At 61.6% G+C, this 56231-nt stretch carries 53 protein-coding genes, 1 tRNA gene and 7 pseudogenes (1 of these 61 running past the window's edge); 38 read left to right on the forward strand and 23 right to left on the reverse strand.

Annotated elements, in window-relative coordinates; translation table 11 throughout:
- Window positions 1–161: 161 nt before the first annotated feature.
- The 3 genes from ACWTU7_RS12075 to phnN all read left to right on the forward strand — a co-directional run bounded on the left by ACWTU7_RS12075 (window position 162) and on the right by phnN (window position 2716).
- Complete coding sequence (locus ACWTU7_RS12075) at window positions 162–869, forward strand: DUF1045 domain-containing protein (protein ID WP_127208900.1); 708 nt, start codon at window positions 162–164, stop codon at window positions 867–869.
- 81 nt (window positions 870–950) lie between these two features.
- Complete coding sequence (locus tag ACWTU7_RS12080; protein WP_029347370.1) at window positions 951–2090, forward strand: alpha-D-ribose 1-methylphosphonate 5-triphosphate diphosphatase; 1140 nt, start codon at window positions 951–953, stop codon at window positions 2088–2090.
- Window positions 2087–2716, forward strand: coding sequence for a phosphonate metabolism protein/1,5-bisphosphokinase (PRPP-forming) PhnN (gene phnN, locus ACWTU7_RS12085; protein WP_455838715.1), 630 nt, complete (start codon window positions 2087–2089; stop codon window positions 2714–2716). The genes ACWTU7_RS12080 and phnN overlap by 4 nt, the downstream gene beginning before the upstream one ends.
- Window positions 2717–2766: 50 nt before the next feature.
- Here phnN and ACWTU7_RS12090 read toward each other — a convergent pair whose 3' ends face one another.
- The 3 genes from ACWTU7_RS12090 to ACWTU7_RS12100 all read right to left on the reverse strand — a co-directional run bounded on the left by ACWTU7_RS12090 (window position 2767) and on the right by ACWTU7_RS12100 (window position 6476).
- Window positions 2767–3762 carry an ABC transporter permease gene (locus ACWTU7_RS12090; RefSeq protein WP_455838716.1) on the reverse strand — a complete coding sequence of 332 codons (996 nt, stop codon included), beginning with the start codon at window positions 3760–3762 and terminating at the stop codon, window positions 2767–2769.
- An 84-nt stretch (window positions 3763–3846) separates the two neighbouring features.
- A complete protein-coding gene (locus ACWTU7_RS12095) occupies window positions 3847–5391 on the reverse strand; it encodes a sugar ABC transporter ATP-binding protein (RefSeq protein WP_455838717.1) in 1545 nt (514 codons plus the stop codon).
- Window positions 5392–5513: 122 nt separating this feature from the next.
- Window positions 5514–6476, reverse strand: coding sequence for a sugar-binding protein (locus ACWTU7_RS12100; protein WP_029347363.1), 963 nt, complete (start codon window positions 6474–6476; stop codon window positions 5514–5516).
- Window positions 6477–7080: 604 nt separating this feature from the next.
- Here ACWTU7_RS12100 and ACWTU7_RS12105 point away from each other — a divergent pair.
- Together ACWTU7_RS12105 and ACWTU7_RS12110 are read left to right on the forward strand one after the other, a co-directional pair.
- A complete protein-coding gene (locus ACWTU7_RS12105; protein ID WP_455838718.1) occupies window positions 7081–8220 on the forward strand; it encodes a LacI family DNA-binding transcriptional regulator in 1140 nt (379 codons plus the stop codon).
- Window positions 8221–8501: 281 nt separating this feature from the next.
- Window positions 8502–9434 carry a polysaccharide deacetylase family protein gene (locus tag ACWTU7_RS12110; RefSeq protein ID WP_455838719.1) on the forward strand — a complete coding sequence of 311 codons (933 nt, stop codon included), beginning with the start codon at window positions 8502–8504 and terminating at the stop codon, window positions 9432–9434.
- Between the two features lie 34 nt (window positions 9435–9468).
- Here the strand turns inward: ACWTU7_RS12110 and ACWTU7_RS12115 are convergent, their stop codons facing one another.
- Window positions 9469–9792 carry a winged helix-turn-helix transcriptional regulator gene (locus tag ACWTU7_RS12115; protein WP_029347356.1) on the reverse strand — a complete coding sequence of 108 codons (324 nt, stop codon included), beginning with the start codon at window positions 9790–9792 and terminating at the stop codon, window positions 9469–9471.
- 1 nt (window position 9793) lies between these two features.
- On the opposite strand from ACWTU7_RS12115, the gene ACWTU7_RS12120 reads away from it, so the two are divergent.
- The 4 genes from ACWTU7_RS12120 (at window position 9794) to secDF (ending at window position 14864) form a co-directional block, all read left to right on the forward strand.
- Window positions 9794–10792 (forward strand): NAD(P)-dependent oxidoreductase, encoded by a 999-nt coding sequence (locus tag ACWTU7_RS12120; protein ID WP_455838859.1) that lies wholly within the window; start codon window positions 9794–9796, stop codon window positions 10790–10792.
- Window positions 10793–10975: 183 nt separating this feature from the next.
- Window positions 10976–11344, forward strand: coding sequence for a hypothetical protein (locus ACWTU7_RS12125; RefSeq protein WP_455846521.1), 369 nt, complete (start codon window positions 10976–10978; stop codon window positions 11342–11344).
- Window positions 11345–11803: 459 nt separating this feature from the next.
- Window positions 11804–12166: a hypothetical protein gene (locus ACWTU7_RS12130; protein WP_455838720.1), complete on the forward strand. Its 363-nt coding sequence runs from the start codon at window positions 11804–11806 to the stop codon at window positions 12164–12166.
- Between the two features lie 142 nt (window positions 12167–12308).
- A complete protein-coding gene (gene secDF, locus ACWTU7_RS12135; RefSeq protein ID WP_287335473.1) occupies window positions 12309–14864 on the forward strand; it encodes a protein translocase subunit SecDF in 2556 nt (851 codons plus the stop codon).
- On the opposite strand, the gene ACWTU7_RS12140 is transcribed toward secDF, so the two are convergent.
- From ACWTU7_RS12140 to ACWTU7_RS12160, 5 genes and pseudogenes are all read right to left on the reverse strand, one after another.
- Window positions 14859–15074 carry a hypothetical protein gene (locus ACWTU7_RS12140; RefSeq protein ID WP_455838721.1) on the reverse strand — a complete coding sequence of 72 codons (216 nt, stop codon included), beginning with the start codon at window positions 15072–15074 and terminating at the stop codon, window positions 14859–14861. The genes secDF and ACWTU7_RS12140 overlap by 6 nt on opposite strands.
- Window positions 15071–15745 (reverse strand): annotated as a pseudogene (locus tag ACWTU7_RS12145) (cysteine desulfurase family protein). Before ACWTU7_RS12145 ends, ACWTU7_RS12140 begins: the two are co-directional and overlap by 4 nt.
- A gap of 105 nt (window positions 15746–15850) precedes the next feature.
- Window positions 15851–16306, reverse strand: a complete 456-nt coding sequence (locus tag ACWTU7_RS12150) for an EF-hand domain-containing protein (RefSeq protein WP_455838722.1) — start codon at window positions 16304–16306, stop codon at window positions 15851–15853.
- A gap of 188 nt (window positions 16307–16494) precedes the next feature.
- Window positions 16495–17781, reverse strand: coding sequence for an MFS transporter (locus ACWTU7_RS12155; protein ID WP_455838723.1), 1287 nt, complete (start codon window positions 17779–17781; stop codon window positions 16495–16497).
- A gap of 3 nt (window positions 17782–17784) precedes the next feature.
- The gene (locus ACWTU7_RS12160) at window positions 17785–17931 is read right to left on the reverse strand and encodes a hypothetical protein (RefSeq protein ID WP_455838724.1); all 147 of its coding nucleotides are present in this window, start codon (window positions 17929–17931) and stop codon (window positions 17785–17787) included.
- Between the two features lie 72 nt (window positions 17932–18003).
- Between ACWTU7_RS12160 and ACWTU7_RS12165 the strand changes: the two genes are divergently transcribed.
- Complete coding sequence (locus ACWTU7_RS12165; protein WP_455838725.1) at window positions 18004–18672, forward strand: ArsR/SmtB family transcription factor; 669 nt, start codon at window positions 18004–18006, stop codon at window positions 18670–18672.
- 72 nt (window positions 18673–18744) lie between these two features.
- Here ACWTU7_RS12165 and ACWTU7_RS12170 read toward each other — a convergent pair whose 3' ends face one another.
- Together ACWTU7_RS12170 and ACWTU7_RS12175 are read right to left on the reverse strand one after the other, a co-directional pair.
- Window positions 18745–19284 (reverse strand): YybH family protein, encoded by a 540-nt coding sequence (locus ACWTU7_RS12170; RefSeq protein ID WP_455838726.1) that lies wholly within the window; start codon window positions 19282–19284, stop codon window positions 18745–18747.
- Between the two features lie 99 nt (window positions 19285–19383).
- Window positions 19384–19653, reverse strand: a complete 270-nt coding sequence (locus tag ACWTU7_RS12175; protein WP_455838727.1) for a hypothetical protein — start codon at window positions 19651–19653, stop codon at window positions 19384–19386.
- A 103-nt stretch (window positions 19654–19756) separates the two neighbouring features.
- On the opposite strand from ACWTU7_RS12175, the gene ACWTU7_RS12180 reads away from it, so the two are divergent.
- Window positions 19757–20725: a LysR family transcriptional regulator gene (locus ACWTU7_RS12180; RefSeq protein WP_455838728.1), complete on the forward strand. Its 969-nt coding sequence runs from the start codon at window positions 19757–19759 to the stop codon at window positions 20723–20725.
- Between the two features lie 104 nt (window positions 20726–20829).
- Here ACWTU7_RS12180 and ACWTU7_RS12185 read toward each other — a convergent pair whose 3' ends face one another.
- Window positions 20830–21663, reverse strand: a complete 834-nt coding sequence (locus ACWTU7_RS12185; RefSeq protein WP_455838860.1) for an SRPBCC family protein — start codon at window positions 21661–21663, stop codon at window positions 20830–20832.
- Window positions 21617–22225 (reverse strand): ArsR/SmtB family transcription factor, encoded by a 609-nt coding sequence (locus tag ACWTU7_RS12190; protein WP_455838729.1) that lies wholly within the window; start codon window positions 22223–22225, stop codon window positions 21617–21619. The genes ACWTU7_RS12185 and ACWTU7_RS12190 overlap by 47 nt, the downstream gene beginning before the upstream one ends.
- A gap of 216 nt (window positions 22226–22441) precedes the next feature.
- Here ACWTU7_RS12190 and ACWTU7_RS12195 point away from each other — a divergent pair, with 216 nt between their 5' ends.
- Entirely contained in the window at window positions 22442–22834 is a 393-nt protein-coding gene (locus tag ACWTU7_RS12195) for a GFA family protein (RefSeq protein WP_455838730.1), read from the forward strand.
- A gap of 45 nt (window positions 22835–22879) precedes the next feature.
- Here the strand turns inward: ACWTU7_RS12195 and ACWTU7_RS12200 are convergent, their stop codons facing one another.
- Entirely contained in the window at window positions 22880–24388 is a 1509-nt protein-coding gene (locus ACWTU7_RS12200) for a winged helix-turn-helix domain-containing tetratricopeptide repeat protein (RefSeq protein WP_455838861.1), read from the reverse strand.
- 184 nt (window positions 24389–24572) lie between these two features.
- Here ACWTU7_RS12200 and ACWTU7_RS12205 point away from each other — a divergent pair, with 184 nt between their 5' ends.
- Together ACWTU7_RS12205 and ACWTU7_RS12210 are read left to right on the forward strand one after the other, a co-directional pair.
- Complete coding sequence (locus ACWTU7_RS12205; protein ID WP_065011685.1) at window positions 24573–24776, forward strand: DUF1127 domain-containing protein; 204 nt, start codon at window positions 24573–24575, stop codon at window positions 24774–24776.
- Between the two features lie 202 nt (window positions 24777–24978).
- Window positions 24979–25863, forward strand: coding sequence for an alpha/beta fold hydrolase (locus tag ACWTU7_RS12210; RefSeq protein ID WP_455838731.1), 885 nt, complete (start codon window positions 24979–24981; stop codon window positions 25861–25863).
- 51 nt (window positions 25864–25914) lie between these two features.
- On the opposite strand, the gene ACWTU7_RS12215 is transcribed toward ACWTU7_RS12210, so the two are convergent.
- Both ACWTU7_RS12215 and ACWTU7_RS12220 read right to left on the reverse strand, forming a co-directional pair.
- Window positions 25915–26445: a dihydrofolate reductase family protein gene (locus tag ACWTU7_RS12215; RefSeq protein ID WP_287087084.1), complete on the reverse strand. Its 531-nt coding sequence runs from the start codon at window positions 26443–26445 to the stop codon at window positions 25915–25917.
- 102 nt (window positions 26446–26547) lie between these two features.
- On the reverse strand, window positions 26548–27507 hold the full coding sequence (locus ACWTU7_RS12220; protein WP_455838732.1) for a LysR family transcriptional regulator: 960 nt from the start codon (window positions 27505–27507) through the stop codon (window positions 26548–26550).
- A gap of 97 nt (window positions 27508–27604) precedes the next feature.
- Between ACWTU7_RS12220 and ACWTU7_RS12225 the strand changes: the two are divergent.
- The 3 genes and pseudogenes from ACWTU7_RS12225 to ACWTU7_RS12235 all read left to right on the forward strand — a co-directional run.
- Window positions 27605–28422 (forward strand): annotated as a pseudogene (locus ACWTU7_RS12225) (SDR family oxidoreductase); the annotation flags it as partial.
- Between the two features lie 156 nt (window positions 28423–28578).
- On the forward strand, window positions 28579–29001 hold the full coding sequence (locus ACWTU7_RS12230) for a RidA family protein (RefSeq protein WP_455838862.1): 423 nt from the start codon (window positions 28579–28581) through the stop codon (window positions 28999–29001).
- 145 nt (window positions 29002–29146) lie between these two features.
- Window positions 29147–30439, forward strand: coding sequence for a flavin-containing monooxygenase (locus ACWTU7_RS12235; protein WP_455838733.1), 1293 nt, complete (start codon window positions 29147–29149; stop codon window positions 30437–30439).
- Window positions 30440–30569: 130 nt separating this feature from the next.
- Here the strand turns inward: ACWTU7_RS12235 and ACWTU7_RS12240 are convergent, their stop codons facing one another.
- Complete coding sequence (locus ACWTU7_RS12240) at window positions 30570–32441, reverse strand: tetratricopeptide repeat protein (protein ID WP_455838734.1); 1872 nt, start codon at window positions 32439–32441, stop codon at window positions 30570–30572.
- A 1490-nt stretch (window positions 32442–33931) separates the two neighbouring features.
- Here ACWTU7_RS12240 and ACWTU7_RS12245 point away from each other — a divergent pair.
- From ACWTU7_RS12245 to ACWTU7_RS12280, 8 genes are all read left to right on the forward strand, one after another.
- Window positions 33932–34807 (forward strand): Bug family tripartite tricarboxylate transporter substrate binding protein, encoded by an 876-nt coding sequence (locus ACWTU7_RS12245; protein WP_455838735.1) that lies wholly within the window; start codon window positions 33932–33934, stop codon window positions 34805–34807.
- Between the two features lie 77 nt (window positions 34808–34884).
- Window positions 34885–35349: a tripartite tricarboxylate transporter TctB family protein gene (locus ACWTU7_RS12250; protein ID WP_455838736.1), complete on the forward strand. Its 465-nt coding sequence runs from the start codon at window positions 34885–34887 to the stop codon at window positions 35347–35349.
- A gap of 4 nt (window positions 35350–35353) precedes the next feature.
- The gene (locus ACWTU7_RS12255; RefSeq protein WP_455838737.1) at window positions 35354–36856 is read left to right on the forward strand and encodes a tripartite tricarboxylate transporter permease; all 1503 of its coding nucleotides are present in this window, start codon (window positions 35354–35356) and stop codon (window positions 36854–36856) included.
- 52 nt (window positions 36857–36908) lie between these two features.
- On the forward strand, window positions 36909–38273 hold the full coding sequence (gene gudD, locus ACWTU7_RS12260; protein WP_455838863.1) for a glucarate dehydratase: 1365 nt from the start codon (window positions 36909–36911) through the stop codon (window positions 38271–38273).
- 34 nt (window positions 38274–38307) lie between these two features.
- A complete protein-coding gene (locus tag ACWTU7_RS12265) occupies window positions 38308–39135 on the forward strand; it encodes a FadR/GntR family transcriptional regulator (RefSeq protein WP_455838738.1) in 828 nt (275 codons plus the stop codon).
- Window positions 39132–40106, forward strand: a complete 975-nt coding sequence (gene kdgD / locus ACWTU7_RS12270) for a 5-dehydro-4-deoxyglucarate dehydratase (RefSeq protein WP_455838739.1) — start codon at window positions 39132–39134, stop codon at window positions 40104–40106. Before ACWTU7_RS12265 ends, kdgD begins: the two co-directional genes overlap by 4 nt.
- A 43-nt stretch (window positions 40107–40149) precedes the next feature.
- Entirely contained in the window at window positions 40150–41265 is a 1116-nt protein-coding gene (locus ACWTU7_RS12275) for a mandelate racemase/muconate lactonizing enzyme family protein (RefSeq protein WP_455838740.1), read from the forward strand.
- Window positions 41266–41389: 124 nt separating this feature from the next.
- Entirely contained in the window at window positions 41390–42274 is an 885-nt protein-coding gene (locus ACWTU7_RS12280; protein ID WP_455838741.1) for a Bug family tripartite tricarboxylate transporter substrate binding protein, read from the forward strand.
- Between the two features lie 198 nt (window positions 42275–42472).
- Here the strand turns inward: ACWTU7_RS12280 and ACWTU7_RS12285 are convergent.
- A pseudogene (locus tag ACWTU7_RS12285) lies at window positions 42473–42935 on the reverse strand (SDR family NAD(P)-dependent oxidoreductase); the annotation flags it as partial.
- A gap of 79 nt (window positions 42936–43014) precedes the next feature.
- Between ACWTU7_RS12285 and ACWTU7_RS12290 the strand changes: the two are divergent.
- Window positions 43015–43206 (forward strand): annotated as a pseudogene (locus ACWTU7_RS12290) (hypothetical protein); the annotation flags it as partial.
- A gap of 200 nt (window positions 43207–43406) precedes the next feature.
- Here ACWTU7_RS12290 and ACWTU7_RS12295 read toward each other — a convergent pair.
- A pseudogene (locus ACWTU7_RS12295) lies at window positions 43407–43732 on the reverse strand (tyrosine-type recombinase/integrase); the annotation flags it as partial.
- Between the two features lies 1 nt (window position 43733).
- Window positions 43734–44000: pseudogene (locus tag ACWTU7_RS12300) on the reverse strand (PAS domain-containing protein); the annotation flags it as partial.
- 158 nt (window positions 44001–44158) lie between these two features.
- On the opposite strand from ACWTU7_RS12300, the gene ACWTU7_RS12305 reads away from it, so the two are divergent.
- From ACWTU7_RS12305 to ACWTU7_RS12335, 7 genes and pseudogenes are all read left to right on the forward strand, one after another.
- Complete coding sequence (locus tag ACWTU7_RS12305; RefSeq protein ID WP_455838742.1) at window positions 44159–44740, forward strand: TetR/AcrR family transcriptional regulator; 582 nt, start codon at window positions 44159–44161, stop codon at window positions 44738–44740.
- Complete coding sequence (locus tag ACWTU7_RS12310; RefSeq protein ID WP_455838743.1) at window positions 44737–45744, forward strand: NADP-dependent oxidoreductase; 1008 nt, start codon at window positions 44737–44739, stop codon at window positions 45742–45744. The genes ACWTU7_RS12305 and ACWTU7_RS12310 overlap by 4 nt, the downstream gene beginning before the upstream one ends.
- On the forward strand, window positions 45745–45966 hold the full coding sequence (locus ACWTU7_RS12315) for a MaoC/PaaZ C-terminal domain-containing protein (protein WP_455838744.1): 222 nt from the start codon (window positions 45745–45747) through the stop codon (window positions 45964–45966).
- Window positions 45939–46208: an FAS1-like dehydratase domain-containing protein gene (locus ACWTU7_RS12320; protein ID WP_455838745.1), complete on the forward strand. Its 270-nt coding sequence runs from the start codon at window positions 45939–45941 to the stop codon at window positions 46206–46208. The genes ACWTU7_RS12315 and ACWTU7_RS12320 overlap by 28 nt, the downstream gene beginning before the upstream one ends.
- A 430-nt stretch (window positions 46209–46638) precedes the next feature.
- A complete protein-coding gene (locus tag ACWTU7_RS12325; RefSeq protein ID WP_455838746.1) occupies window positions 46639–47727 on the forward strand; it encodes an alpha/beta hydrolase in 1089 nt (362 codons plus the stop codon).
- A gap of 181 nt (window positions 47728–47908) precedes the next feature.
- On the forward strand, window positions 47909–48841 hold the full coding sequence (locus tag ACWTU7_RS12330) for an AraC family transcriptional regulator (RefSeq protein ID WP_455838747.1): 933 nt from the start codon (window positions 47909–47911) through the stop codon (window positions 48839–48841).
- A gap of 253 nt (window positions 48842–49094) precedes the next feature.
- A pseudogene (locus tag ACWTU7_RS12335) lies at window positions 49095–49855 on the forward strand (glucose 1-dehydrogenase).
- Window positions 49856–50119: 264 nt separating this feature from the next.
- Here ACWTU7_RS12335 and ACWTU7_RS12340 read toward each other — a convergent pair.
- Together ACWTU7_RS12340 and ACWTU7_RS12345 are read right to left on the reverse strand one after the other, a co-directional pair.
- Window positions 50120–50196: transfer RNA gene (locus tag ACWTU7_RS12340), tRNA-Arg, on the reverse strand.
- Window positions 50197–50347: 151 nt separating this feature from the next.
- A complete protein-coding gene (locus ACWTU7_RS12345) occupies window positions 50348–51835 on the reverse strand; it encodes an ATP-binding protein (RefSeq protein WP_455838748.1) in 1488 nt (495 codons plus the stop codon).
- Between the two features lie 305 nt (window positions 51836–52140).
- Here ACWTU7_RS12345 and rpmH point away from each other — a divergent pair, with 305 nt between their 5' ends.
- The 5 genes from rpmH (at window position 52141) to yihA (ending at window position 56033) form a co-directional block, all read left to right on the forward strand.
- Window positions 52141–52275, forward strand: coding sequence for a 50S ribosomal protein L34 (gene rpmH / locus ACWTU7_RS12350; protein WP_008833937.1), 135 nt, complete (start codon window positions 52141–52143; stop codon window positions 52273–52275).
- Window positions 52276–52291: 16 nt separating this feature from the next.
- The gene (gene rnpA / locus ACWTU7_RS12355) at window positions 52292–52645 is read left to right on the forward strand and encodes a ribonuclease P protein component (RefSeq protein ID WP_095494090.1); all 354 of its coding nucleotides are present in this window, start codon (window positions 52292–52294) and stop codon (window positions 52643–52645) included.
- A gap of 13 nt (window positions 52646–52658) precedes the next feature.
- The gene (gene yidC / locus ACWTU7_RS12360; protein ID WP_455838749.1) at window positions 52659–54482 is read left to right on the forward strand and encodes a membrane protein insertase YidC; all 1824 of its coding nucleotides are present in this window, start codon (window positions 52659–52661) and stop codon (window positions 54480–54482) included.
- Between the two features lie 256 nt (window positions 54483–54738).
- The gene (locus ACWTU7_RS12365; RefSeq protein WP_455838750.1) at window positions 54739–55377 is read left to right on the forward strand and encodes a CatB-related O-acetyltransferase; all 639 of its coding nucleotides are present in this window, start codon (window positions 54739–54741) and stop codon (window positions 55375–55377) included.
- Window positions 55374–56033 carry a ribosome biogenesis GTP-binding protein YihA/YsxC gene (gene yihA, locus ACWTU7_RS12370; RefSeq protein ID WP_095517505.1) on the forward strand — a complete coding sequence of 220 codons (660 nt, stop codon included), beginning with the start codon at window positions 55374–55376 and terminating at the stop codon, window positions 56031–56033. Before ACWTU7_RS12365 ends, yihA begins: the two co-directional genes overlap by 4 nt.
- Before the next feature lie 100 nt (window positions 56034–56133).
- Here yihA and ACWTU7_RS12375 read toward each other — a convergent pair whose 3' ends face one another.
- Window positions 56134–56231, reverse strand: the end of a protein-coding gene (locus ACWTU7_RS12375) for a TetR/AcrR family transcriptional regulator (protein ID WP_095517506.1). It continues 622 nt past the right edge of the window; the window shows 98 of its 720 coding nt (coding positions 623–720); the start codon falls outside the window, past its right edge; the stop codon is at window positions 56134–56136.

Below are 56231 nucleotides of genomic sequence, written 5' to 3' on the forward strand. Positions count from 1 at the left end.
TGTTGAATCAGAACTGCGATGATTTGGGAATCCCACGACTCTTACAAATCTCATCCCGCTCTAATGACCCGCCTGAACAACTTTGTTATCAGGGCGATCATCAGCTTCGTCATTTCGTCATGCAAATCGCCTATGGCAGCGGGAGTTGACGAGGACTTTCGATGCGCTACGCCATCTATTTCACTCCCCGGCAGGACGAACCGCTGGCGCGGATCGCCGCCAATTGGCTCGGCCGCGACCCGTTCGGCGCCGCCACGAGGCCGGTCGAGGCGGTGGGCGAGCTGTCGGCGGCGGAAGTCGCCTTCCACACCGCTTCGGCGCGCCGCTACGGTTTTCATGCGACGCTGAAGGCGCCCTTCCGGCTGGCTTCGAACGAAACGGAAGCCGCGCTTCGCGCGGCGCTCGACGATTTTGCCTTGGCGACGCCGGTGGTAACCATCCCACGGCTGGTCGTCAGCCAAATCGACGGCTTCTTCGCGCTGGTGCCGGAAGGACCGCTGCCGGCGCTCAACCGCTTCGCCGACGACGTTGTGCGCGACTTCGACCGTTTTCGCGCGCCGCTGACCGAGGCTGAGATCGAACGTCGCAGCCCTGATTCGCTGAAGCCGGATGAATTCCGCAATCTCTGCCAGTGGGGCTACCCCTATGTCTTCGAGACCTTCCGGTTCCATATGACGCTATCCGGCCGTGCCTCGTCACAGGAAAGCCCTCGTCTTCGCGCAGCAATCGACAGCCTGTTTGCGCAGGTCCTGCAACGGCCGGTGCCGGTGGACGCACTGACCCTGTTTGTCGAAACTGAACCTGGCGCCCCGTTCATGGTGCTTTCCCATCACGCGCTCGGGCGCCGCCCGGCCAGAAGAACTGCCTGAGATGACTATTTGTTTTAACCGCCTTTTTGCGACGCCAATTGGTATCAATTGGCTGCAAAAATGCTCCAAGGATTGCCTGAAATGACCGCCGAGACCGTTCTCAACAATGCCCGCATCGTGCTTGCCGACGAGATCGTCGAGGGCTCGATCGTGCTGCGCGACGGCTTGATCGCCGGGATCGATGCCGGCGCCGGCCGGACCGGCGAAGACATGGGCGGCGATTTCATCATTCCCGGGCTGGTCGAGCTTCATACCGACCACCTCGAAGGCCACTACGCGCCGCGGCCGAAGGTGCGCTGGAACCCGATCGCCGCCGTTCTCGCCCATGACGCGCAGGTGGCGACCGCCGGCATCACCACCGTGCTCGACGCCTTGCGCGTCGGCATGGACGACGACGCCGACATGAATTCGGCCGACATGCGCAAGCTGGCCGATGCGATCGAGGACAGCGTCCAGCAGGACCGGCTGCGGGCCGACCATTTCATCCATCTGCGCTGCGAGGTTTCGGCGCCGGATTGCCTCGCCGCCTTCGCCCACTTCGATGGCGATGACAGGATCAAGCTGGCGTCACTGATGGACCATGCGCCGGGACAGCGCCAGTTCGTCGACTTGGAAACCTATGCCTACTACTACCAGCGCAAGCTGAAGCTGACGGATCGCGAATTCCAGCAATTTTGCGAGAAGCGGATGGCGGAGTCGGCGACGAATTCGGGGCCGAACCGCGCCTTCATCGCTGCCGCCTGCCATCAGCGCGGCATCGTGCTGGCCAGCCATGACGACGCCACGACAGGCCATGTCGACGAGGCGATCGAACAGGGTGTCCGCGTCGCCGAGTTCCCGACCACGAAGGAGGCCGCAAAAGCTTCGAAGGGGGCAGGGCTCGGGGTGCTGATGGGCGCGCCGAACGTCATGCGCGGTGCTTCGCATTCGGGTAATGTTTCGGCCCGCACGCTCGCCGGCGAAGGCTTGCTCGACATATTGTCGTCCGACTACATTCCCTTCAGCCTGATCCAGTCGGCCTTTTTCCTCGGCGACGTAGTCGGCGGCATTTCCCTGCCTCAGGCGGTGGCCATGGTTTCGAAGAACCCGGCCGAGGCGGTCGGCCTCGCCGACCGTGGCGTCATCGAGCAGGGCCGGCGCGCCGACCTGGTTCGCGTCCGTCTCGACGATCACGTCCCGGTGGTCCGCACGGTCTGGCGGCAGGGACGGCGGGTCGCGTGATGGTGTCGGCGTCGATCGAGCGTGAATTGTCCGCCGCTGCGTTTCCGATCCGCGACGGCGTCTTCGTCGCCGTCGTGGGGCCGAGCGGCGCCGGCAAGGATACGGTGATCGGCTATGCCCGGGCACTGTTTGCCGACGAGAACCGGCTGGAGTTCGTGCGCCGGGTCATCACCCGGCCGAGCGACACGACGAGCGAGGATCACGACACGCTCGCCGACGCGGCCTTTGTCGAGGCGGAAGCGGACGGCGCCTTCGCCATCTCCTGGGAGGCGCATGGTCTGCGTTACGGCATCCCGGCTGAAGTCGACTGGTCGGTGGCCAATGGCCGCATCGCAATTGCCAATGTCTCCCGCGCCATCATCCCGGCGCTGCGCGATCGCTATGCCAATCTGGCTGTCGTCGAGATCACCGCATCGCCGGAAATCCTGGCCGAGCGACTGGCGATGCGCGGCCGCGAGTCGCGCGGCGAGGTGCTGGCGCGCCTGGCGCGCAGCGCCAATGTGGCGTTGTCCGGGCCAGGCGTCACCTCGATCGACAATAGCGGCCCGCGTGAGGCGGCCGGCGAGCGCTTTGCCGATGTGTTGCGCAAGGCCATGGCATTCTCCGACATGTCGGGCTTAATTTAAGGCTGCGTCTTCCCTTCTCCCCTTGTGGGGAGAAGGGAGAGGCGGAGCCGCTATTCCGCGGACGCACCAGCCATGCCCTTGCGGGTCGCCTCGAGCATCAGCCGCCGCTCCCGATACACGCCCCATTGCTGATCGACCAGCACGCCGATGAGGATCACCCCGCCCATCACCGCGAAGTTGAGCGAGGAGGGGATGCCGAGCAGGTTGACGAGGTTTTGGAGTTCCTGCAGCAGAACCGTGCCGAGGATGACGCCGATCAGCGAGCCCTCGCCGCCGCGCAGCGAGAAGCCGCCGAGCACTGCCGCGGCAATGGCATAGAGTTCGTAGAACTGGCCGTGGCTCGCCGGCGAGATCGAGCGCGTGTACATGGCGAAGTAGATCGCCGACAGCGCCGTCAGCACACCGCAGATGACATAGGCCGCCATGACAACGCGGCCGGTGCGTATCCCGGAATATTTCGCCGCCTCCTCATTCTTGCCGATGGCGTAGAGATAGCGGCCGAACACCGAACGATGCAGCACCACCCACATCACGATGGCGATGACGATCAGCGCTATGAAGCTGTTCGGCACGCCATAGGATCGCCCCGCGGTCAGGAATTCGAGCTCCGGAAAGTTCTGTCCGAAAGCAAAACCCGCGGTGCCGTCGGCAGTGTAGAACCGCGCGACGCCGCGGTAGATCAAGAGGCCGCATAGCGTCACCACGAAAGGCTGCAATTTGAGCCGCGTGATCAGCCAGCCATGTGCCAGCCCGATCATGCCGCCGAGCACGAGGATCAGCGGCAGCGCGACCGGCCATGCCATGCCGCGCGTGGCGATGAAATCGACGAACAGGACGCCGAGCAGCGCAACCACGGAGCCGACCGACAATTCGATGCCGCCGGTGATGATGACGAAGGCCTGGCCGATAGCCAGGATGCCGAACAGGCCGATCAGGTTCGACGTGTTGGCGAGGTTGATCGGCAGCAGAAAGCGCGGATTGATGATCGCCACAACCGCTCCCACCACAAGGATCAGGATCAGCAGGCCGAGATCTTTCTTGCTCATCGTCTTCTCCCCAATCCCTGCCTAGGCAGGGTCCGCAAAAGTGTTCTACGGTTTTGCGACCAGAACTTGCACCACATCAAAAAACTATCTCGGCTGCTTGCCCACGGCCAGCAGCAGCACGTTTTCCTGGCTGAACTGTTCCTTGTCGAGAATGCCTGAGATCTGGCCCTCATGCATGACAGCGATGCGGTCAGAGACGCCAATCACCTCCTCCATGTCGCTGGAGATCATCAGCACGGCGACACCGGCATCGGCCAGTGCGCGCATCAGCCCGTAGATTTCGGCCTTGGCGCCGATGTCGATGCCGCGCGTCGGCTCGTCGAGGATCATCACCTTGGGGTTCATGGCAAGCCACTTGGCCAGCACGACCTTTTGCTGGTTGCCGCCTGACAGCGTGCCGGTGCGCGTCGCCACCGACGGTGCCTTAATCCCGAGATTGCGTTTCTGCTTCTCGGCGGTGACGGCTTCGGCGCCGGCAGAAACCAAGAACCGCCGGGCATGCGCCGGCAGATTGGGAAGCGAAATATTCTGGGCAATCGACAGATCGAGCAGGATGCCGGTCAGCTTGCGGTCTTCCGGGACGAGGAAGATCCCGTTGGCCACAGCGTCGGCGGCCGAACCGAGAACCAGGTCTTTTCCATCAAGCTGGAGCGCGCCGCCAAGGCTCGTCTCAATGCCGAAAAGCACGCGCGCCAGCTCGGTGCGGCCAGAGCCGACTAAGCCCGCCAGCCCTAGGATTTCGCCTTGCCTGACGCCGAGATCGACCGGCCGGTCTGGATAGGCGCTGGTGCGAATGGCCTTGGCCGACAGGGCGACAGTGCCGGGCGGGCGCGCCGATTCTGCGGCCTTCTCCCGCTGCTTCAGCATGCGGCCGATCATCAGCTTGACCATCTGGTCGTGGTTGACGGCGCTCTTCGGCAGCGTGCCGGCAAGCTTGCCGTCCCTCAGCACGACGACGCGATCGGCGACCCGCTCGACCTCGTGAAGACGGTGCGAGATGAAGATGACGCTGATCCCCTCAGCCTTCAGCGCTCTGATGACGTCGAGCAGTTTGTCGGTTTCGGCAAGGGGCAGGCTCGATGTCGGTTCGTCGAGGATCACCAGCCTTGCCTCGATCGACAGCGCCTTGGCGATTTCGACCATCTGCTGCTGGGCAAGCGACAGCGTCGATACCGGCGTATCGGCCGAGAAATTGGCGCCCACGCGTTTGAGCAGCGGCGCCGCCAGCGTGCGCAGCCTGGCGCGGTCGACCAGCCTGAGCGGACCGGCGCGCAACGGCTCGCGGCCGAAAAAGATGTTGGCGGCAACGTCGAGGTTTTCGAACAGGTTGAGTTCCTGATGAACGAAGGCAATGCCGGAACCGATGCTGGCTTCGACGGTCAGCCTATCATGGGCGACGCCGTCGACGGTGATCGTGCCGGTGTCGGGGGTGGTCACGCCGCCGAGGATCTTCATCAGCGTCGACTTGCCGGCGCCGTTTTCGCCGACGAGGCCGATGACCTCGCCAGGCCTGACCTCCATCGAAAATCCATCCAGCGCGACCACGCCGGGATAGGTCTTGCGCACGCCCTCGAGACTGAGGAACGGGGCAGTCGTGGATACACCGATGGATGCGTCGGAATAATTCATCACGCCTGACAGCAGCTGGTGGGCCGCTCTAGCCACATCTGCAGACTGACGACCCTCGCAGGGTTCGTCAATGCAAGCCGCCGACCCGAAGCGAACCTCGAGCCGGCGCAACTGCTTTCGTCCTAATTGCCGGACATTGCTTTCAGATTGGCGGCATAGGCGTCGACGTCGTCCTTGCCGATGATCTTGGTCGGGATGATGATCAGGCCGTTCTCCGGAATGCCCGATTTGTCGCCCTCGAGATAGGCGGCCATCAGCTTCATGCCCTGGTAGGCCCATTCGAAGGGCTGCTGCACCACGGTGGCGGCAACGGTGCCTTCCTTGACGCCGCCCAGCGTGATCGGATCGTCGTCGAAGCCGACAACCGTGATCTGGCCGAGCTTGCCGGCGTCGCGCAGCGCTTCATAGATGCGCGGCGTGTTGTAGGAATAGAAGCCGACCATGCAGGTGACGTCGGGGCTGGCGACCAGCGCGTCCTCGACGTTCTTCTTGGCGCGGGCCTGGTCGATGTCGTCGCCACGCACGTCGATCAGCTCGATCTTGGTGCCGGCGAGCCCTTCCTTCATGCCCTCGATGCGCTCCTTGGCATTATCGGCGCCGAGCAAGCCGACGAAGCCGAGGCATTTGCCGCCGTCGGGCATCGCCTTTTTGGCGATCTCGGCCGCCTGTTTGCCGGCATCGATGTTGGATGAGCCGATATAGGCGATACGCTTGGTCTGCGGCGCGTCGCTGTCGGTGGTGAACAGCGCCGTCTCCGAGGCGATCTTGTTGAGCCCGTCGGTCGAGGTCTTGGGATCGACGGCCGATACCATGATGGCCTTGACGCCGGCCGTCACCAGATCGTCCATCAGCCGCTGCTGAATGGCAACCGACGACTGCTCCGGATATTTGAGCTCCAGATTGTAGCCGGGCAGTTCGGCCTGCGCCTTCTTGACACCGGCTTCGGCCGCCTTCCAGAAATCAGAGGCGCCGTTGACGACGAAGGCCAGCGTCGGTTTATCCTGGGCACGGGCAATTGCAGTGATGGACAGACCGAGGGCCAAGGCCGCGGCGGCGATGGACGCATTTCGTATCGCAGATTTCATGTTCAACCTCCCATTGATTCAGTCATTTCGCTGATCTGAACTTGTCGAATGCGGCTTGGACGCCCCCTCCTCAAGGGGTGATGGCAGCGAAAGAACGGCACCATTCCAGCCGCGATTTGAACTCTAGAGACTCATTAGCAGTTCGTAAATAGTCGGATTTGTCTGACATTTCAGTAATTGCGCGGCGTTGCTCTGCGCCTGAGTGCCACCGATACCGCGCAGCACGCTTGCTTGCCGCCATGGCCCGTTCGGTCCCGAGCCGGGCATGACAAATTGACATTAGAATGCTCACGCCTATTAGTAAATAGTATTAGTCTCTGGTTGGAAACCTCTGGTGCCGCCGGCGAATGGCTGCCTGCCGTGTGAGAAGGGAGGCTTCCGTTAAGCCGTCCAAAGGCCTTGAGTTGGGCCCAATTCCGAGAAATCGATCTTTCAGGACCGCGTATTGCTCTCCCGCACTGCTAGCCATTCGGCTATCAGAATGATAATAATGATTAATCGAGTGCTCGTTTATAAACGCGAAACGTCGTCGGACGTCCTGCCGTCTTTATGACGTCCAGGACGACCTCTGGTTAGACAAGCCGGGAATTTGGAACACAATGCCATGAGCGAACCGACGGATCTGCGCGATCCTCCCCTTGAAGCCGCCCGGCGCCGAAAGCCATCGGCCAAGAACCCCAAGGGTCGCGTTACGATGACCGATATCGCCAGGGCCGCCGGCTGCTCGCAGGCAACGGTTTCGTTCGTCCTCAACAACACGCCGGGCATAAGGCTCTCGCAACAGACCCGCGAACGGGTGATCGGGGCCGCGCGGGGCCTCGGCTATGCGCCACCAGCCTTCTCTGCTCTTCGCAGCCCTATCGCCTCGTTCGAGGGGCTGGACGGGGTGATCGGCTTCGCGGTCGATCAACTGGCGACCAGTCCCGAAGCGGTCGTCGCCATCGAAGGAGCGCGCCAGGCCTCGTGGAATGCCGGCAATGTCGTGCTGGTCGCGCAGACTTTGGGTGATACCGTCATGGAGCCGCGCGCGATTGCGGCACTGACCAAGCGGGGTATTTCGGCGCTGATCTACATGACCATCTTTACGCGCGAGATCACCGCGCCCGACTATCTCTACGGCCTCGATATCCCGGTCATCCTGCTCAATTGCTATACCGCCGACTACGCCTTTCCCGCCGTGGTGCCGAGCGAAATCGCCGGCGGGCAGAGTTCCACCCGCCACTTGATCAGCCATGGCCACCGCCGCATCGGAACCATCACCGGCGAGCCATGGATGCAGGCGGCGCAGGATCGGCTGAAGGGCTACCGCCGGGCACTGGCGACGGCCGACATCCCGTTCGATGTGGAGCTGGTGGTCGAGGGCGACTGGTCGGCGAGCGCCGGCTACGCCGCGACAGTCAAGCTTCTGGCACTCAAGGATCGGCCGACCGCAATCTTCTGCCAGAACGACCGCACCGCGATCGGCTGCTACGAAGCGTTGAAGGAAGCCGGCTTGCACATCCCTGGGGATATCTCGGTGATCGGCTATGACGACGAGGAAATCGCCCGGCATCTGTTCCCGCCTTTGACGACGTCGATCCTGCCGCATATGGCGATGGGGCAATGGGCGATCGAGCAATTGGAAGTCCCTGCACCGCCCGGCCGCGGCCGCTACCCAATTACCAAGCTTGAATGCCCGCTGGTCGAGCGGGAATCGGTCAGTGCTTTGGCGCCTGGGCGCACACACGGACTGACAGCCAGCTGAGCACCTCCAGACTTCCCTCAATGCAAACGCCGTACTGATGCCGCTCCAAACCAGACAGGCGCCCCCGCAAAGGGCGATGGCCCCGACATTGTCGCCTGGCATGGTGGATCGGGATTCTTGTATCCCGAGTTCTGCGGATTGACATACGGTTTGCTGCAGTCTGGTTGTGGCGAAATCCTGGATCCAAGGGTAAATCTGATCTGGTTCGCCGTTCCGCGCCGGCCTTCGAGCCCGATTTCCTCGCTGACCCGGATCGGCAACCCGCCAGGAGTTATACTGCCATGAAGCTCCAGCATCGCCATGGCCCGCCGCGCGATTTCGTCGGTTACGGCCGGCGGCCGCCGCAGATCATCTGGCCGGACGGACGTCTGGTCGCAGTCAATCTCGTGGTCTGCTACGAGGAAGGGGCGGAATATTCGCTGTTCGAGGGCGACGACCATAGCGATGGCTGGGGCGAATATCCGTTGTCGGCGCCGGCCGGCATCCGCGATCTCGGCACCGAAACGCATTTCGAGTATGGCAGCCGCGTCGGCATCTGGCGCATCGCCAGACTGCTCGAGCGACACGGGGTCCACGCCACGATCTCGAGCTGTGCCGAGGCGCTGCGGCGCAACCCGGAGGTGACGGCATGGCTGCGCCAATCGGGTCACGATCTGCTCGGCCATGGCCTGCGCTGGACCGAACAATGGACCCTGAGCCGTGACGAGGAGCGCGACCATCTGCAGCGTGCCGTCGCGCTGTTCATCGAGCTGCTCGGCGAGCGGCCGATCGGCTGGAACAGCCGTTCCTTTCCCAGCGTCAACACGCGCGACATCCTGATCGAGGAAGGCGGCTTCCTGTATGATTCAGATCCGTGCAACGACGACCTGCCCTATTTCGTGCCGGCACAGAACGGGCGCCTTCTGATCATTCCCTATTCCAAGACCTTGAACGACAGCCGCTATCTGGTAAGCCCCGGCTATGTGACGCCCAAGGACTTCGTCGACAACGTCGAAGCCTATCTGGACTTCCTGATCAGGGAAGCCAGGGAAGAAGGCGGGCGCATGATGACGATAGCCGTCCATGCGCGATGGACCGGCCAGCCCAACCGGGCCGCGGCATTGGAAGGCATAATCGAGACGGTTCTGTCCAGGCCGGAGGCCGCCTTCATGCGCCGCAACGACATCGCCCGTTATTGGCTGTCGTTGTTTCCGGCCGAGGGCGAAGCGCCATGAAGCCGACGTCCAACTCGCGTGGCGAACAGCATGCTTAAGCATCGGTGCGGGAAGGGAATTGCTCACCCCAACGGCATAGCGCCTCTGCTCCAGCATTGAGCGCCGCTCCGCTTTCTGTCAACGAATAGACGACCTTAGTCGGCGATCCCGGATAGACTTCTCGGTTCACAAGCCCGTCAGCCTCCAGTTCGCGTAATTGCTGCGTCAGCATCTTTTCACTGATCGCCGGAATGGACTGCCTCAATCGGCCGAACCTGCGAGACGCCGTTCCAAGCTCGCAAAGAATATCCACTTTCCACTTCCCTTCGATCGCCTTGATCGCGGTTGCGAAGCCGCAATTGCCCGTCGGCTTATTCATGATGCTCTCCTTACCGTTGGGTAACCACTTACCTCCAGGTGCGTATTGTGCGCGCCACTCACTCCAACATACCTCTGCCCGTGACGAAAATTGGCGCCTATTGGTATGGAGTGTTGTAATGAAGCTTTCAATCAGCGTTGTGGGGACGGGTCGTATGGGATCAGCGCTCGCCCGCGCCCTGCTCCGGTCGGGATATCGGACGACGGTCTGGAACAGGACAAAACAAAAGGCCGAACCGCTGGCCGCGCTCGGCGCCACTGTCGCAGGGTCCGTCCTGGAAGCCCTCAATGCGGCTGAGATTATCATCGTGAACGTAAGCGACTACCAGGCAAGCGCAGTTCTGCGCGACGATGCTGTTGCTTCAGCCATTCGCGGCAAGTTGATCGTGGAACTCACTTCGGGAACGCCGCATGGCGCACGCGAAGCCGCTGAATGGTTTGCTGCGCACGGGGCCAGCTATCTCGATGGCGCGATCATGGCCACGCCGGATTTCATTGGCACAGATGCCGGGACGATACTGATCTCGGGGCCAAGGCAGGCTTTCGACGCGAACGAGGAGATGTTTCGTGCGTTGGGCGGCAATGTCCAGCATGTCGGGAAAGAACCGGGACGTGCGAACGCACTTGATAGCGCGCTGCTTGCGCTCATGTGGGGCGCGCTGTTTGGAACGCTGCATGCGATCGCCGTGTGTCAGGCCGAAGAGATCGACCTCGGCGAGTTGGGACGGCAGTGGACCGCAATAGCGCCTGTTATTGACGGGCTTGTCGCCGACGTGATCAAGCGAACGGATGCTGGCCGGTTTGCCAGCGACGACGAGACGCTCTCGTCGATCTCCCCGCATTACGGCGCATTCCAGCATCTCCTGGAGCTGATGGAGGCGCGCAAGATCGACCGCTCTGTGGTGGACGGTTACGACGCGATCTTCCAACGGGCGATTGCAGCTGGCCACCTACATGATGATTTTGCAGCGTTATCGCAATTTCTGGGAAAATCCAGATGAGATCTCTCCGACCTGGATTGCGGGAAGGGTGACTGGCTGAGCGGATTTTCACTATGCAGTTTTCGGCCTTAGGCGCCTTGTCGTCAGCCAGCGGGCCTTTAACGATGAGCTGGTTGCGGCAACGAAGAAGGCGAGTGTGAGCCGAGTCAGACCCGTGATCTACAATAGGGGGATAGAATGCCTTTGACGCTTCTCATCGATTCGTATTGTGCTGCTTGGTCCGATGAGAGCGCCGAGCGACGGCGGGCGTTGCTGTTACCGATCTGGAGCGATGGCGCGACATACACGGATCCTGCAGTCCATGCGACTGGCGCGGAAGAACTGCTCGCGCACATCGCAAGAGTTCTGGCCAAGCATCCCGGTGCCCGCATCTTACGGACAAGTGACGTGGATGTTCATCATGGGATCGCACGCTTTGCGTGGAAGTTTGCGATGCCTGATGGATCGTCCTTCCCTGAGGGTTTGGACATAGCCTTCCTCGACGCTGGCCAGAAGCGAATAACACGTATCATCGGCTTTTTTGGGCCGTTGGTGAGATCCTCGGTGTCATAAGCCTTCGCCATCAAGCCGATCGACCGGCGCGTGCCAGCCCGTGCGCCACCAGGTGTCGGCCATGAGCGTCTCCAAAATGGTCTGGCTGGAATGTCGGAGGTGGGCACGTTAGGCTGCGTCCCGGCGCGCAGCCTGAACGTTCCCCGAGAAAGCCAGGGAAGCTAGGCAGATGAGCCCTGTTCGAGGCATCAAGCTACATCGAGAAGGGTGGTGCTCTGGAGCGGCCGCCTCTTTGTGCTCCTCGTCGAAAAGGAAGCGCATCGGCCAACACTTGACCTTTGAGTTCGTGAAAGGTGCGCTTCAATTCGCAATGCAAGTGCTGTAGTTAGACAAAGAGTGCGGCCTGCCGCTTACTGAGGCAAAGAAGGCGAAAGCGTATCAATCGCAGTGTATGAGAGCCATACCGATGAGATGAGACGAAGCGGCCGAAGACGGGCTAGGCCCGGCGTTCTGCTCAGCGTGAGCGCTGGTCTGCGGCTGCTCGCGTCGTTGCTCTTTTTGGTCTGGACCATTCCTGCGGCAACAGCCGACCAGGTCGGACATGATGTAGCTAAAGAGCAAATGAGGCTCGCTGCGTCCAAACCGGTCGCGACCATCCTTGTCCGCGACATTGCGCGCCGTGTTGCAGCTGAGACTTCCCGTTTCAAGACGGGAACGCCTGCCATTGCGGGAAACGGCAAGCCCGTTTGCATTATCCCGGATTTGCGCCTGCCGTTCGAAACCGCGTCAGCCGCACCGATTGGTATCGGGTCTGAGGACCGGGCGAAACTGTCGCCGATCCGCGCCTTTGATGCGCGCGCGCCTCCGTTTCTCCCGGCATGATCCTGGCCGCGCGACCGCGGCCGCCGACTCCCAAAACTTTCACATCGCGTTCCCGGGCTCTCGTCGAGTTGCTCGCCGATCGGAACGCCAAAGCTCTTGTCGGAGGCGGTTTCCGCCCGATATGGGCTGAACGGACAAGAACATGCTGCATTTTTCGCGCTGGAAGACCATTCTCATCTGGCTGACGGTCCTGGCCGGTATCCTGTACGCAGCTCCAAACCTGGTTCCCGCCTCCACCCTGGCATCGCTGCCGAATTGGCTGCCAAAGCGGCAGCTGACGCTGGGCCTCGACCTGCAGGGCGGCTCGCACATCCTGCTCCAGATCGATCGGCAGGATCTCGCCAACGAACGCCTCGAATCGGCCCGCGACGAGGTCCGCACATCGCTGCGCGATGCCCAGATCGGCTATACCGGGCTTACCGGCACCGCCAATTCCATCCAGGTCCGCATTCGCGACCAAGGCCAGATCGAAGCTGCGAAGACCGCGCTCGAAAGATTGACGCAGCCGATCTCGACCGGCCTTTTCATGAGCGGCTCGGTGACCGAGATGGAGATGGCCGAGCCGGAACCGGGCCTGCTGCGCTTTACGCTGACCGAAGCCGGGATCGACTACCGGATCGCCGCGGCGCTCACTCAATCGATCGAGGTGGTGGGCCGGCGCGTCAATGAGCTCGGCACGACCGAGCCGATCATCCAGCGGCAGGGATCGGAACGCATCATGGTCCAGGTGCCGGGCCTGCAGGATCCGCAGCGGCTGAAGGATATCCTCGGACAGACCGCCAAGCTGACCTTCCAGATGGTCGACCAGTCGATTCCCGTCGAGGAGGCGATCTCCGGCCGCCCGCCTGCGGGCTCGACGGTGTTGTATTCGACGGACGAGCCGCGGGTTCCGCATCTGATCGAGAACCGGATCATCGTCTCCGGCGAAAACCTCGTCGACGCGCAGGCAACCTTCGACCAGCGCACCAACGAGCCGGTGGTCTCGTTTCGCTTCGACAGCCGCGGCGCCACCCGCTTCGGTCAGGCTACTCAGGCCAATGTCGGGCGCCTGTTCGCCATCATCCTCGACGACGAGGTGATCTCCGCGCCTCAGATCCGCGAACCAATCCTGGGCGGCACTGGGCAGATATCCGGCAGTTTCACGGTGGAGAGCGCGAACGACCTTGCGGTCCTGCTGCGCGCCGGCGCGCTGCCTGCCGACCTCACCATCGTCGAGGAACGCACCGTCGGTCCGAGCCTCGGTAGCGATTCGATCGAGGCGGGCCAGTTCGCGTCAATCATCGCCGGGTTCCTGGTCGTCGGCTTCATGCTGTTCGCCTATGGGCGACTGGGACTGATCGCGAACATCGCGCTCCTGGCCAACGTCGCATTGATTATCGCCGTCCTGTCCGTTCTCGGCGCGACGCTGACGCTGCCTGGCATCGCCGGCATCGTGCTGACGATGGGCATGGCGGTTGATTCCAACGTCATCATCTTCGAGCGCGTCCGCGAAGAGAACCGCCAAGGGCGCTCGATCGTGCAGTCGATGGATTCCGGGTTCAGACAGGCGCTGGCGACCGTCGTCGACGCCAATGTGACGACACTGATTGCGGCCGTCATCCTGTTCTTCCTTGGCTCGGGGCCGATCAAGGGGTTCGCCGTCACCCTCGCCATCGGCATCGTCACCACCGTGTTCACGGCCTTCACGCTGACGCGCTGGCTGGTCGCGTTCTGGCTTCGCCGGCAGCGGCCGAAAACGATGCCCAACGGTGTCATGCGGCTGGTGCCCGACGACACGCGCGTGCCGTTCATGGCATTCCGAAAATACGCCTTCACGCTGTCCTTGCTGTTGTCGATCGCTTCGGCCGTGCTGTTCTTCACGGTCGGCATGAACTACGGCATCGACTTCCGCGGCGGTTCGAGCATCGAGGTGCAGGCGAAGGGCCAGCAGGCCGACATCGGCGACATCCGTCAGCGGCTGACGGGCCTCGAACTGGGTGAGGTGCAGGTGCAGGAGTTCGGCTCGACCCGCGACGTGCTGATCCGCATCGGCACCCAGGGGGGCGGCGACATTGCCGAACAATCCGCCGTGGAAAAAGTAAGAAGCGCACTCGAAACCGATTACGAGTTCCGCCGCATCGAGGTTGTCGGTCCGACGGTTTCCTCCGAACTCGCGTTCAACGGCACAATGGGCGTGCTCGCCTCACTGCTGGCGATGCTCGTCTACATCTGGATCAGGTTCGAATGGCAGTTCGGGCTCGGCGCCATCATTTCGACGTTCCACGACGTGATCCTGATGATCGGCTTCTATGTCGTCGCCGGCATAGAGTTTAATTTGACCTCGATAGCCGCGATCCTGACCATTGTCGGCTACTCCATCAACGATACGGTTGTTGTCTATGACCGGGTCCGCGAGAACCTGCGCCGCTATAAAAGGATGCCGATTGCCGAGCTGCTCGACCTGTCGATGAACCAGACCCTGGCGCGAACGGTCCTGACCGGCGTGACCACGCTGTTCGCGCTGGCGGCGCTTTCGATCTGGGGCGGCGAAGTCATCCAGTCCTTCACGGTCGCGATGATCTTCGGCATCCTCGCCGGGACCTATTCCTCCATCTTCGTCGCCGGGCCGCTGCTGATTCTGTTCAAGCTCCGGCCGGGCGCCCTCAGTCCAGAGGAAGCCGCAGCGGCGAAAGAGCCGCCGGCGCAGCAAGCCTTATGACGTGACGGCTCGAAGCCGATCCACGATGGGGTCGATTTCGGCGCCGGTCGTTCCTCGACCAAGACTGAAGCGAACGGCGCCCATGCCGATCTTCTCGGGCACGCCCATGGCCGTGAGCACTGGGGAGAGCTCGACCCGGCCGGCGTGACAGGCCGAACCGGTCGACGCCGCGACGCCCTCTAGACGCGAAAGCACCTCGGCACCGATCATGCCGACGAACGAAACGCTGAGCGTGTTGGGAAGGCGGTGCTGGGGGTGCCCGTTGAGTGCGACACGGTCGCCGAAACTCTCCTGCAGCGCGTCCGATCGCGCAGCACGCGGACGCGCGCCATCGGCTCCAGGTCGCCGGCGAGCGCACAGGCAGCGCCGAGTCCGACCGCGAGCAGAGCGCTCTCAGTGCCAGCACGCCGGTGGATCGTGCCAACCTCATTGTTGGCGTGCATGACGCTGATCAGGATGGTGCGCGGCGTGACGGCACGACGCACGTCCTCGGGATCGACCCGGCCCGTGCTGTCGACCGGCACATAGGTCACTGCCGCGCCGAGCTGCTCGAGGAACCGGCAAGGGGCGAGAATGGCCGGATGCTCGACCGTGGTGGTGACGATATGCTCGCCCTTGTGCCTCAGCGCGAAGAACGTGCCCTTGATCGCCAGGTTGTTGGCCTCGCTGCCGCCACTTGTGAACACGATCTAGTCGGGTGCGCAGTCGAGCAGCGCCGCAACCTGGATGCGGGCCTTCTCCAGTGCAGCCTTCGCCGGCATGCTCGCCCAATGGCCGCTCGACGGATTGCCGAAAGCCTCATCCAGATATGGCCGCATGGCAGCCGTGACCGAAGGATCGATCGGCGTGCTGGCGTTGTAGTCGAGATAGATCGATGTCATGCTCAGGAGCCTCGGTCGCGGCTTGTCGGTATACCCGCACCTTTCCGGCGGCGAACGTCGCGGCCGCGCGGAGGCCGTCGTGCCCGGCAATCAGCTTGCGCGCGGCTATTCCCGCATGAATGCCTGAACCTCTTCGGTTGTCACTTTGCCGTCCTTGTTCGCGTCGACCTTATCGAAGATTCTCTTATGGATGGCGGTGATCTCTTCGAAGGAAAGCGCGCTGTCGCCGTTCGTGTCGGCAATGGCGAACATGATCTTCATCATGTGCCCGCGCATGCGCATCATCGGCATTGCGCCCATCATGCCGGGCTGCATCATCCCGCCGCCCATCATGCTGTGGCCCATGCCCTGGCCCATCATGCCCTGGCCCATCATGCCGGGTTGAGCGGGCTGTGCACCTTGGTCTTGTCCCGCCATACCTCCAGGCTCGGGAGACGGCGCCTGCGCGACCGTCGTATGGTGCGGATCCGCTGCGGTCGTTTGCGCGGCGGCTATGGCCGTCGCGCCGGCGGCGACAATGGCGGCGAGCGCGGCCGCGCGCATCAGTGCAATCAACGTCATAACATCCTCCTTCCTCTCATGGGGCTCGGCAGAGCTCGTCCCAAGGCGCTGGCGGCTCTGCGGCCGGAGATGCTTTTCAGCTCTTTCCCTACTGCCGGCAAACCGCCGGTCGCGGTCAAACTTCAATGTAAGCCAAAGGCGTGGCGAATTTGCGCCGGATCAATTGCTCGGGGAGCGATCTGCCGCTGTCATGTTGCCCTCCTTGAGGACGGATCTGTAGACGAGCGCGAGACATCGCTCATCACGACAGCCACGACTACCCCTGAGAGAAACGTCAGCGCGGCGATCGATGCGATCGCCCATGACAGCCCGAAGCTGTCGGCGATGAGGCCGGCGGAGAGCGCACCGATCGCGTAGCCGAGATCCCGCCAGAACCGATAGACGCTGAGTGAGCGGGCGCGCCAGGTCGGATGCGAGGCATCGGACACGGCTGCGATCAAGCTCGGGTAGACCATTGCCGTGCCGAGGCCGAGCAGAAGGCTGCCGACGATCCACCACTCGAACCGGTGCGTCGCCGCGGTGAGAAACAGACCGGCGGCCTGAACCCACATGCCGGCGACGATCAGGCCTTTGCGCCCCAAGCGATCGCTCAGGGAACCCGTGGCGATCTGCAAGACACCCCATGTCGCGGGATAGATTGCCTTGAGGATGCCGATGCGCTCGACACCGAGACCGAAGGAAGCGAAGAACAATGGGAAAATGCCCCAGCTCATGCCGTCGTTGAGATTGTTGACGAGACCGGCCTGCGAGGCGGCGAACAGGTTGCGATCCCCGAACGAGGTGAGCGCGAAGATCTCACGAAAGCTGATCGGCGCGGCCTGCTGCGCGTGGGATGAAGCCTCCAGCCGAACATGGTCGCGCGTGTCGCGCACCAGCAGGATCGACAGTGCGGCACCGACGACCGCATAGCCGATGCCGAGATAGATCGGCACTGGCCGAAGTCCGTATTGCGCGGCGAGATAGCCGGTCAGCAACGCCGTCACCCCGACGGCGAGATAGCCGGCGAACTCGTTGAGGCCGACGGCAAGGCCGCGCGATTTCGGCCCGACGAGATCGACTTTCATGATCACGGTCATCGACCAGGCGAGCCCCTGGTTGATGCCGAGCAATGCGTTGGCCGCAATCACCCATTCCCAGGTCGGCGCCCAGATGATCATGAACGGCACCGGCAGGCCGACCAGCCATCCCAAAACGAGTACGCGCTTGCGGCCCCACGCGTCGGCAAGCTGGCCCGAGACCAGATTGGCGAGGGCCTTGACGACGCCGAAGCTGACGATGAAGGAGACGATGAGCGTCGTCGATGTGACGTGGAACTCCTCCGATCCGATCAGCGGCACCACCGTCCGTTCTATCCCGACCATGCCGCCGACAAAGGCGTTGATCACGACGAGCAGCGCGAATTGCGGCCAGTTCTCCCTGAGGCCGAGCCTGACGGATGAACCCGTCTTGCCTGGAACCGATGCCGCTTCCTCCATGGGTCAGGCCGCCGCCGCAGCCAAGCCGGAATTGGCGGCCCGGAGTGCCGCGGCCTTGGGCGGTACCGGCGGAATCTCGGCGAGCATGAAGCGGATGAACGCGCCCTCGTCCTCGATCAGGAGGGTGTGAAGAAACTGGCGGAGGATCATGGTCTTGCGCGCCTCGCTACGAAGGGCTAGAACACTCAATCATTCCGCTGAATGTTTCACTGAGGAGAAGCGGTGTCAAGCATCGGACCGAAACAGGCGATCTACGCAGGCCTTGCCGAAGTGGCTCAGGCGCTCGGCCATCCGCATCGGCTCGGGCTGCTGGAGCATCTGGCGCAAGGGGTGCGCAGCGTCGAGGACCTCGCCGCGCGAGCCCATCTGAGTTTCGCCAATACGTCGCGCCATCTGCAGATCCTGCGGCGGGCGCGCCTCGTCGAGACGCAGCGCCGCGGCAAGCACGTGCTCTATAGTCTTGCCGGCGATGCCGAGGTGGTGGCGCTGATCAAGGCGCTCGGCCGGGTCGGCGAGCGAAACGTGGCCGAAATCGGCCGCGTCATGGTCGACTATTTCCGCGCTCGCGATGCGATGGAACCGGTGTCGCGAGACGACCTCGTCTCGAGGCTGCATGACGGCGTGGTCACGGTTCTCGACGTGCGGCCCGAGGATGAATTTGGGGTTGGGCATCTTCCAGGCGCCCTCAACATCCCGCTGGCCGAGCTGGAGCGTCGCTTGGGCGAGCTACCGGCGGATCGGGAAGTGATCGCCTATTGCCGCGGCCCTTATTGCGTTCTGTCGTTCGAAGCGGTCGCCGCCTTGCGGGAGCGGGGCTACCTCGTCCGTCGGCTCGAGGACGGCTATCCCGAATGGAAGGCCGCCGGCCTACCGGTCGAAACGGCAGCCTGAAACAGAACGCGCGGAGCTGTCAGAGCGTTGGGAGATTGCAACGTTGGTCTGGCGTGGACCCTCAGCGGCGGGTCAGCGGGCCAGCGCGGCCGCCTGCTCCAGGCTGATACCCCGGGCGAGCGGGTCAGCGTGCCGGTGCGCGAGCCGCCATTCGGATCCTTCGCGGCGATAGACCAAGGTGACGCGCAGCGGCCAGTCCTGGGCCGGCAGACCGCCGACTTCGCCGCGGCCGCGCTCGATGACAGCGAGAACCACCATGTCGGCCGCGGCATAGGCTTGGACCAGCTCTTGTTCCAGCGTGCCGTTCTTGAAGAAACGCCCCATTGCCTCCCAGCGTTCGCTTGTCATCTCCACGCCGCGTGTCGGCTTTCCGCCGAAAGGCGACATAAGCGTGAAGTCATCGGTGAGCGCAATCAACGCACGGTATCGGGCGATGTCGCCGCGCATCAGCGCCGCGTTGGCTTCGGCGGTCTGCCTGATGAGCGTGGCAACCTCATCGTCGGCGATGGAGACCTGATGGGCAACGGCAGAGTCGCTCGTAGCTTTCGTGACCCCAAGCGACGCGAGACCGGCGCCTGCTGCAGCGAGTGCTGAACGTCGTGAAACTGGCATGAGAATTTCTCCTATGTTTGTACCAATCCGCAGGCGCAGCCTGCTGGCATCGGTCGAGCCGATGCGATCTCACATCTTTCAACCGGCCGGCATTTTCCGTCAGGGCTTCAAAAGACTGTGCAGCGGCTGGAAGGACAGCTTCGGCCGGATGCCATCCGGCAGATTCGGCGCGATATGAGCAGCGAAGAAGCGCGTCGCGTCTTCCTGGGAGTTCCACACCTCGACGATCCGCCAGCCGGCTGCCACCGGGTGCGACACGTGCATGATGAAGCCCGGCGCCTGCCTCAAAGCGCCACCCACGAGGGCGAGCATGCCATCATACCCTTGCCGCGACTGTCTGCCGACCTCGGAAATCATCATCACCGACATGGCTGTTTTCCCGCTCAAGGCTGCGTTCGTCCGAGCGATGCACCGCTCAACCGGCAGAATTGCATGTTGATCTTGATGAAGCCAATGATATGATTTCAGCAATATGCTGAACGGAATTGATCTTTCACGCGCCGATCTCAATCTCCTCGTCCTCTTCGAGGCCGTGCTCGAAGAGCACCACGTGGGCCGGGCTGCGGACCGGCTTAATCTGACTCCATCGGCTGTCAGTCACGGGCTCGGCCGGTTGCGCCGGCTCCTCAATGATCCGCTGTTCCTAAGAACACCCAAGGGCGTCGTGCCGACGGCGCGTGCGACGGAACTGGCCGCGCCGATCGCCGATATTCTGGCGCGCGTGCGCAGCGTCATGGCGACTGCCGCACCCTTCAACCCCGCCACGGCGGTGCGCCGGTTCGCAATCGGCGCGCCGGACGGTGTCTCAGCCGTGATCCTGCGCCCGCTTCTCGCCAAACTCAGCCGGATTGCGCCACGCATCGACATCGGCGTGCGTCAGCTCTTGCCCTCTCCGGCCCGCGTGTGGCGAAGCGCGATTGTCGATCTCGAGGCGCACGCCATCAATATCGCGATCATTCCGTCCGATGACATCCCGCCTCGCTTCGAAAAGCGCTGCATCTACGAAGAAGACTTTGTAATTGCCATGCGCCTTGGACATCCGTTCGCGCGTGATCCGACCCTGGAGCGATACTGCGACATGCAGCATCTGGTGGTCTCGCACAGTGGCGATCCCTATGGCTTCGTGGATGAACAGCTGGCCAAGCAAGGCCGGGCAAGACGGATCGCGTTGACTGTTCCCAACTTCATGTTCGCGCTTGCGGTCATCGCGGAGACCGATCTCATCTCGGCCCTGCCGCGGCGATTCGTTACCATGCATGCGGCGCGTTTCGGCGTCCTGAGCCTCGATGCCCCGTTGCCGTTGCCCGGCTTCCGGCTCAACGCCGTCGCTCCCAAGGTCGCGATGATGGATGCGGGTGTGGCATGGCTCTTCGATCTGCTCGCAGGAGTGGAGCATACTGCGCAAAAGCACCACAGCGGCCTGCCCGCACTAAGACGGTAATCATAGCTCGGAAAGCTTCGTCGGCTCCATGGCGGGTGTGCTTTAGGGTAGATTTAATGCCGCGCAGCGTTGATGAAACTGACAACTACGTTTCCGCTGGAGCGCTACTCGCTCGAAGTTGGAAAGTGCTTTTCAAGCCAGGTTCGCCATCTTGGCTCCTCCCGTTTTGCAACGCTCGCTGCATCGTCGCCAAAGAGGAAAAACCGCACGGACAGGAATGTCATCCCGCCCATCGGCAAGGCGAAGAGGTGCGCGAAACCCGGCGCGGGCTGGTCCAGCCGGACCACCAGCTCGGGATGGTCCTGCGGCCCTGTTCGTTCGACGACACCCTCGAATGCCCGCGTGTCCGAAGCCACGCGCCGTTGTTCAGTCGCATTCGCCAGGCCCAAGGGTTCAACCAGCTTTCGCCATGCATCGGCTAAAGGTTGAGAGGACCGGAACAAGAGCTGAAAAGCCGAGCCGTGCTGCCCGGGAAAGTGCTTGAGGTAGAGGCGGAGCAGGCGGAAGAAGGCGATCCATCCATAGCTGTGGTCTTCGAACTGATCATCCCAATCATCAGAAGTCGCGAACCACCGATGGACAACGCGAACGGTGCAAAGCCCGCCGGACTTCGCCTCGACGGTCCATTCCGTCGCTACCGTTCCCGCCTGACCCGGTGCTTCTGCGACAAACCGCTTGGGCGGCTCCCAAGCCGTGATGGTGGCGACCGAATCCATGCTTCCATCGGCAGCGAAATGCGAAACGGTGGTTCCTCCGATGCGGCCTTCGAGTTCGCTCGGCACGAACCATTGAGATATTCCAGGTCCCGTTGCGATCGCGTTCCAGACGTCCTCCGGTGTACCGGGGACGTCCACTTGCGCCTCGACCGAGCGATTGCCGGCGGAATCTTTTTTACTGGCATTGAACGTCCTTTCCTTGCGGATTGGCTGGTGAAGGATGCGCCGTCACGACAAGGCGATGGGACCGCCCCTGCGGCGCTGTTTCGTCGTGATAGCGTGCCGCCAGCGTGGTGATGGCCTCAGCCAGTTCACGCGTGAACGAGGCGCGGTCGGCGGCGGAGCGGAAGCGGATTTCGGTGTCGATCGCCAAGGTCGCCAGGTGTTTGCCGGCATCCGTGGCGGCGCGCTGGAGGGCCCCGATCTCCCGCACCAGCCGAGCGCCGAGCGCGATGAGGTAGCTTGCCGACAGGCGGTCGGCGGTGCGGTCCGGATCGGCGCCGACCGGACCCAGCGCGCTCGTCGAGACGACATAGCTTGTGGCGCTCGCCACCATGAGCCGCTCGGTCAAGCCACCCCACTTGCGCGTGTCTGCAACTTGGACAAGCCCGTGCTCCTCCAGAGCACGCAGATGGTAATTGATTTTCTGCCGCTTGAGACCGAGGCGTGTGGCGAGGGCAGCGGCCGAGGCGGGCTCCCGCAGTTCCGAGAGGAGCTGACTCCGGACCGGCTCCAACGCGGCGGCGGCCGCGCTCGGCCGATCTATGACCTCGATATCGAGCATGCAGCCCTCACATTGACAAGTTTTCCTGTCAATGCCGTTGACGAGTATATTTGTCAAGAGCGAAAGGACCGCTTCGTTCCAACAAGAGGGCGGCAAGGGTGGGCGCGGCCCGCTCCGGAAGACAACGCGTCCTCCCCGCCCGCAGCGGGGCAATTGCAATGACAGTGCCGTTCGTTGTAGCCATTCCGACCGCTTGATTTTGGAGGGAGATGCAGCATGGACCGATTCACTGGCGGTTGCCTGTGCGGCAACGTCCGAATTGTGGCGTCGGGACTCCCATACCGGGTCGGCATTTGTCATTGTCTCGACTGCCGCAAGCATCATGGGGCCCTTTTCCACGCTTCCGCGGTGTTCCCCCAGGATGCGGTGACGGTCGAAGGCGAGACGCGCGACTACGTCGGGCGGTTTTTCTGTCCCCGCTGCGGCTCTACAATTTTCGGTCGCACCGCAGACGAAATCGAAGTGAACCTGGGATCCCTCGATGCCCCTGACCAACTGATGCCGACCTACGAAAGCTGGATCATTCGTCGCGAGTCCTGGTTGCCGCCGTTTCCGCTCACGAGACGATACGAACGCGATCGTGACGCCAGGAGTCGCTTTGAGGAATAGGTCGCACGAACGGTGCGAAAGCGTTTAGGAGGTCACGCCGGCGCGTCACTCCGGAAGACCGGCCTTGCGGAAGCCATCAACGAAATGCTCGAGCGTCGCGGCATCGCGGAATGGCTCCGTCGTGGCCCAGTGGCGGGTGGTGAAATGCGGGTTGCCGACGAGGAACAGTTCGACCTCTGCGCGCGCCTCGTCGAGCCGGCCCAATTGGGCAAGGCTTGCCGCCAGGAAACGGCGCGAGCTCGTACGATAAGTCTCGTCCCTGCGCAGTGTCTCGACAGCGGCTTCGTATGCGCCGGCCGCATATTGCGCCTGACCGAGCGCCAGATAGTACCAACTTGCCGGAAACGGGTTCAGCCGGAATGCCTTGCGAATGTGCTCAAGGCCCTCCTCGACCCGTCCGGCCAGGACCGCGATGTCGGATAACGCCGCCCAGGCATCGGCCTCGTTCGGGTCCAGCTCGATCGCCTTGGCGAATTCCGCATCCGCCTCGGCGAAGCTGCGCTCATAGGCAAGCAGGTAAGCCAAAACCCAGCGGCAGCCGGCATCGTTGGGGTCGATCGCCACGGCTTTGCGCGCCAGTTCCAAAGCAACGCTACGGGATGTTTCGGTTGGTCCGCCGGAATGCACCCATCCCATCCAGTGGTTCATGGCAAGCCAGCGATAGGCCTCGGCATATTCCGGATCGAGCGAAACCGCGCGGGTGAGCATCAGATGCGCTTCGCGCGCCGTCTGCGGCGAATCATCCATCAGCTTGCGCGCCCGCACGCAGAGATCGTAAGCCTCGAGGTTTTTGGGCCGATTGCGCGGCGGCGGTGCGCGCAACCTGCCGAGCAACGCCTCCACGATCTTGCCGGTGACCTCGTCCTGAACGGCAAAGATATCTTCCAGGCTGCGATCGAAGCGTTCCGCCCATAGATGGTCGCCACTCACCGCGTCGACCAGCTGTGCATTGATGCGCACGCGCCCCGCGGCGCGTCTTGCGCTACCCTCGATCAGATAGCGCACGCCAAGGTCCTCAGCGATCTCGCGCACGGCCATCGCCTTTCCTTTGTAGGCAAAGGCCGAGTTGCGTGCGATGACGAACAGGCCGGAGATCCTGGACAGGTCGGTGATCAGATCTTCGGTCAACCCATCCGCGAAGGATTCCTGCTCGGGATCGTTGCTGAGATTGACGAAGGGCAGCACGGCTATCGATGGTTTATCGGGCAGCGGCAAAGGCTTTCGCTTCGCGCCACCGAGCTGTTCGACGGCCCCAGTGAAGCGGTAGCCGACGCGCGGAACCGTGGCGATCCATTCGCCGCCGTCCGCGGCCGGACCAAGCAGCTTGCGCAGCTGCGCGATCTGGACGGTGAGATTGCCTTCCTCGACGGCGGTGCCCGGCCACGCCGAGTCCATCAACTCGGCCTTCTCAAGGATTTCGCCGGGCCGTTCAACGAGCGCCGCAAGTAGCTTTAGCCCGCGGTAGCCAACGGCAACGGGAACATCGTTGCGAAGCAGCGTTCCCGCACCGGAATCAAGCACGAACGGACCAAAGGCAAAGCGCGATCCCTGCATGCGGCGCATTTATAGCCCGTTTGGAAGTTTTGAGAACTATTTGGGAGAGCTTAATTACGACGCTGTTCGTATCCTGCAGAATTCAGCCTCTTTCAGGTCGAGGGTCCCCGGACCTTCAAACCATATGGAGGTTGCTATGAACGATACTCTTGCATCGGCCCGGCATCAGGCAGCGCGGCCGGGAATGCCCGTGGAGCCAGCGGAAATGTCGCGTCGGCACTACAGCCTGGCGACCCTGCGAAGCATTGTCGCGGCCTGGGACGAGCGGAAGCGCTTTCGCTGGGAACTTGAGCAAATGTCGAAGGACAATCCTCATTTGATCGACGATATCGGTCTGACGAGACGGCAGGTCGAGGCAGAGATCGCCAAGCCCTTCTGGCGGCGATAATCCTCGTCGCCGCAAGGTCGCGATACCGTCATCCTCGTCCTTGGTGCGCCAAAAGCATCTCAGAACAGTACTCGCCCAGGCCGGTCGCCGCGCGGACAGCCCGACCATGAGAAGACCGGCCGACGCTCTTCGGCAACGTCGGGAACTCGCGCCGCTCGTCTGAGTTGAACTCCAGTTCTAGACAGCAAAACGGAATCTCGACATGAGCCCGCCCGCCCAACGACGAATGCGTCTCTCCGGTGGAACCGAGCTTGCCTACGTCACTGCGGGCGATCCATCCAGCCCCGCTTTGCTCCTCCTGCACGGCTTTCCGAGCTCATCGCGAACATTTCGCGATGTAATCCCTGGCTTGGCGCGCGTCGCCTATGTGATCGCGCCCGACCTCCCGGGCCATGGCCAGTCCGACGTTCCGCCGACACCCTCCTTCGCCGGGATCAGCGAGGCAATTTCCGAATTGCTGGCCCACCTCGTGATCGGGCGTCGCTTCATCTACGTGCATGATTGGGGCACCGCTGTGGGCCTGCAGATCGCCATGCAAGCGCCCGAGCTGGTTTCGGGCCTCATCATCCAGAACGCAAACGCACATCGTACCGGCTTCGGGCCCCAGTGGGACGCCGCATTGAAGTTCTGGTCAGAACCGACAAAAGAGAACGAAGCGGCCGCAACCCCCGACCTGACCTTTGAATTCACGCGCGAGCAATATACGGGCGGTCTGCCGGAGGAGGTCGCCGCCACGATCAAAGGCGAACCCTGGGTCGAGGACTGGAGGGTGATGAATCTTCCCGGCCGCATGGAGACCCACCGCGCGCTCATCGCCGATTATAAGAACCACGCCGCGCGTTTCGATGCGATCGCAGGCTATCTAGAAAAATGGCAACCGCCGGCGCTCATGCTGTGGGGCCGTCACGAGCCCTATTTCGATATCGCCGAAACGCTGTCCTGGATGCAGGATCTGCCACGTATGGAGGCTCATATTTTCGACGGCGGGCATTTCCTGCTCGAGACGCATGCCGAACCAGCACTCTCCCTCATGAAGGACTTCATCAGGCGAACACAGAAGAGACTCACGCGATTCCCGTCGCTTTAGGCCCAACCTAAACCAGACTTCAGCGGCGATTCCATCCGGCGAATCGCGAGATTAAGCAGGGACGTAGGTCAACCTGATCACATCCTCGCCGATCCGGTCATTAGTCATAAGGCGGAGCGGCGGCCGGGGTCCGGCGAAATATGGCTTGCCGCGACCAAGCACGACGGGGTGCAGGTAGATTCGATACTCATCGATCAGGCCAAGTTCGGTGAGGCTTTGCGCCAAGTCCGGGCCAGCAACTTCGATCTCCCCGTCGCGCTCGGCCTTCAGCTCGCGGATTGCGCCCTCGAGATCATCCTCAACAAGCGTGGCGTTGGGGCCAACCGACTTCAACGAGCGCGAGACGACCCATTTCGGCTGGTTCCGCCACGCCGCCGCGAAGGCGTGTCGCTCTGCATCCCATTCAGGATGATCGTCGTCCCAGTAACGCATGACCTCATACATTTGGCGACCATACACACTGCCCGCCTGCCCCTGAGCCTCCTCGATGAAGTGGCGGAAGAGTGTGCGGCTTGGCGCAAATGCCATATGGTCGACGTAGCCGTCCAGGGACTGGTTCATTCCGAACACGAGCTTAGCCATACCCATCTCCTTTCCTTACGCGGCACATCCGCGCGGTTCTGATTGCGTACGCAATCGGTTGTAAGCTAGATCGACTGATGGCCGATCGGCAGAAGCGAGAAATCATGCCGGACCTCCTTCTGCACTACGATTGCCCGGATTGCTGCTTCTTTGATCCAGTTGAGGTTCTTTCTTTCGCACGTCCTTCACGACATCGAGAAAAGCCCGCAGTGCCGGCGGCACGGTTCGGTGTCCGGGATAGTAGACCGCGACCCCTTCCGGAGCGGGCATCCATGCGGTCAGGACCCTACGCAGCCGGCCATCGGATATGGCCCCTTCGGCGGCCCAATCCGCCACATAGGCGATGCCCAGACCCTCGATTGCGGCTTCGGCCATCAGTTCCTCGTCATCGAGGACAATGGAGCCGTTTGCGTCGATCACGAGTTCCTGGCCGGCGCGTTCGAACTCCCATCGATAGAATTTGCCGCTGGGCATACGATGGCCGATGCAATGGTGGCGTTGCAATTCCTCGGGCGTTCCCGGGTCGCCGAAGCGATCGAGATAGCCGGGCGAGGCGACACAGATGAACGTCAACTGGCGTGCAAACGGCACGGCGATCATGTCCTTGGGTACCGATCCGAGGAGGCGCACGCCGGCGTCAAACCCGCTGGACACGATATCGATGAGCCGCCCCTCGACGACGATGTCCACGGTCACGTCCGGATGGCGCGCCGCCATCTGCGGAAGAACCCAGCGAACGAGAAGCCCGGCCACCAATCGCGGTGCGTTGATGCGGACCGTGCCCGCGACATTGCCCCGGAACCCCGCGACGCTGTCGAGCGCCTCGTCCAGCGAGGCGAGCGCGGGCTGAAGGCGATCGAGCAACCGGAACCCGGCTTCTGTCGGCGAGACGCTGCGTGTGGTGCGGTTCAGAAGGCGCACCCCCATGCGTTCCTCGAGCGCACGCATCGCATGGCTCAATGTGGAAGGTGCCGTGCCAATCTCGTCCGCTGCGCGGCGAAAGCTGCGGTGTGTGGCAACGGCCACGAAGGCGGTGAGATCGTTGAGCGACGGGCGAGGCATTGATGGGGATTTTGCATCATCTCATGCCGATTTCAACGGCTAATGCGCGCAATGCGATTGCCCTATCTCGTGCCCGGATCAATTGGAGATATGGGAAATGGCAAAGTCTTGGCTCATAACGGGTGTGTCGTCCGGTCTAGGCCGGCTGCTGGCGGAGAAGGCCCTGATCAGGGGGGACCGCGTCGGCGGTGCCGCCGCGGCGAGGACGCACTTCCCGACCTGCGTGCACGCTACCCAGAACGGCTCCGCATCGTCGCAATGGACCTCAAGAACCAGAGCTCGGTCCGCGCCGCGGTCGACCGCGCCTTCGCCGCATCCGGTCGAATCGACATCGTCGTCAGCAATGCTGGCTATGGCCTGCTCGGCGCGGCGAAAGAGGCTGGCGATGTGCAGGTTCGGGACATCATCGACACCAATCTCATCGGCTCGATCGCACTCATCCGGGCGGCGTTGCCGCATCTGCGCAGCCAGGGTGGCGGCCGGATTCTACAGGTCTCGAGCGAGGGAGGCCAGATCGCCTATCCGGCTTTCAGCCTCTATCACGCGACCAAGTGGGGTATCGAGGGGTTCGTCGAGTCCGTGGCGCAGGAGGCTGCTCCCTTCGGCATCGAGTTCACCCTTGTGGAACCTGGGCCGGCGCGGACCGGGTTCGGCGGCAATCTCGCGCGGACCAAGCCGCTCGCGGCCTATGAGGGAACACCCGCCGGTCAGATCCGCGAGACGCTCCGTGGCTCTTGGGTGATCAAGGGCAACCCCGAGCGCATGACGGACGCAATGATCAGGCTTGCCGATCAGGATGGTCCGCTTCCGAAGCGGCTGGTGCTCGGTGCCGAGGCCTATGCCGGCATCCGCAAGGCTCTCGGCGGGCGCATCGAGGAGCTCGACCGGCAGAAGGACGTCGCAGTCGCGGCGGATTTCACCGACGAGGAGCTGGCGCGGCTATCACCCACCCTGTCCCGCCGATCCACAGCTGCATGGCACCGTCGTGCAGCTCCGCCCATCCCGATAGATTCCCCCGGCTCCGGCCCGCTGCCGGTCCGCTCCCGCTATCAAGACAGAAAGGAACACGAAATGCCTGCACGTGACGCCATCTATCCGGCCAAACGCCACGCGTTATACGATATTCATCGATATTCCGCGGCCATTCGCTCCGGCGATCTTCTCTTTGTGTCGGGTCAGGTCGGGAGCCGTGAGGACGGCTCGCCCGAGCCGGTATTCGAGGAACAGGTTCGGCGGGCCTTCGCTAATCTGCGCGCGGTCTTGGCCGCCGCCGGGTGCAGCTTCGACGACGTCGTCGACGTCACCACCTTCCACACAAACCCGGACGAACAGATCGAAACGGTGCTGGCCGTCCGGGCGGAAGAGATCGGCGCACCTCCCTACCCGAACTGGACGGCAGTGGGCGTCAATTGGCTTGCCGGCTTCGAGTTCGAGATCAAGGTCATCGCCCGCATCCCTTCGACGACCAGCAGTCATCCGGCGGACAAGCGCTGATCGCTCGCCCTGCAGTTCTGTATTGGCGATTGCATCCGACGACGGAAACGGCAGCGCGGCGCGCCCAGCGAGCAACGCCGTGCTGGAAAACGGACCATTTACTGATTTCACAACGTACAATAGTGTGACATCAGAGGGGAGCGTAATGACGAGCGGAACGGACATTTTTGATGCCGTCGTCATCGGTGCCGGTTGGGCGGGACTAGGTGTCAGTCATGCGCTGACGCAGCGTGGCTTGCGTCATATAGTGTTGGAGCGGGGTCGCATCGGTGAGACTTGGCGGACCCAGCGCTGGGACTCCTTTCGGGTAAACACACCCAACATCCAAACGGTCATGCCTGGGGATACCTATGACGGCGCCGATCCCGACGGTGCGATGACAAGCGGCGAGTTTGTCGCGCTGTTGGAGGACTATGCCGACCGGTATAGCCTCCCGGTGGAGACCGGTACGCCGGTGACCGACCTTGTTGCGAGCGATGACCTGTACCGGCTGGCCGTTCCGCGCGGCGCCCTGTGGGCGAGGAATGTGGTGATCGCCAGCAGTAACCAGAATTGCCCGGCGCGCCCGCCTTTCTCTGCTTTGTTGCCGCCCGAAGTCCAACAGATAGATGCATCGACCTACCGTAACGCATCTGGTCTCGACGGTGGAGCCGTGTTGGTGGTCGGTAGCGCCCAGTCGGGCGGCCAAATCGCCGAGGACTTGGTCCAGGCGGGGCGAACGGTGTTTCTTGCAACGAGCCGAGTCGGCCGGCTGCCCCGAATGTATCGAGGTCGTCACATCTCGGTCTGGATGGTTCTTAGCGGGCTGATAGATGTGACGCGCAGGGAATTGCTCCAACAGGGGCCTATTCCTGGAAGGCCGCTGACGGGAGCGCTCCATACGATCAGCCTGCAGTCCCTCAGTGCGCAAGGCGTTGTCTTGCTGGGTCGGCTCACGGGCGTCGACGACGGCCGTCTCTCGTTCAGCGACGATGCAGAAGCGCATGTTCGCCTTGGAGACGAGGGCTCCGCCAGAGTTCGAAGCCAGATCGACGAGTTTATCGCGCGCAACGGGATCGATGCCCCCGAGGCTGAGCCGGACCCGGCGGAGGTGATAGCCGCGTTTCTACCGAATCCACCGGTCCGGTCAATTGATCTTGCCGCGCGGGGGATCACAACGGTGATCTGGTGCACCGGGTTCAGAGGGGATTTCGGGTGGGTGTGCGTTCCCAATGTGCTCGATGCACAAGGCCAGCCATTGCACGAGAAGGGGTTCGCTAGCGTCCCTGGCGTGTATTTTGCCGGCCTGCCTTTTTCGATCTCGCGGCGGTCGGGCACAATATTGGCAATCGCGGAGGAAGCAGCCCTGCTGGTCGAAGATATCCAGCGTCGTTTAGACAACCTGCATCTGACTTCCCGACTCAGTGATGCCGAATCTCAGCGAATAATCATCCGTTAGACGGCTTCCACCCCTCGCGAGATTCAACCTATTAACATGAATCGCCGCTAAGGGGTTGATAGCGGACATCTGGGCCCGAAGAGATGAAACTGGGCGCCATTATGTGATTGAAGTCGCTCCGTAAAAGCTTTCAGGCGGTTTCAGGAGCCTTGGCCTTTGCGAGGTCCTGCAGGAACTCGTCCATCAGCGGCCTGTCGCCGAACCGGCGGTAACCGCGCTCTGCTTCCAGCGAGAAAGCCGGATGCGCGTCGACCAGCTTTGCCATCGTCTGCTGGGCTGCCTCGACCTCTCCGCTCCCCGCCTGCAAAGCGGCCTGAATCAGAAGACAGTTTGCATCGCGCGGCGCCCGGATCAGGCATTCCTCTATGACGGCGGAAGCCTCATCGCGGCGGTCAGCCGCGTAAAGCGCCTGCCCGTGCACATAGGCATAGTACTCGGGCGCCATAGGATGAAGGCGGCGGGCCCGCTCTGCGTTGGCGACGGCATCATCATATTCCCCGAAGCGCACCTGCGCCTTTGCAAGCGCCATCATGCTGTCGGGATCGTTAGGGTTGAGCTCCACAGCGCGCCGTGCGGCCTGCAAGCCGCCTGAATAGTCGCCCTGCAGGGCAAGCCCGAAGCTGATGACCTGATAGCCAAGGCCCAGATTGGGATCGAGACGGACCGCCTGCCGGGCTTCGCTAAGCCCAAGATGGAGCTCCGGCGCGTTTGCGCGGCCGTCACCGCTCTGCGCCACGCTGGCGATAAAGGTCAGCGCAAGGCCTGCGCGGGCGGCCGCATAGGACGGGTCCATTTCAAGGGCGCGCTGGTAGAGGCCCCGCGCTTCCAGAATGTCCTGCGGGTCGTTGGCGCCGTGCCGGTAACGGTTGCGGGCCTGCAGCACGAGGTCGTAGGCCTGCAGGTTGTCGGTCGGGCGCTCCGCCGCCGCCGCCGCCTCGCTCCTGCCGATATAGGGCGCGATCTGCGCGACGATTTCAGTGGTCAGCTCGCTCTGGACGGCGAACACGTCGGCGACCTGCCGGTCAAAACTGCGCGACCACAGATGCGCGCCTGTCTTTACATCGATCAGCTGCGCCGACACGCGAAGCTGGTCGCCTTCACGGCGGGCGCTGCCTTCAACCACATAATCAACGCCGAGCTTCGCCCCGAGCTTGCGCACGTCCGTATCCTGCCCGTGCACGGCGTAGGTGGAATCGCGCGCGATTACCTGCAGCTCTGAATTGCGGGCAAGGGCTGTCGTCACATCCTCGGTCAGTCCGTCCGCGAAATACGATTGCTCGCCGCTGCCGCCCATCGCGGCAAAAGGGATGACCGCCACTGACGGCCGGGGGTCGGCGCGGCTCTGGTCCATCGACAAGGCCGCCGGGATGCGGCTGACCATGGCTGCCAGGGAGAGCGGCTGGATTTGGGTGCCGATGAGGATGAGGGCTATGGCGGCCGCGCCATAAGACCAGCGGGCGGCGGTGCTGCGCAGCACCTGCGGCACCTGCCGCCATGGCGACCACGGAGAGCCCGCACGCCTTACGCGGTAGACGTTGAGAAGTTCGGGAATGTTCTTGGCCCGCCTGCGGCCGATGCGGACGAACCTGTCCGCGCTGTTGCGGTCGGCCGCCATCACCACGGCGCCGCTGACGAATATCTGCCCAGGATCGCACATGGCCTCAAGACGGGCGGCCACATTGACGCCATCGCCGTATACGTCACCGTCATCTTCGATGACATCGCCAAGATTGATGCCGATGCGCAGCTCGAACGGGCCCTTGTCGAACCCTTCCTGTATGGCCAGCGCCGCATCAACCGCTTCGTTGACGCTGGGAAACATGGCGAGAAAGCCGTCTCCCGTCGTCTTGACGATGCGCCCGCCATGGCTGGCAATGGTCGGGTCAATGAGCTCATCAAAAACAGCGCGCAGCTTCGCGTAGGTGGAAGCCTCGTTTTCAGCCATCAGCAGGCTGTAGCCGACGATATCGGCGGCCATGATTGCCGCGAGCTTGCGTTCCATCAGCATTATTCCTGAGCGACGGGCCATGCACGGACTATTACTGACACTTAGGGCGACGCACGGCCCAAGATTAGACCCATAATCCCGGATAGACTTATACACAGCTCACAAATGCGTGACGATTGTCGCCTATACCGTTCTGACCTTCGTCAGCCATCATCTGCTTCGTTCGGAGCCGTCCGTCGCCGCACTGGCGGAGGGCGACGCCGCATTGAACGGCCTGGGCCTTGCCTGCCTGCCCGACACGCGCTGCGCCCTTCCTTGCAGAAGGACGGCTTCAGCAGGTGCTGGTGCCCGCCCTTTCCAGGCTATCTCTCTATTATTCAAGCCGCCGCCAGCCGCGTTCGCTCTCCCGATCGAAGCGCTCCGCTGGCGAGGATAGCCCGGCAGGGCCAACAAACAAGTTCAGCGCTGCTTCGCCCTTCATCGCAATTTGGTCTGTGCCATTAACTAGGTTGGGATGTACATTCCAATTGGCGCGCCGGACGAGATTCGAACTCCTGACCCCCAGATTCGTAGTCAATGGCTTCAAAATAGTTATTATAAATCAAACGTTTATGTGAACCAAGGTGCTTGCAAGTTTCTAAGAGTTAGAAGTTCCAAGTCCTCTACCGTTCGCGGGACCTGGACGTGACGTTTGCGATTAAGACATTGGTCAGCCGAAGTGGGTCGCGGAGCGTGCGCCTCCCACAGATACCCAATAGCTCACAGGATGGGAGCAGACTTCTTGTTGCTCTCGTACCGCATGCAGATCTTCGGAAGGGCCGGTGCCATGAACACTGCATTCCTGTTAATGGCGCAATATGCCGGCAAGGCGATAAATCCCGAGCCGACGAAGTCCGCCGGCCAGCACCAACGGTATGGACGGCTGACAGCATAAGAATGAGAACTCTTTACGGAGGGCGCAACCAAGTTGGTTCCCATGCCTCTTGCCTTGCCAGGCCAGTCGCGTTAGCCCGTTGACTTCCGCCCCATAGCAATCCGGAAACAGAGGAAACCAAGACCGACGGACTGCGTCCGAATGACCGGCAGTCTGGCGACTGCCCGAGCGTATTTTCGATCGACGCGATCGAGGCGGCGAAGGCTTGGATCCTCGTATGCCGATCGGGATGGCTGACCTTGCCCCCTCTTGGCCAGGCACCTCAAGTTCAATGCCAATAAGCCCGGATGACCGGTTCATCCTATCGGACGGTCACGGGCCCCATAGCGTCAGCACGAACACCACTTGCCGTGGATCCGGCGCGGCTATGCTGCTTCCACCCAAACTGAAAAAAGTGACGAGAGAGCCAGGCGGTGAAGAAATCGGATTGACTTGTATGATGACTTACATCGTATAAAGCACTGGTTGGTGCTTGTGCGGGCTGGGTCCCCTAGGCACCCTTTAGGGAGGAATATCGGATGAAAATCTTGAAACTGCTTGCAGTCGCGCTCGGCTTTGGCTTGGCCGCGGCTGTGTCACCCGCGCTTGCTTTTCCTGAAAGGCGGTCACGGTGATTGTGCCATTCCCGGCAGGCGGCGCGAGTGACACCACCGCCCGAGTGATGGCGGAAAAAATGACAACGCTGCTTGGACAGCCAGTCGTCGTCGACAACAAGCCCGGCGCTACAGGCGCGATTGGCGCTACGCTGGTAAAAGAATCGCCTGCTGACGGGTACACGATGTTGGTGGCATCAATCGGCACCTACGCCGTCAACCCGTTTCTTCAGAAGGACCTGAAGTATGACCCGCAGAAGGACTTCGATCTGATCACGGTCGCCGTCCGCACTCCGAACGTGCTCGTCGCGCATCCTGACTTTCCGGCAAACAGCGTTGCCGAGCTGGTCGACTACCTCAAGAAGAATCCGGGGCAGGTTTCCTTCGCCTCATCCGGTTCAGGGTCGTCAGACCACCTGACGGCAGCCCTCTTTATGCAAAAGACCGGCACCGACGCGAAGCACGTGCCTTATAAGGGCGGCGCTCCTGCAATCGCTGACCTTGTCGGAGGTCACGTCAACGTTTCCTTCCAGAACCTCGGTGCGGTCCTGGGGCACGTGAAGGAAGGCAAGCTCAAGGCGTTGGCGGTTAGCGGCAGCGAACGCGCATCACAGCTCCCTGACGTTCCTACGCTGGCAGAAGCAGGCTACCGGGACATCGTAGTCTATTCTTGGCAGGCCGCCGCCGCTCCTAAGGGTTTGCCCGAAGATGTGCGGGCGAAGCTCAGCGCGGCTGCGATCGATGCTCTCAAGAGCCCTGAGGTCACTGAGAAATTCAGCGGGATGGGCTTTGAGGTTGTTGCCAACACTGGCGACGAGTTCGCCAAGTTCCTGGCGGACGAACTCGCGCGTTGGAAATCGGTGATCGAAGCCGGGAATATCACGGCCAACTAAACGCGGCGGGGCCGAGGGGGATAAACCGCTCTCGACCCCACCACCTCCGATCTTACGTGACGCATTCAGGGGCAAAAATGTCCATCTCTATCCTTAAGCCTAAGGATTTCGTGGCGGGCTTGGCGTATTGCGCTATGGGTCTGACCGGCATTGTCCTCGCGCGCCAGTATGAGTTTGGGAATGCTGGGCACATGGGGCCTGGATATTTCCCGACAATGATCGGCGGGTGCCTGACGCTCATTGGTGTCATCTCGCTAGCGCGGTCCTTCGTCGCCGCGGGTGAGCGCGTTCCGAGCGTCGCTTGGCGGCCGTTGATTCTGGTGACTCTGTCGGTGGTTCTCTTTGCCTACTTTGTGCCGCGTCTCGGAGTCATCGCCTCCCTTGCGGTGTTGTTGGTTGTTGCGATCTTCGCAAACCGAGGCGCGCGCTTGACTCCGCTCAGCGTCGTGGCCGCGGCCTCTCTCATCGGGTTTTGCGTTGTGGTGTTTGTCAAGGCTCTCGGCGTGCCGCTCCCGCTTCTGGGCACCTGGGTCGGGGGCTGAACGGGTGGAACTTGTTCAGAACCTCGGATTGGGATTTTCCACCGCCTTCACTTTGGCGAATCTAACCTACTGCCTCATCGGGGTTGTTCTTGGTACTGCCATCGGAGTCCTGCCGGGACTAGGTCCGGTTGCGACGATCAGCATGTTGCTTCCGATTACCTTCGGAATGGAGCCTACCACCGCCCTGATCATGCTTGCCGGCATCTACTACGGTGCGCAGTACGGCGGCTCCACGACAGCCATATTAGTCAACTTGCCGGGGGAGTCGGCCTCCGTCGTTACAGCCTTGGATGGCTATCAACTGGCTCGAAAAGGCAAGGCCGGCCTTGCCTTGGCGACGGCGGCGATAGGGTCTTTCATGGCCGGAACGTTCGCGACGATCCTAATCGCATTCTTCGCTCCGCCGCTCGCCGAAATCGCACTCACTTTCGGTCCCGCCGAGTACTTCTCCCTTATGGTTCTCGGGCTTGTCGCATCCGTGGTGCTGGCGCATGGCTCACTGTTGCATGCATTCGCCATGATCTTTCTGGGACTGCTTTTGGGGATGGTAGGCGCCGACGTGAACTCTGGCGTCTTCCGATACACGTTTGGTTTCCTCCAACTCACCGAAGGCATCAACTTCGTTGTTGTTGCGATGGGCATGTTCGGACTCGGCGAAATAATCGCGAACCTCAATAGCGACACATCACGTCCCTTGATTGAGAAACGGATCACCGGCCTTTTCCCAACGCGCGCCGATCTCGCGCAAATGGCTGCTCCCATTCTCAGGGGCACTGCGCTGGGTTCCGCGCTGGGCATCCTGCCGGGCGGTGGCGCGATGCTTTCCTCATTCGCGTCCTATTCATTGGAGAAAAAATTGTCCGCGCACCCCGAGGAGTTCGGCAAGGGTGCGCTTGCTGGCGTGGCCGGCCCCGAATCTGCAAACAACGCCGGCGCGCAGACGAGTTTCATTCCTATGCTCACCCTGGGAATTCCTGCCAACCCTGTGATGGCATTGATGGTCGGGGCGCTGATCGTTCACGGAATTCAGCCTGGACCTTCCGTCATCAGCGAACAGCCTGCGCTCTTCTGGGGGCTTATCGCATCGATGTGGCTGGGCAACGTGATGCTGCTTGTACTTAATCTCCCGCTCATCGGGATGTGGGTTCGCTTGGCCACACTTCCGTACGGAATGCTTTACCCGACTATCATCGTTTTCTGTTCGATCGGCGTCTTTAGCCTGAACAACGGAACGTTCGACATCTACTTGATGGCTCTGTTCGGCGTCGTTGGCTATCTGCTGCGAAAGATCGATTGTGAGCCCGCCCCGTTGTTGTTGGGCTTTATCCTAGGGCCGCTTATGGAGGAGCATCTTCGCCGAACCCTGCTGCTGTCGGGCGGTGATCCAATCGTGTTTGTATCGAGGCCGATTAGCCTCACCCTCCTGCTGATCGCTGCACTCTTGCTGGTTCTGATACTCGCGCCATCACTCCGTCGGCGGCGCGACGAAGTCTTCATTGAGGAATGACGCGCGCTGATGTCTCGGAAGCTACAATAAATTGATTGAGATCGACCGGCTTATGAACACGAATCGCCAATCGCACACTCCTTCACATGCAATGGAGACTCCCGTCATCGTCGAGGTGACGATTGTTCCTGTCGCCGGCACTGACAGCATGCTGCTCAACCTGAGCGGCGCACACGCCCCATTCTTCACCAGAAACCTTGTCATCATGAGGGACAGCGCGGGCCATACCGGTGTGGGCGAAGTACCTGGCGGAGAATCGATCCGGTCCACGCTCGAACATTCGCGAGAGCTGATCCTCGGCAAGGCAATCGCTTCCTACAAGGATTGTCTGAACACCGTAACCCGCACGTTTGCACACAAGGACAGCGCCGGTCGTGGCGAGCAGACCTTCGACCTGCGGACGACAATCCACGCCGTAACCGCGTTGGAAAGCGCTTTCCTTGACCTCCTTGGCCAACACCTTGCGCTCCCCGTCGCAGCATTGCTTGGAGAAGGTATCCAGCGCACCCGCGTCGAGATGCTTGGTTACCTTTTCTACATCGGTGACCGCCGCAAAACGGATTTGCCCTATACATCACAGCCGGATGCGCCGGATGAGTGGCTCCGGCTTCGTCATGAGGAGGCTACAACGCCTTCGGCGATAGTGCGTCTCGCCGAAGCCGCTTATGCGCGCTACGGCTTCAATGACTTCAAACTAAAAGGTGGCGTGTTCGCAGGGCGGGGAGAGGCAGAGGCGATCCACGCGCTCGCAGCGCGCTTCCCGAATGCTCGTATCACCCTCGACCCAAACGGGGCCTGGCCGCTGGCGGAAGCCATCGAAGTCGGCAATGACCTGAAGGGTGTCCTGGCCTACGCCGAGGACCCTTGTGGCGCGGAGACCGGATTCTCGGGTCGGGAGATCATGGCTGAGTTCCGGCAGGCAACAGGCATCCCCACCGCCACCAACATGATCGCTACAGACTGGCGGGAGATGGGTCACGCCATTCGCCTGCAGTCAGTCGATATCCCGCTCGCCGATCCGCACTTCTGGACGATGAACGGTTCGGTCCGCGTCGCTCAAATGTGCCGCGATTGGGGCCTAACTTGGGGGTCCCATTCGAACAACCACTTCGATGTCTCGCTGGCGATGTTCACGCACGTGGCCGCGGCGGCTCCGGGCCGGGTAACTGCTATCGACACGCACTGGATTTGGCAGGATGGCCAACGCCTGACGCGCGAGCCGCTTCGAATTGTGGGTGGCATGGTCGACTTGCCGCAACGGCCAGGGCTAGGCGTCGAACTTGATATGCGGGCAGTCGCCGCTGCGCACGAAGTCTACAAGAATCAAGGGCTGGGCGTGCGCGATGACGCGGTCGCAATACGCTATCTGGTTCCTAACTGGACTTTCGACCGAAAACGACCTTGCCTTGTGCGCTGAGAAGCAGGTCCAACTTCCGAAGATGAGATGAAAAGTGGTCCGACTTAGATCTCCCGAGACGCTCACGCAGCAACTGGTTGAAGTCCTACGCTCGCGCATCGAAACCGGGCGTATCAACCGCGGCGACAAACTCCCGGCAGAGCATCAACTTATCGCTGAGTTTGGCGTAAGCCGAACAGTTGTTCGGGAGGCGATTACCAATCTCAAAGGGTTGGGAATGGTTGCCTCAAGGCAGGGTGTAGGGGTTTTCGTCACGCGCACCTCGTCAGGCACGCCGTTTCAGATCGAAGAGGCGAGCTTGGACGTCATTCAAGAGGTGATTTCAGTTCTCGAACTGCGTATCAGCCTCGAAACCGAGGCAGCGGCGCTTGCAGCCGAGCGACGGACCAGCGCCGACCTTGCGGCGATGCGCAACGCCTTGGACGCGATGGGCGAGGCGATTGAGACCGACAGTGACGCCATTCAAGGCGACCTGAACTTCCATAGTGCGATTGCCCGCGCGACCGGCAATCGACACTTCCTAGACCTCTTCACACACCTTGGGTCGCTGCTGATTCCACGCTCTCGCCTGCATACGTTTCAGCTTGTCGGGGCGAGCCGCCAAGACTTTCTTCGAAGGCTGTTGACCGAACACGAGGCCATATTGACCGCGATTGATGCCGGCGATGCTGAGGGCGCGCGCAACGCCATGCGCCATCACCTTGGCAAGAGCCGGGACCGGCTCTTGGAACAGTCAGGCATCGGTCGCCGCAAGAAGCTACCACAAATGCCAGGCTCGCCGAGTAGACAGCGCGACGACTCCGTTGGGAATTTCGCGCTGACCGCGCAGGAAACGATTGTTCGAAAAAGGAAATCAGCATGAGCAAAGTAACGCCGAGGGAGATGGCCCGGCAGATCGGCAACGGCCTGCTTTCGTTTCCCGTGACGCCTTTTACCGAGGAGAACGTGTTTGACGAGGCGTCGTACCGTTCTAATCTGGATTGGCTTTGCGGTTATGACGTTGCGGGGCTGTTTGCGGCGGGTGGCACCGGGGAATTCTTTTCCCTGTCGCCGGCCGAGGTTGTGCAAGTCGTCACGACAGCCGTCGCTGAAACCAATGGGCGTGTCCCGGTATTGGCTGGTGTCGGCGGCGCAACCCAAGTCTCAGTCGAACTCGCAGGTCACGTCGAGCGCGCGGGAGCAGACGGGGTACTGCTTCTCCCGCCGTACTTGGTTTTCTCGGAACAAGATGGGCTGGCAGCGCATGTGGATGCCGTCTGTAAGGCTACGAAGCTCGGTGTCATCGTCTACAATCGCGACAATGCCATTTTGAACGAACAAACCCTGGCAAAGTTGTGCGAACGCAATCCCAACCTGGTGGGATTCAAGGATGGCGTCGGCGACATCGAAATGATGACGCGAATCCATATCAGCCTCGGCGACCGGCTGACTTACATCGGTGGCCTTCCCACAGCGGAAACATACGCGCTGCCATACCTTGAAATGGGCGTAACAACATACTCGTCCGCCGTATTTAACTTCGTGCCGCAGTTTTCAACGAAGTTCTATGAGGCAGTAAGAGCGCGGGATCGTGAAGCTGTGCATGCGGGCCTTCGCGATTTCATCCTCCCCTTGATCGCTATTCGCAATAGGCGGCGCGGATACGCCGTGGCGATCATAAAAGCCGGCATGGATATCATCGGCCGCAAGTCCGGTCCGGTTCGACCTCCTCTCGTCGACTTGACGCCATCGGAGCGCAGCGAGCTTGCAACGCTTGTCGCTTCGCTTGAGCAAAGCGAGTTTATGCGGAGGCCGGTGGCTGTTGGTGAAGAGCGTCGCCGGGCCCACGCTTGACGACCTGGCGCGTCGGGTGAGACGTCATGGAGACGGCGCGGCAGTGTCGAAAAAAATCCGATCGGTCACTTGCTATCCGCTGAGGCTGCCGTTTGACCATGGCGGGCCGCCCCCGAAGTTTGCGGGGCGTGTCCGGACATCTCTCGACAGCTGCTTGGTACGAGTCGAGCTTGAGAACGGTTTGATCGGCTGGGGAGAGGCCTACGGCGGCGACATTGCCGCGGTAGACTCGCTAATACGCTCCAGGGTTGGTCCACTCGCAATTGGTCAAGACCCAACTGACGCGACGCTCACCGCAAGCATTGAACGGACGTTGCACAATCTCGGGCGGTCGGGGCTTGTCCTTCACGCGCTCAGCGGCCTGGACATCGCCCTATGGGATATTCGCGGGAAGTTGGAAAACGTCCCGCTCCATGTCTTGCTTGCGAGCACCTCATCACGTGCAGAAGTTCCTGCCTATGCGTCGCTCCTTCAATACTACGGTGATGCGAGGCTCGTGGCAGACAACGTGGAGAAGGCGCTTAGCGCAGGCTTCCGGCAGATAAAGCTTCATGAGCGCACGCCACAAGCGGCGGCGGCCGCTCGCAAGGTCATGGGGCCGACGCTACCGCTGATGGTCGATACAAATTGCGCCTGGGTTGCCGATGAAGCGGTGGAACCGGTTCTCGAACTAAAGCCGTTTGATCTACTTTACATCGAAGAGCCCCTGTGGCCGCCCGAAAACCTTGAGGGACTTGAGGAGTTGCGCAACGCGACGGGCGTGGCGACGGCCGTCGGAGAGAATGCGAGCAGCCTTTCCGAATTGCAGCAGATCATCGCGGGCGGCCGGGCTAGTTACGTCCAACCCAGCGCAATCAAATGCGGCGGCGTCTCCGCACTCCATGTACTCTCGCAAGAATGCGCAGATTCACAGGTGGATTTTGCGCCTCAGTCGGCATTCCTCGGACCTGGTCTATTGGCGACAGTCAACGTCCTCGCGGCCGCGCACGACGAGAGCCCGATTGAACGGATGTTCTGTCGGCTGGAATTCACGCCTTATTCAGACACCCTCTCCTTAACAAACGGTCGCTTTCGAGCACCCGATCGACCGGGCCTTGGCGCACAAGCTTGGGAAGAGGAGGAACTCTTTCAATGGGTATCCAGAACTTCAACACACTGACTTAGGGAGGTGAGACATGAGATGTCGATTTCACGCATTAGCAACGGCCGCCTGCGTTGCGCTGGCTGGGTGGTCTACACTGATTAGCGGTGGCGCGAACGCCCAATCGAAAATCGATCAACCTGTGACGATCATCGTCCCTTATGCGCCCGGCGCGGCGACGGATGCACTTGGCCGGCTATTGGCTGAGGAGTTGAAGGAGAAGCTCGGCGTGTCGGTGATCGTCGAGAATAGAGGTGGGGGCGGAAGCCAGATTGGCACTCTGGCAATCGCTTCTGCGGAACCGAACGGACAAACTCTGGGATTCGTAGACACTGCGTTTGCGATCAATCCCGGTTTGCTCGGTGCTGAGCTGCCTTACAAAACGCCGGACGACTTCACGCCGATCTCGCTGATGGCAACGGCGCAGATGGTCCTGGTGGTTCATCCCTCCGTAGAAGCGAAAACTGTGGAAGAGTTGGTCGCTCTCGCGAAAGCATATCCCAAGAGCCTTGCTTACGGCTCGGCCGGTGTCGGTAGCGCGCCACACCTAGCCGGAGAGCAACTACGCCACGCGGCGGCGATCGAGATCACGCATATCCCTTACCAAGGTGGCGGCACTGTCATCACCGACCTACTCGGGGGACACATCCAGTTCGGCTTTTTCACCGTTGCGACGATGCGCAAGCACATTGAAGCTGGTTCCGTTCGCGCGCTGGCAGTGACCGGGAGAGAACGCTCCAGTCTTGTTCCCGGCGTGCCTTCCATGGACGAGGCTGGGCTCGGCGATGTCGATGCAGCTCCCTTCTTTGGCCTGATCGGGCCAAAAAACCTTCCCGAGGGGATTGTCGCTCTACTCAGCGATGTCACTTCGACCGCCGTTCGATCAGGAACTTTAAAGGAGCGGGTCGCCGCTGCCGGCTTCGTCCCCGTGGGCACCACTAGTGCGGAATTTGGACCCTGGTTATCAAAGGAAATCGCCAAGTGGTCCGAAGTCATTAAACGCGCAGGGATTGATCCAAAGAGTTAGATATGCGCGAAAAAGGACAGAGGCGCTCGGTCTCTCGCCGACAGGCGACGTTGGAATGGCGGTACAGTGGAACTATCCGAACGGTGCCGGTGATCCACCCGTAGGGACCCTTGGCGGGGCCGGGCGTGCCTGCTCGTTTGATCTGCATTCCGAATACTCGCGATCCTGTTGATGCTCGTCATGCCCTCGTCCGGCAGGTTAGTCGATGGCAAGCGAACTCGACAATTCCCGGTGCGCTTCGATCTGCTGCTGCAGCGTCGCGATCTTCTGCTCTGCCGTCGCAATCGCGTCGGCACCGGCGAGGAAGCGGCGGGGCAGTTCATCCTGGCCTGTTAGCTTGATCAGCGCCTGCGCTAACTTGGCGGGATCGCCGGGCTGCCTGCCGTTTGCGCCCGTCCAAAGGCCTCCTGGGCAGCGCGGCGCTCGCTGCAGTCCTCGACCTTGAGGTCGGCGCACTGTGTGGATTCTTGGGTCAGCAGCTCGGTGCGGAAGAAGCCCGGGTTGACGATCATGGTCCGAATGCCGAACGGACCGACCTCGGTCTGCAGCGCTTCCGTCCAGCCGTCCAAGCCAAACTTGGAGGCCGAGTAGGCGTGCAGAACTCGAAGCCCATCAGACCCGCCGTCGAGGAGATCGAGATGATCTTGCCCGAATGTTGCTTGATGCGGCCAAACCGCTCGAAGGTTGCCTTGGCCGCTGCTTCGGCGTCCGCGGAGAACCTGGTGGACTGCGCTGTTGAAGATGGTCGCCTCGTGCGTGTTCTCGAGGACTGGTGCCCGCTCCGGCCGGGATATCACCTGTATTATCCAAGCCGCCGCCAGTCCTCTCCGGCATTCGCACGTGTGGTGGACACACTGCGCTATCGCAGTGAGTGCGATACAGAGGCTAGAATTGCGCACGACCGAGCTGTCCGAGTGCAATCAACTACTTAGCTCGTGCGAAACTTACGCTGCTGAACATGATAAATGAGTGACCGGTTTCGGTGGTGGCGCGTAGACTCCTAAACAGCTGCAATGGGGCGCAAAGCAGCATCGGTTAGCTGACGTTCTGGAGCAGATCCACGGCCGGCGAAAAGGCGACGCTTCTTGGGTGCGCAGCGGCCATCCGCGATTTATCGGATGACCGCTAGAGATCAGATTTCAGTTCGTTCGGCCAAGAGCAGCGCGTCCTCCACATCGACGCCAAGATAGCGCACGGTGTTTTCGATCTTGGAGTGACCGAGCAGAATCTGAATGGCACGGAGATTTCCTGTCGTCCTGTAGATCATCGACGCCTTCGTGCGACGAAGCGAGTGAGTGCCATACTCCTCTGGACGCAGGCCGATTGCCGTGACCCATTCGTCAACGAGGCGCGTATACTGCCTCGTGCTCATGTGGTGGGCATGATTGACCCGGCTGGGGAATGCATAGTCGTCGACTGTGCCGCCCGCCGTTCGAACCAAGCCAGAAGGCTGGCTCTTACGCCGACGCTCCGTGGCCTGAATGGCCGTCAGGCGCATAAAGAGAAGATTGCCGTCGTCGTCTCGCCGTTCGACGGCGTTGGCCAAGACGGAAAGGCTTGTGCCATCCGCCCGGACGAGGTCCAGCGCCACCTCGGGGAAGAAGCCCCGCATGCGCAGGAGCGGGGCGAAGTGGGTCTCGTGGAAGATCGAACCGGCGACGTTCAGCAGATCCCGCAATCGCTTACCGATCAAATCCTCGGCGCTGACGCCGAGCCACTTCGACAGCGCATAGGTCGCACCGATGCCGGAAGACGCACCGGTGATGAGGACTGCGAGTTTGCGGGCCTTGGGATCCTGCTCTTTCAGGATGATCATCATCAATATTGCTTTTATATGATTGCCATCATAATTGTGTCAACGACGATGAACCGGAGACGTCAACCATGAAGGTCAGCCGCGAGAAGATGGCGGAGAACCGCACGCGGATCCTCGAAGAGGCCGGTCGGCTGTTCCGCGAGAAGGGGTTCGAGTCGGTCAGCGTCTCAGAGGTGATGAAGGCTGCCGGGCTGACCCACGGAGGCTTCTATGGACACTTCGCGTCCAAGGACGATCTCATCGCTGAGAGCCTCGCCCATATGCTTGCGACCTCGCTGAGGGAGCCGCGGGACTTCGACCGCTTCGCCGATGGCTATCTGTCCGAGGCCCACCTGGCCAATGCATCGACTGGCTGCCCGACCGCCGCCCTTGCATCGGAGACGGCACACCGCGATCCGACTGCGCGGTCGGCAATGACCGCCGGCCTGAAGAAGCAGCTGGACCGTATGGCTGGCTCAGTCTCTCGAACCGATGGCTCAACGGCCCGTCGCGAGGCTATAGGTCGCTGGTCCGCCATGGTCGGCGCCGTGATCCTTGCGCGCGCTTGCGATGACGCTGCCTTGGCGACCGAGCTCCTGCGCGAGACCCGCGCCTGGATCGGCCGAGGATCGGACAACCCCGCCCATCTATCCTCGGAGTCGAACACGTGAAAGCCTTCGCCATCGAGCAGTACGGCAAGACGATACCATTGTTGCCGCTCGACCTGCCGGAGCCGGCCCTGAAGACGGGTGATGTGCGGGTTCGTATCGAGGCGGCCGCTCTGAACGCTCTCGACAGCAAGATCCGCAACGGTGAGTTCAAAGCTTTCCTACCCTATGCGATGCCGTTGGTCCTCGGCAACGACATGGCAGGCACTGTGACCCAACTCGGCGCTGGAACGAAGCGCTTTGCCGTGGGCGATCGGGTCTACGGCCGCCCCAGTGACACGCGAATCGGAACGCTGGCAGAAAGTATCTGCATGGTGGAGACCGACCTGGCGCATGCGCCGGGCAGTATATCCGTCGAGGAAGCCGCCTCACTCCCTCTCGTGGCACTGACCGCCTGGCAGGCGCTGGTGGAGCGGGCCAAGGTGAAACCAGGCCAGAAGGTCTTCATTCATGCCGGATCGGGCGGTGTCGGGACCGTAGCCATCCAACTCGCCAAGCATCTCGGTGCAACGGTTGCAACGACCTGCAGCACGAGGAAAATCGAGCTGGTCAAGACTCTCGGCGCCGACGTCGTCGTCGACTACACCAAGCAGGATTTTGCGAAGGAGCTGTCCGGCTACGACGTCGTCCTGAATTCTCTCGACGCGAAGACCCTGCGTCGGTCGCTGGACGTCCTGAAGCCTGGCGGACACCTCATTTCGATTTCCGGCCCGCCGGACCCGGCATTCGCGGACGAACGGCATCTCGGCGTCGTCCTCAAGACCATTTTCCGCGCTCTGAGCTTCAGCATCCGCAGGGCCGCCACCAAGGCGGGCGTGCATTATTCCTTTCTGTTCATGCGGGCCGAAGGCAGCCAGTTGGCGGAAATCACCAGGCTGGTCGAAGAAGGCGTCATCAAGCCGGTCATCGATCGCATCTTCCCGTTCGAACAGACCCCCGAGGCGCTTGCCTACCTGGAGCGCGGCAGCGCGAGAGGAAAGATCGTGGTCAGCATGGGAGAAGCGTGAATGGCTCTCTATATGGAAGATTTCGCAGCAGGCCAGACCTTCGTGTCAGGCAGTGCGACCGTCGACCCGGAAGCCGTCGCTCGCTTCGCGGCCGAGTTCGACCCCCAGCCGTTTCACCTAGACGCGAGCGCTGCGAAGAAGACGCTGTTCCGCGGACTCGCCGCCAGCGGCTGGCACACCGCGGCAATGACGGGATGCGGCTGCTGGTCGACAGTGACATGAAGCCCGCGGGCGGGATCATCGGCGCGGGCTTCGAGGAGTTGCGCTGGCCACGTCGCGTCCGGCCCGGTGATACGCTGCGTCTGACGAGTGAGGTGCTTGAAGTTCGCCGGTCAGGTTCGCGACCCAATCAGGGCATGATCAAGGTTCGGACCGTCACGCTGAACCAGCACGATGAGCCCGTGCGGATCATGGTCGGCAATCTCGTTGTCCAGGCAAAATCAGAAGACAGCACCCAGACCTGATCAGGTAACGCCTAAGGCGTCTGGAATGCGAGCGGCGCACCTCCCGGCAGTAACGGGGCCGTGAGCGGGCCGTCCGGTTACGGGTCGATTTGAGCGGCAACCGGTCGTTCCGTACCGACCCAAATCGGCTGTCCATCTCTTGTCACGCGGCCGCTACGATCTCAGCGTTGTCGTAGCAGAAGATGTACCATCTGTTTCGAGATGGCCCAGAAACCGTGTCGGGACGCGTCTGATCAGCGATTGCGCTCCGTTCACGTCCGATTTTAGTGTCGACAGCGGAAAACTGCATCAACTCATCCGATTGGGCAAGAAAAGCGCAGGAATGGTGCATCAAACGCACCTCCATGAGCGGTATCTATCTGGAGTGCTTATCGCCCTTCCGAGCGTTCCGACGGGCGTCTCTCGAACTCCAACTGCGGAGCGAATCCAGATGGATGGCCTGATCTCTCGTAAAACGTTCCTTCAGAGCGCGCTCGTCGGCTCTGTTGCAATCATGGCCAGCGCGCGCCCCCTACTGGCCCAAACGACTTCAGCCGCAACAAGGGGAGATGTCATGCAACTCACTAAGGAATGGGACAAGACGTTCCCCAGGAGCGACAAGGTCGATCATCAGAAGGTCACCTTCAAGAACCGTTATGGAATAACTCTTGTGGGCGACCTGTATCTGCCGAAAGGTCGCGGTGATCGACGTCTCGCAGCGCTCGCCGTAAGCGGTCCGTTTGGCGCTGTGAAAGAGCAGTCGTCGGGCCTTTATGCGCAGACGATGGCCGAGCGTGGATTCGCCGCTCTCGCCTTCGACCCATCATACACGGGTGAGAGCGGTGGCGAGCCGCGCAATCTTCCCTCGCCTGAGATCAATACCGAAGATTTCAGTGCCGCCGTTGATTTCCTCGGCATGCAGGACTTTGTGGATCGCGAATCCATCGGCATCATCGGGATCTGCGGATGGGGCGGTATGAGCCTGAGCGCCGCAGCTATCGACAAGCGCATCAAAGCTGTCGTGACGGCCAGCATGTACGATATGTCGCGTGTCATGTCTCGTGGATACTACGACAGCATGACGTTGGAGCAGCGCACGCAGGCGTTGGAGAAGATGAGCTTGCAGCGCTGGGCCGACGCCGAAGCTGGCTCGCTGGCTTCCGGACCGCGCAACCTGCCGGAAGAACTTCCCGCCGACGCCGATCCGGTCACAGCCATGTATTTCGGATACTACCGCACTCCGCGTGGGTTCCATAAGAATTCTACGAACTCGAACGGTGCTTGGGTGGCAACCGGCGCGATGCCGTTCATGACTTTCCCGCTCCTCACGCACGTCAGTGAAATCTCGCCGCGTCCGACCCTGATGATCGCCGGGGACAATGCGCATTCTCGCTATATCAGCGAGGATGCCTACAAGGCTGCCGCGGAGCCCAAAGAACTGATGATCATACAGGATGCGAACCACGTCGATCTTTACGATCGCGCGGACAAGATCCCGTTCGACAAGATCGCCGATTTCTTCGAACGGAATCTCGCGTAATCCCGCCCGATCCGTCCGGAAGCGACAAATTTGCGCTTGCGGACGGATCGCTCGCAAAACTTTGAGCGGACTACAGGGTACCTTGCTCGGCCTTCCGACGGCCAACTTCGACGCTTACACTTGGAATATATCTTCCAAGCCGGAAACGGTTCGAAAACGCGAGGCATCTCGGGAGCATCACATGCAACACAACGCTCTAGCTCGCGATATTGATCGCTGGTCCAACGGAAGAGACGAAACTGAGACGTCGATCCCGGGGCTCACGTTTTTTCGCCGGAACGCTCCGACCCATCCTTGCATCTGCCTCGTGGAACCCAGCATCGTTGTGGTAGCTCAGGGGGCGAAACAGATGTTCCTCGGCAGTGAATCGTACCTGTACGATTCTACCCGATTTCTCGTAACGTCACTCGACATGCCGGCACATACACAGGTGCTGGAAGCAACCCCGGAAAAGCCCTGCTTAGGCCTCACCCTGAAGTTGGACCTAAGGATAATGGCAGAGCTGATTTCGCAGGGCAATCTCGCGCCGGTCGCGGAACGGTCGAACAGCAGGGCCATCGGCGTCGGCACGCTGACGCCTGAAATCGTTGCCCCCCTTGAGCGTTTGGTTGGATTGTTGGACGAACCCGGCGCCGTCCCGCTTTTGGCCCCTCTCGTTCAGCGAGAGATCCATTATCGGCTGCTTGTGAGTGATCAGGCATCCCGTTTGTGGCAGATCATCGCTGCTGGCAGCCAGAGCCACCGGATTGCCATGATAATTGCTTGGCTCAAGTTGAACTTCGCAAGTCCGCTCCGCGTGGAGGATCTTTCAGAGCGGGCGCAGATGAGCGCATCCACTTTCCATCAGCACTTTCGCGAGCTTACCTCGATGAGCCCCCTGCAATATCAAAAATGGCTACGCCTCACCGAAGCGCGGCGGTTGATGTTGAACGAACATTTCGATGCCGCCAGCGCCGCGTTCAAGGTCGGTTACGAGAGCGCCTCTCAATTCAGCAGGGAGTATGGTCGGCTCTATGGCGCACCACCGAAGCGGGATGTCGCGGCTTTCAAGCGCGAACTAACCCACAGTCCAGCATCTCGGCGGAAAAGTTCCCGGTCAGCTATGACAGCCTGATCGCTCGGCCGGCAGCCACACCTCAGGGAGTGCCCTCGCGGGCTCGCTGAACTCGATCACGACACATCGGTAGGCGGATGGTTGTGGTCGATCGGCGGCCGAGGCTGAACCACCCTCTTACATCGTGCCCCTCCAGCTCGTGGTGCCCTATAGGGCGTCGACTTCGAGCGGCACGACGGTGCGGTAGAGGCCGAGTTGCACGGCAATGCGCATCGACGTGGCATTTTTACAGCAATGACTGAAGGAGACTCTCATGTCGGTCGTTTATGATTTCAGTGGGCAAGTTGCGCTGGTCACCGGCGCGGCCATGGGCATGGGCCTTGCGACGGCGCAAGCCTTCGCTGAGGCGGGAGCGGCGGTGACGCTGGCCGACATCGACGAGCGGGCGCTGGACGAGGCGGTGGACGAGATCAGGTCCGCAGGGGGCAAAGCCATCGGGGTGATCTGCGACGTCACGGACGAAGATCAAGTCGCAGCTATGGTTGAAAGGACGGTCGCCGAGTTCGGCCATCTCGATGCGGCTTTCAACAATGCCGGCATCCAGGTGCCGGCGGCCGATTTCGCAGATGTGTCGGCCGAGTCCTTCGACCGCGTGACGGCCATCAACTTGCGCGGCGTGTGGGCGTGCATGAAGCACGAGCTCATCCAGATGAGCAAGCAGGGCAGCGGCGCAATCGTCAACAACTCCTCAGTCGGCGGAATTCGCGGTGGTGCACGGCTCGCTGCCTATCACGCCACAAAGCACGGCGTGCTCGGCCTAACGAGCAGCGCGGGTAAAGAATATGCCTCGCGCGGCATCCGCATCAACGCCATCTGTCCCGGGGGACCGACACGCCGATGGTCGACAAGATGATCGAGGAAGGCGTGTTTTCTCGCAGCGATCTCAAAGGCAACCCACTTGGCCGCACCGCCCGGCCCGAGGAGATGGCTCAGACGGTGATGTGGCTCTGCAGCCCGGGCTCGTCCTTCGTTGTCGCGCACGCTCTGGTCGTGGACGGCGGTTCCACTGCTTAACTTGAGGGAGACTGTGGCCCCTATGTCGGCTTTTCAGGAAACGAAAAAGCGCCCTCGACGAAGGCGCAAAGCTGCCGCTTTGGGCCAACAGCGGGCAGCGAACGCCGCCTGCTGTTGATGCACGACGGTGCTCAACCGAAGCGTCGATCCTTCGCCTTGGCTCTCGCTACCGCGCGTGCCTATCCGATCATGCAAAACCGTTTCAAAAACCGTTTCAGATCGTCGATTTGAAACGGCGCAGCACGGCTAAGTCTTTGAGATTGTTGGCGCGCCCGAAGAGATTCGAACTCCTGACCCCCAGATTCGTAGTCTGGTGCTCTATCCAGCTGAGCTACGGGCGCGCAACAGGCCATGCTTTGCATGGCCCGCGATCCGATCCTTAACGACCGGCCGCGATGTGACGTGTTCCCTAGCGACTGAATTTCCGAAAAGCAAGCCGATCCGGCAAAAGTTTTGTTGTTCGTGCCTTGACGAGGATCGGGTGGGCAAGGATCAGGCCGGGCGGCGCAGGCCGTTGCGGGCCTGGTCGAGCCGGACCGGCTGGTCGGGAATGGTCACCGCGAAGGTGGTGCGGCCGCCTCTGCTTTCGACGAGCTCCACCGTGCCGCCATGGGCGCGGATCAATTCATAGGCGATTGCCAAGCCGAGCCCGGTGCCGCCGCTGCGGGCCGAGCCGCGGAACGCCGCGAACAGGTTCTCGCGCGCTTTCGGCGGCAGGCCGGGGCCGGTGTCGGTGACGGTGATGCGGCTGACGCTGCCGACGCGCTCGGCCGACACCGCCAACCGGCGCACCACCGCACTTTCCGCGTCCGCCGCCATCGCCTGCACGGCGTTGCGGCAAAGATTGGTGAGCACGCGAAAAAGCTGATCGGAATCGGCATCCACCTCGAAAGCCGGATCGACGGCATTGACGAATTCGATGCCGCCTTCGGTGTCGAGCAGGCCGTGGACGTCGTCGACCAATTGGCGCAGCCTAAGCCTGCGGCGCGAGGGCGGCGGCTCCTGGGTGCGGCCATAGGCGAGCACACCTTCCGAATAGGACACGGCACGATCGAGCGCCCGCAGCAGTTTCGGCGCGAAGGCCTGCACGGTCGGGTCCTTGACCTGGCGCAGACGATCCGACATCAGCTGCGCCGACGCCAGGATGTTGCGCATATCATGGTTGATCTTCGACACGGCGAGGCCAAGGTCGGCGAGATGCTTCTGCTCGGAGAGCATCTTTTGTAGCCGCTCCTGCATCTGCGAGAGCTCGCGCTCTGCAACGCCGATCTCGTCGGCGCGGGCAGCAGGGCGGATGATCCGCCCGGGGTCGTCGGGCGCCTCGGAGAAGGCCAGCATCGAGCGCGTCATCGTCCGGATCGGGCCGATCATGATCAGGTCTATTGCGGCATAGACCAGCATGGCGGTGAACAGCGAGATCAGCAGCGAGACGAAGGCGACGTTGCGCGAATAGATGAGCATGGCATCGCGCAGGCTGTAGTCGGGCATGATCAACTCGAATTCCTTGTCGCTGTCGCCGACCGGGCCGAAAACGCGCAGCATCCGCTCGCCGCCGAAAAACAGCGTGTCCAAAGCGCCGGTCATGCCCTCGACCAGGCCGACATTGGCGATGTCGATATGCTCATCGACGTGCGGCGGCATCTCAGCCACGACCAGAAGCCGCGAGACGCCGCCGTCGCGCACGGCGATCGCCTTGGCGCCGATCGCCATCAGCACGTCGTTCTGGGCGGCGCGGGACAGCGAGGCGGGCTCTCCCTGCACCAGCACGATCGAGACGGCCGCAGCGGTGCTCAGCCTCTCCTTCAGCCAACTCAGCCGGTAGCTGGCGATCCAGGGCAGAAAGATAAGGACCTCGGCCAGGAGCACGAAGACGATGGTGAGCAGCAGGAGCTTTGTCGACAATCCACGCGACAAAGGCACCCTCCGGGCGGCCGCGGTCGCCCGATCGGTCCTTTCCTCCGCGGATGGGATTTCACTCATGCTGCTTTTTCTTCACGATCGCTTGATCAAACGAGATTAGGCCATTGCGGCTTTTTTGCCAATTTCATCCTTCGTCCCAATACGGGATGATACCGCCAAGACTTCAGCCATCACACTTCAGCCAATCGGCTGAGGCGCCGGATGTCGGCGCCGGATTGACTTCCAAAACCCTTCTTTCTATAAGCCCGCTCACGCTCGGGCCATTCGTCCCGGCGCGGTTTCGATCGCGCCAAAGCCGGCCCGGCAAAGCTCCTGTTACAGAGTGACAGAATCAAGAAGGGCCGCACCCCGCGGTATTAAAACAAATGAAGCGTACTTACCAACCGTCCAAACTCGTCCGCAAACGTCGGCACGGTTTTCGTGCCCGCATGGCCACCAAGGGTGGTCGTGGCGTCGTCGCAGCCCGCCGCAACCGCGGTCGCAAGCGGCTCAGCGCCTGAACGGAAGACGAGATCGTTGCCCGCAACCGGCAAGCCAGTGGGTGCACATCCCAAGCGGCTTCTGAAACGCGCGGAATTCCTGGCTGTCCGGCGTGGCGAGAAGCGCCGCGGGCGGCTTTTTCTCGTCGAGGTTCTGGACCGCAGCGACGCAGAGGCGCCTCGCGTCGGCTACACGGTCACCAAGAAGGTCGGCAATGCAGTCGTCCGCAACCGCATCCGGCGGCGGCTGAGAGAAGCCGTGCGCACGCATGCCGCGGGTGACATGGAGCCTGGCAATGACTATGTCATCGTCGGGCGCGAAGATGTGCTTACCATTCCGTTCGGCCAGTTGAAGGCCGAACTCTCCCGCAGACTGCGCGGAACACGATAGGCCAAGGCTTTCGATGGAAAACAACCGGAACTTCTTCATCACCATCGCGCTGTCGGTGCTGATCCTGTCGCTTTGGCAGTATTTTTACGTGATGCCTTACAGCGAGGCGCAACGCGAGGCGGCCCGTATACAAGAGCAGCGGATTGCGGAGCAGAAGAAGGCGGCCGAAGGCGCCAGTCCCGGCAAAAGCGAAACGCCGGTGCCGCAGCAAGGCGCCATTCCTAATGCACCCAATGCACCGGGGACCGATGGCGCGACGCCTGCCGGCCGCGAGCAGGCGCTGGCGTCGACGAAGCGCGTCAGGATCGACACGCCGAGCCTGGAGGGCTCGATCAATCTCACCGGCGCCCGTCTCGACGACCTCAAGCTAAAGCACTACACGCTGACGGTCGACAAAAACTCGCCCGAGATCGAACTGCTCAACCCGGCAGCGCTGCCCACTGGCTACTATGCCGAGATCGGATTTGTCGGCAGCGACAAGACCGGCACGGTGCCGGGCCCGGAAACCGTGTGGACCGTCGATGGCAATGCGACGCTGACGCCGGCGACCCCGGTTACGCTGAGCTTCACCAACGACAAGGGTCTGACCTTCAAGCGCACCTTCTCCGTCGACAGCGACTATATGTTCACGGTCTCGGACACGGTGCAGAATTCAGGCTCAACCCCAGTCACCCTGTCGAATTACGGCCGCGTCACCCGCTTCGACAAGCCTGCCGTTGCCAGCATCTATGTGCTGCATGAAGGGCTGATCGGCGTCACCGGCACGGAAGGCCTGCAGGAACACAAATACGCGGCCGTCGAGGAGGACAAGCAGTACACGCCGGGCAAGTCGACCGATGGCTGGCTGGGCATCACCGACAAATACTGGGCGGTGACGCTGGTGCCGACCGAGAAACAGCCGTTCCAGCCGCGTTACGCTTATTTCGACGACGGCCGCCCGCGCTACCAAGCCGACTTCCTCACCGACCCGATCACCGTCGATGCCGGCCAGTCGGCGACGGTCGAGACCGAAATCTTCGCCGGCGCCAAGGAAGTCGCCAAGGTCAACGCCTATGCGGAAGATCGCCATATCAGGCTGTTCGACCGTTTGATCGACTGGGGATGGTTCATCTGGATCACCAAGCCGATGTTCTACCTGATCGACACGATGTACAAATTCTTCGGCAATTTCGGCTTGGCGATCCTGGCCACCACCGTCGTCGTCAAGGCCGTCTTCTATCCGCTCGCCAACAAGTCCTACGCGTCGATGGCGAACATGAAGAAGGTGCAGCCCAAGATGCTCGAGATCCGCGAGAAATACGCGGACGACAAGATGAAGCAGCAACAGGCGATGATGGAGCTCTACAAGACCGAGAAGATCAATCCGCTCGCCGGCTGCTGGCCGGTGGCGCTGCAGATTCCGGTCTTCTTCGCGCTCTACAAGGTGCTCTACATCACCATCGAGATGCGGCACGCACCGTTCTTCGGCTGGATCCAGGATCTGGCGGCGCCCGACCCGACCTCGATCTTCAACCTGTTTGGCCTCATTCCGATCGCTCTGCCGGACATGTTGATGATCGGCGTTTGGCCGCTGATCATGGGCCTGACCATGTTCCTGCAGATGCGCATGAACCCGACGCCGCCGGACCCGACACAGGCCATGATCTTCACCTGGATGCCGGTGGTCTTCACGTTCATGATGGCCGGTTTTCCGGCCGGCCTCGTCATCTACTGGGCCTGGAACAATCTGCTTTCGATCATCCAGCAAGGCGTGATCATGAAGCGGCAGGGCGCCAAGATCGAATTGTGGGACAATCTGGTCGCGCTGTTCCGGAAGAAACCGTCGCCGGCGGAATAGAAGGCGCTCGCTTTTTGTGAATCCAGAAAAGCCCCGGACCGGGGCTTTTTTGTTGGGACGAGCCGAGCCGCCGGCGAGCGGCGAAACCCGTCGGCCGGCGGTAGACGCCGCCGCGACACATCCCTATAAGCTCGCTGTCGTTTCAGGAGCGCTCCGTCGATGAACAGGTAAGGATGATCCGCTGCGCACGCGGTTGGCTGCCGGGCGGATCGCGCTATTTTGACCTTGCCTGTTTTTCGTCGATGGAAGCCACACCATGATCGGACCCAACCCCAACATCAAGCACCCGATCCCGATGCATACCCGCGTCGGTTTCCTGAAGGGACTGGTCACGGCGCCGAACATCGAGATCGGCGACTTCACCTATTATGACGATCCGGACGGGCCGGACAAATTCGCCGAGCGGTGCGTGCTGCATCATTATCCATTCATCGGCGACCGGCTGATCATCGGCAAGTTCTGCGCCATCGCCGAGGGCGCGCGCTTCATCATGAACGGCGCCAATCATGCCATGTCCGGCTTTTCGACCTATCCGTTCAACATCTTCGGTCATGGCTGGGAAGAGGGTTTCGACCCGGCTACCTGGTCGAAGGAATTGCGCGGCGACACAGTGCTCGGCAATGATGTATGGATCGGCATGGAAGCGGCGATCCTGCCCGGCGTGACGATCGGCCATGGCGCCATCGTTGCGGCAAAATCGGTGGTGACGCATGACGTGCCACCCTATGCGATCGTCGCCGGCAATGCGGCCAAGGTGGTGAAGATGCGGTTCGACGACAGGACCATCCGGCGGCTTTTGGCGGCGGCGTGGTGGGATTGGCCGGTGGAAAAGATCAGCCGCAACCTCAATGCCATTCGTGGCGCCGATATTTCTCTTCTGGAGGCAGCGGTTTGAACGCGTTGAACAAGACCGTGATCGGCATCGAGCTGTTCACGCGGCCGTGGATCTTCATCCGCGGCGTGCCGGCAATGAAGTTCCTGCCGCCGGAGGGGCCGCCGGAGATCGCCTTTGCCGGCCGCTCGAATGTCGGCAAATCGTCGCTGATCAACGCCCTGGTCAATCAGAAGGGGCTGGCGCGCACGTCCAACACGCCGGGGCGGACGCAGGAACTCAATTATTTCGTTCCGGGTGGATTTTCCGGCGAAGGCGCCGACCTGCCGCCGATGGCGCTGATCGACATGCCGGGCTACGGCTACGCCACCGCGCCCAAGGAGAAGGTCGACGACTGGACGAAACTCGTCTTCGACTATCTCAAGGGCCGGGTCACGCTGAAGCGGGTCTATGTGCTGATCGACGCCCGCCATGGCATCAAGGCCAAGGATGACGAAGTGCTGTCGCTGCTCGACAAGGCGGCGGTCTCCTACCAGATCGTGCTGACCAAGACCGACAAGATCAAGGCGGCCGGCGTGCCGCGATTGATCGAAGAAACACTGCAGAAGATCAAGAAGCGGCCGGCCGCGTTTCCGTTCGTTCTCGCCACGTCGTCGGAAAAGAGCGAGGGCCTTGAGGAATTGCGCGCGGCGATCGTGCTGGCGGCCAATGGCGGCTAATGCATGTCGCGCAAAAGTGTGCAGCGGTTTTGCGATAACGACATGCATAAAACAACAACCTAAAGCGCGTCGCGTGAGGCCGGTCAAACGCGACGCGCTTTTAGGGCTTTGCCTCTAGTGCTATCGTCTGGGTGCTTTCTTCCGTAGCAAGCCTTTCTGTGCCGTAAGCCTTCAGGAACATGCCGACGCCCGACCTGA

This window comes from Mesorhizobium sp. BHscii (genome assembly GCF_053848065.1).

Bases quoted from the DNA above. Each gene is read 5' to 3' on its own strand.
- ACWTU7_RS12345 (WP_455838748.1), bottom strand. From the start codon at position 51,835: ATGAGTGAAATCCCATCCGCGGAGGAAAGGACCGATCGGGCGACCGCG.
- ACWTU7_RS12095 (WP_455838717.1), bottom strand. From the start codon at position 5,391: ATGAATTATTCCGACGCATCCATCGGTGTATCCACGACTGCCCCGTTC.
- ACWTU7_RS12240 (WP_455838734.1), bottom strand. From the start codon at position 32,441: ATGGAACGCAAGCTCGCGGCAATCATGGCCGCCGATATCGTCGGCTAC.
- secDF (WP_287335473.1), top strand. From the start codon at position 12,309: ATGCTGCATTTTTCGCGCTGGAAGACCATTCTCATCTGGCTGACGGTC.
- ACWTU7_RS12215 (WP_287087084.1), bottom strand. From the start codon at position 26,445: ATGGCTAAGCTCGTGTTCGGAATGAACCAGTCCCTGGACGGCTACGTC.
- ACWTU7_RS12205 (WP_065011685.1), top strand. From the start codon at position 24,573: ATGCCCGTGGAGCCAGCGGAAATGTCGCGTCGGCACTACAGCCTGGCG.
- ACWTU7_RS12200 (WP_455838861.1), bottom strand. From the start codon at position 24,388: ATGCAGGGATCGCGCTTTGCCTTTGGTCCGTTCGTGCTTGATTCCGGT.
- ACWTU7_RS12175 (WP_455838727.1), bottom strand. From the start codon at position 19,653: ATGTCGGTGATGATGATTTCCGAGGTCGGCAGACAGTCGCGGCAAGGG.
- ACWTU7_RS12315 (WP_455838744.1), top strand. From the start codon at position 45,745: ATGGCTCTCTATATGGAAGATTTCGCAGCAGGCCAGACCTTCGTGTCA.
- ACWTU7_RS12305 (WP_455838742.1), top strand. From the start codon at position 44,159: ATGAAGGTCAGCCGCGAGAAGATGGCGGAGAACCGCACGCGGATCCTC.
- ACWTU7_RS12210 (WP_455838731.1), top strand. From the start codon at position 24,979: ATGAGCCCGCCCGCCCAACGACGAATGCGTCTCTCCGGTGGAACCGAG.
- ACWTU7_RS12100 (WP_029347363.1), bottom strand. From the start codon at position 6,476: ATGAAATCTGCGATACGAAATGCGTCCATCGCCGCCGCGGCCTTGGCC.
- gudD (WP_455838863.1), top strand. From the start codon at position 36,909: ATGAACACGAATCGCCAATCGCACACTCCTTCACATGCAATGGAGACT.
- ACWTU7_RS12075 (WP_127208900.1), top strand. From the start codon at position 162: ATGCGCTACGCCATCTATTTCACTCCCCGGCAGGACGAACCGCTGGCG.
- ACWTU7_RS12105 (WP_455838718.1), top strand. From the start codon at position 7,081: ATGAGCGAACCGACGGATCTGCGCGATCCTCCCCTTGAAGCCGCCCGG.
- ACWTU7_RS12090 (WP_455838716.1), bottom strand. From the start codon at position 3,762: ATGAGCAAGAAAGATCTCGGCCTGCTGATCCTGATCCTTGTGGTGGGA.
- kdgD (WP_455838739.1), top strand. From the start codon at position 39,132: ATGAGCAAAGTAACGCCGAGGGAGATGGCCCGGCAGATCGGCAACGGC.
- ACWTU7_RS12195 (WP_455838730.1), top strand. From the start codon at position 22,442: ATGGACCGATTCACTGGCGGTTGCCTGTGCGGCAACGTCCGAATTGTG.
- ACWTU7_RS12155 (WP_455838723.1), bottom strand. From the start codon at position 17,781: ATGGAGGAAGCGGCATCGGTTCCAGGCAAGACGGGTTCATCCGTCAGG.
- ACWTU7_RS12115 (WP_029347356.1), bottom strand. From the start codon at position 9,792: ATGAATAAGCCGACGGGCAATTGCGGCTTCGCAACCGCGATCAAGGCG.
- ACWTU7_RS12235 (WP_455838733.1), top strand. From the start codon at position 29,147: ATGACGAGCGGAACGGACATTTTTGATGCCGTCGTCATCGGTGCCGGT.
- ACWTU7_RS12250 (WP_455838736.1), top strand. From the start codon at position 34,885: ATGTCCATCTCTATCCTTAAGCCTAAGGATTTCGTGGCGGGCTTGGCG.
- ACWTU7_RS12190 (WP_455838729.1), bottom strand. From the start codon at position 22,225: ATGCTCGATATCGAGGTCATAGATCGGCCGAGCGCGGCCGCCGCCGCG.
- yidC (WP_455838749.1), top strand. From the start codon at position 52,659: ATGGAAAACAACCGGAACTTCTTCATCACCATCGCGCTGTCGGTGCTG.
- ACWTU7_RS12330 (WP_455838747.1), top strand. From the start codon at position 47,909: ATGCAACACAACGCTCTAGCTCGCGATATTGATCGCTGGTCCAACGGA.
- ACWTU7_RS12220 (WP_455838732.1), bottom strand. From the start codon at position 27,507: ATGCCTCGCCCGTCGCTCAACGATCTCACCGCCTTCGTGGCCGTTGCC.
- ACWTU7_RS12140 (WP_455838721.1), bottom strand. From the start codon at position 15,074: ATGATCGGTGCCGAGGTGCTTTCGCGTCTAGAGGGCGTCGCGGCGTCG.
- ACWTU7_RS12120 (WP_455838859.1), top strand. From the start codon at position 9,794: ATGCTCTCCTTACCGTTGGGTAACCACTTACCTCCAGGTGCGTATTGT.
- ACWTU7_RS12110 (WP_455838719.1), top strand. From the start codon at position 8,502: ATGAAGCTCCAGCATCGCCATGGCCCGCCGCGCGATTTCGTCGGTTAC.
- ACWTU7_RS12230 (WP_455838862.1), top strand. From the start codon at position 28,579: ATGCCTGCACGTGACGCCATCTATCCGGCCAAACGCCACGCGTTATAC.
- ACWTU7_RS12365 (WP_455838750.1), top strand. From the start codon at position 54,739: ATGATCGGACCCAACCCCAACATCAAGCACCCGATCCCGATGCATACC.
- ACWTU7_RS12320 (WP_455838745.1), top strand. From the start codon at position 45,939: ATGCGGCTGCTGGTCGACAGTGACATGAAGCCCGCGGGCGGGATCATC.
- ACWTU7_RS12180 (WP_455838728.1), top strand. From the start codon at position 19,757: ATGCTGAACGGAATTGATCTTTCACGCGCCGATCTCAATCTCCTCGTC.
- ACWTU7_RS12170 (WP_455838726.1), bottom strand. From the start codon at position 19,284: ATGCCAGTTTCACGACGTTCAGCACTCGCTGCAGCAGGCGCCGGTCTC.
- ACWTU7_RS12325 (WP_455838746.1), top strand. From the start codon at position 46,639: ATGGATGGCCTGATCTCTCGTAAAACGTTCCTTCAGAGCGCGCTCGTC.
- ACWTU7_RS12150 (WP_455838722.1), bottom strand. From the start codon at position 16,306: ATGACGTTGATTGCACTGATGCGCGCGGCCGCGCTCGCCGCCATTGTC.
- rpmH (WP_008833937.1), top strand. From the start codon at position 52,141: ATGAAGCGTACTTACCAACCGTCCAAACTCGTCCGCAAACGTCGGCAC.
- ACWTU7_RS12080 (WP_029347370.1), top strand. From the start codon at position 951: ATGACCGCCGAGACCGTTCTCAACAATGCCCGCATCGTGCTTGCCGAC.
- ACWTU7_RS12160 (WP_455838724.1), bottom strand. From the start codon at position 17,931: ATGATCCTCCGCCAGTTTCTTCACACCCTCCTGATCGAGGACGAGGGC.